Below are 55,754 nucleotides of genomic sequence, written 5' to 3'. Positions count from 1 at the left end.
ATGCCACTGCCCTGCGCCACCAGCGACGGCAGGTCCTGCGTGGCCGGCAGCGCCACGGACACCGCATCGACCGTGTTCACGCGCACCACGCCAAACAGGCCGCGCAGCGTCATATAGGCGGAGAGCCCCAGGAACACGAACACCACCACCGACTTCAGATTGCCCGCGCCGATGCGCACCAGCGTCTTGCTGCCGCAGCCGGAGGCCAGCACCATGCCAAAGCCGAACATCAGCCCGCCCACCGCCGCCGACAGCCAGGCCAGCTTCGCCGAGGTGTAGATGGTCTTGGTCGGGTCGATCAGGCCGGCCCAGGCCAGCGCGCCGGTGCCGATCATCGCCACGCCGATGGCCATGATCCACATGCGCATGCGGCTCCAGTCGCCGATATTCACGATGTCCGAGATGGCGCCCATCGTGCAGAAATGCGTGCGCTGGAGAATGGCGCCGAACAGGAAGGTCAGGGCAAACGTACTCCACAGCACGGTGTGGGTGAGCGCGGGGATGTCGATGTCAGGCATGGTGGACCGGGGGTGACTCGTATTTTTATGATGTGCTGGCGCGGGGATCAATCAGGCAGCGGCCTGGTAGCGCGTGGGATCGGGCACGCCCGCCGTCTCGAAGCCGGCGCGGCGGATGCGGCAGGAGTCGCAGACGCCACAGGCGCGGCCTGCGTCGTCGGCCTTGTAGCAGGAGACCGTCAGGCCGTAGTCCACGCCCAGCTTCACGCCCGCGCGGATGATCTCGGCCTTGGTCATGTCGATGATGGGTGCGTGCACGCGGAAGCGGTCGCCCTCCACGCCGGCCTTGGTGGCCAGGTTGGCGAGCGCCTCGTAGGCGGACACGTACTCGGGGCGGCAGTCAGGATAGCCGGAGTAGTCCACGGCGTTGGCGCCGAAGAACAGGTCGCGGCCGCCGATCGCCTCGGCCCAGCCCAGGGCCAGCGACAGCATGATCGTGTTGCGGGCCGGCACGTAGGTAATCGGAATGCCGCCCGTGGCGCCGTCGGTCGGCACGTCGAGGGTGTCGTCGGTCAGCGCGGAGCCGCCGAAGCGGCGCAGGTCGAGGTCGATGATCTCGTGGCGCTTCGCGCCCAGCGCGGCCGCCACCAGCTTCGCGGCCTCCAGCTCGGACGAATGACGCTGGCCGTAGCGCATGGACAGCGCGTAGGTTTCAAACCCGGCGGCGTTGGCCATGGCGAGGACGGTGGCGGAGTCGAGTCCGCCGGAAAGCAGGACGATGGCGCGTTTGGTCATGATCGGGGGCGCGGGCGGCGCGGAACGGGGGTCGCTGACTGCGAAAGCGCGTATTTTAGCGCGCCGGCGGGCCGCTCCCAATCAGGCCGGGCTGATGGCGCCCATCGCCGGGCTTCCTTCCATGGCTGCCACGCCCCAAAAGAAAAAGCCCGCCAGACTCTCCAGCGGGCTTCCTCCTGCAACGGTACTGCCAGGCAGGCCGGTTACTTCAGGGTCTTGAGCCGGTTGCTCGCGGCCTGGGCCCCTTCCGTGCCCGGATACTTGGCCACCACCGTCTCCAGCGTCTTCTTTGCCGCGGCCTTCTGGCCGGACTCAAGCTGGTTGTTGGCGATGGCGATCATGGCGTCCGGCACCTTCGGATGCGTCGGGTTGGCCGACACCATGCTCTGCAGGACCGTCGTCGAGCCCTTGTAGTCACGCTGCGCGTAGAGCGAATTGCCGAGCCAGAACTGCGCCAGCGGCAGGTAGGGGCTTTGCGGATACTTCTTGGCAAACGCCGAGAACGCATTGCCCGCACCCTTGAAATCGCCCGACTGGAACTGCTTCAGCGCCGCGTCGTACTCGGGCTTCTCGGTCGGTTGGGCCAGGCCCTCGCGGCCGTCCACGGTCACCTGTTGCGGCTCGAACTTCTTGAGCCGCGCGTCCAGGTCAGCGTAGTAGTCCTTCTGCTGCTTCTGCAGCGTATCCACCGCGTTCTGGAGCACCTCGTTCTGACCGCGCAGGCGGGCCACCTCTTGCCGCAGACCTTCCAGCTGGTTCTGCATCTCGAGCTGGGCCTTGCTGCCCTGGTCGATACGCTGCGACGCGGTTGCCTGGAAACCGTTGAACTGGTCCCGCAAGGTGATCACGGCGCGGCGTGCTTCGTCGTCGTCGAAGACGCCGGCGTGCGCGGACGTGGCTGCCAGCAAGCCGCCTGAGACGGCCGCCAGCCACAACAGGGTGGATGCGCGAGCATTCATGAAGGCTTATCCGTAGATCAGTAGGCGATGTCGGCGCGACGGTTCTCGGCCCACGACGCTTCGTCGTGACCGGTGGCCTTCGGCTTTTCCTTGCCCAGGCTCACGGCTTCCATCTGCGACTCGGGCACGCCGAGCGACGACAGCGAACGGCGCACGGCCTCGGCACGCTTCTGGCCCAGGGCGAGGTTGTACTCGCTGGTGCCGCGTTCGTCGGTGTTGCCTTGGATCAGGATCTTGCGACCCTTGTTGGCGCCCAGGTACTGCGAGTGGGCCTGCAGCATGCTCTGGTAGTCGGACTTCACGCTGTAGCTGTCGAAGTCGAAGTACACGCTGCGCTTGGCCAGCGGGCTGTTCGGATCGTTCAGCGGGTCACGCGAGACGTCCACCGGCGCCACGGCGCGCGGGTCGGTGGTCGGCGTAGCGCCGGCACCCGACTTGGCGGTGTCATCCAGCTTCACGCCGGAGCTGCAGGCGCCCAGTGCGAGCAGGGCGGCGAGGGCGAGCGACTTGGTCATCATTTGGGACATGGCAATAACTCCTCTTTTTTCTATTGCACTAATGCACTATTGCATGAAAGGACCCCAGGACGGCTCGCGAACTTCGCCGGACTGGAGAGACAGCACCTGCTTCGTACGGCCATCCGTGGACACCGCCGCCAGCACCGAGCGGCCGCCCACGCGGGTGGCGTAGAGAATGTACTTGCCGTTCGCAGCGAAGCTCGGGGCTTCGTCATTGGACGTATCGGTGAGGGACGTCACGTCACCGTTGGAGAGGTCCTGCAGCTGTAGCTTGAAGCCGCCCGAACGCGAGATGAAGGCCAGGTACTTGCCGTCTGGCGAGAGGCGCGGACTGACGTTGTAGTTGCCCTTGAACGTCACGCGTTGCGCCGCGCCGCCCTCTTCGCCCGAAGCTGGCATGCGGTAGATCTGCGGCGCACCGCCGCGATCGCTCGTGAAGTAGATGCTCCGGCCGTCCGGCGAGAACTGCGGCTCGGTGTCGATGGCGCTGCTGCGCGAGATGCGGCGCAGGCCCGAACCATCGGCGTTGACCAGGTACACCTGCGTATTGCCGTCACGCGAGAGCGCCAGCGCCAGGCGCTGGCCGTCCGGCGACCACGACGGCGCGCTGTTGTTGCCCTTCTGGTTCGACACCAGCGTGCGCTTGCCCGTGGCCAGGTCGTGCACATAAACCACCGGCTTGCGCGCCTCGAACGAGACGTAGGCCACGCGGCGGCCATCAGGCGACCACGACGGCGAGATGATCGGCTCGGTGCTGGTCAGCGCGATCTGCGCGTTCTGGCCGTCCGAATCGGAGATCAGCAGCTGGTAGCGGTTGCCCACCTTCGACACGTACGACAGGCGCGTGGCAAACACGCCGCGCTCGCCGAGCAGCTTCTCGTAGATATAGTCGGCGATCTTGTGCGCGGTCACGCGCAGCTGGTTCTGGCCGACCGTGAAGGCCAGGCCGCCCAGGCTCTGGCCCTTGACTGTGTCGTACAGGCGGAAACGCACCTCGTACTGGCCGTTGCCGGCGGGGGTGACGCTGCCAGCCACGAAGGCATCGGCACCGCGCGACTTCCAGCTGCCCAGGTCCACCTGGGCCGATTCGGCCACGGTAGCGCCACCCGGATCCACGTTGCGGAAGCGGCCGCTGTTGACCAGGTCGCTGCGGATGATGGCGGTCAGGTTCTGCGGGGCCTGCGCCTCGCCCTGGAAGTTGGCGGTGGCCACCGGGAACTGGTTCGAACCCACCCCGGTGATTTCCACATTCAGTTGCGCGTGTGCCACGCCGGCAGACATCAGCGCAGCCGCCAGCCATGCCATCAGCGCGTAGCGGCTTTGCTCGCGCGTGGGCTGGGTGGCGGGCGACGATGTGGATTGAGCGTTGTGCCGCCTTGCGGACAGCCAGTTGGGGGCCCAAAGCTTTCGCATGCTGCTCCTCAGTCGATATCAGGATTCATCGGTACGGCGGGCACAGCAACTACAGCAGATCGGGCAACGCGCCGCTTGGCGCATGGCCCGTTCTGCGTGCAATTGCACGCTGCCGGCCGCGTCAGGCAACCGTTCATGGTAGCAATGCGACCCAGCGCCATCGATGAAGGTTGCATTATGTTGCAAAACATGGCAGATGAGGCGCCTAGTCCTTGGGCTTGAACGTGATCGTGAAGCTCGAAGGCGCCTTGCCGTTCTCGTCAACCGGCAACGGATCGGAGCGCTGCACCGCACGCAGCACGGCGTTGTCCCAGTCCGCATTGCCGCTGGACTTGCTCAGGCGGGCGGACAGCAGCGAGCCATCCGGCGCCAGCGAGACCGACACCACGGCGGCCGGATTTCCGTCCACATCGCCACCGAAATTGATGTTCGGCTTCACCTTGCGGCGCACGCGGTCGGCGTAGCCCGGCGACGCCTTGCCACCCGAACCCGCCCCGGAGCCGGCCGCATTGCCCACGCCGCCGCCGCTGGAGGTGGCGCTTCCGCCGGCCATGGCCTGCAGGCGCGCCAGCTCGCTCTTGCGCTGGGCGTTGGCAGCGGCTTCGCGCTTGGCCTTCGCATCGGCGTCCGCCTTCGCCTTGGCCTTCTGCTCGGCATCGGCGGCCTTCGCCTTCTGCTCCGCGTCAGCGCGGGCCTTGGCGTCAGCCTTCGCCTTCGCGTCGGCCGCTTCCTTGCGGTCGCGCTCGGCCTGCTCCTTGCGATCCTGCTCGGCCTTCTTCCTGGCGTCTTCCTTGCGCTGCGCCTCTTCGCGCTGCTGTTGCTGGCGCTGGTCTTCCTTACGCTGCTCTTCCTTGCGCTGGTCTTCCTTGCGCTGGGCGTCGCGCTTTTCCTGTTCCTTGCGGGCGGCCTCCTCGGCCTGCTTGCGCTTCTGGCGTTCCAGGGCGATGTCCGCGTCTTCCTCGGCCTTGCTGCGCACGGCTGGCTCGGGCTGCGGCGTCGGGCGCGGCTGCTCCACCGGGCGCGGCGGCGGGGCCGGCGTGGAGTCGGGAATCTCGTCCCATAGTTCGGCTTCGGCGCCCACCGGCGTGCTGCTCTGCCAGCGCACGCCGTAGTAGAGCACCAACCCGAGCAGCACGTGCATGAACAGGGCCATCAGGAACGAGCGCGTGGTGCCGCGCTCCTTCACCGGCTGGTAGGGGTAGGCGGCCGCCTGTGCCCGGCGCTGCGGCCGGGCTTGCGGATGGCGTGACGAGAGACTGGCCACTGGATGTCGCGGTGCTTACTTGGACTTGACCATCAGGCCCACGCGCTTCACGCCGTCGGCCTTCAGTATGGACATCACGTCGAGCACCGCCTCGTACTTCACGGCACGGTCGGCGGCGATCACCACGGGCTGGTCCGGGTTCTCATTCTGGCGCTGGTGGACGAAATCCAGCAGGCCGCGCTTGTCGAGCTTGCGCTCGAAGGCGTTGCCGGCATTGTCCTTGCCGCTCGCGGTCAGCGTGCCGTCCTCATGCACGGACACGACGATGGGCGGCGCCTTCTGCTGCGGCGTGGCCTGAGCCACGGAAGGCAGGTCGACCACGGCCGGGTTCACGATGGGGGCCGCCACCATGAAGATGACGAGCAGCACAAGCATCACGTCGATGTACGGCACGACGTTGATGTCGGCGCTGGCCCGGCGGCGCGAGCCGCCGCGGCGCTGAATGGCTGCCATGGCTAGTGCTCCGAATGCGATGGATGAGGTGGGTTAGCGGGTCTGGCGCTGGAGAATGTTCAGGAACTCTTCCATGAAACTCTCGAAACGGATGGCCAGACGATCGATCTCCGTTGCATATCGGTTGTAGGCGATCACGGCCGGAATCGCTGCAAACAGGCCGATGGCCGTGGCCACGAGGGCTTCGGCGATACCGGGCGCAACCGATGCAAGCGTCGCTTGCTGCACATTCGACAGACCGCGGAACGCGTTCATGATCCCCCACACCGTGCCGAACAGGCCGATATACGGGCTGACCGAGCCCACCGATGCCAGGAATGGCAGGTGCGACTCCAGTACATCCATCTCGCGCTGGTAGGCGGCACGCATGGCGCGGCGGGCGGCATCGAGCAGCGCGCCGGCGTCGCTGCTGCGCTCGCGGGCTTTCAGGAATTCGCCCATGCCGGACTCGAAGATGCGCTCGAGTGCGCCGGTGTTGTGGCGATTGTTGACGGCGCTGTTATAGAGCGCCTGGAGATCGCCGCCGGCCCAGAAGTCGCGCTCGAAGATTTCCGTCTGGCTGCGCGCGGCGCGCAGCGCCAGGTGCTTGCGGAAAATATAGGTCCACGAGAAGAGGGACATCACCAGCAGCAGCGCCATGACGGCCTGTGCCAGCAGGCTGGCGCGCAGCACCAGCGAGATAATCGACAGGTCTTGCGTGACGGTCACCGGATTCATCGAGCGTTTCTTATAGTTGCGAGAACAGGAGCAGGAATCGGGGCCGGACGAAATGTGCTTTTATCGACACATCCCACCCGGATCTTGCCGCTGGCCAGCTGGAGGTCGTCGCGCCACGCTTCTTGGGCGAATTGGACCGAGGCAGGCCCCACCCGTTCAATCACGGTGCGGATCTCCAGCTGGTCGTCCAGCCGGGCGGGCGCATTGTATTCCACAGCAGTACTGCGTACCACGAAGACCACATTCGACGTATCGGCAAGGTCCTGCTGACCAATCCCGAGCGAGCGCAGCCATTCGGTCCGAGCCCGTTCAAAGAATTTCAGGTAGTTGGCGTAGAACACCACGCCGCCGGCATCCGTGTCTTCCCAGTACACGCGCAGCGGCCAGACAAAGTTCGGCATGGCCGGCATTGTAACGGACCGCAACGGCCCGCCACAGGTAAACCCGCAGGAGAAATGCAACAGCAAGTTGCGAGCCAGGCGCCGCGCGGCTTGGCGGGAAGCTGGCCCGATGCACGCCCGCCACACTCCGCCCCGCCCTGCCCCCGAACTACCCCGTGGGCACCGCCTTGCGGCGCGGCGCGGCCTCGCGTAAACTCTGCGGCAACCATTCCATCTTGCGCGACTGGCGAAGTCAGTGGGTACTACCACGAGGAAGCGCAAGTTCACTGGCGTGAATCACAAACGCCTGCCGCTCGCCTGGGCAGCGAATGGGAAGCAGGGTGCGCCCTGCACCGGATGACATCTATATATATAGGGGTCACTGGTGCCGGACGCCGATGCCTTCCCCGCGCGCCCTAATCGCGAAGTTCCGCGAAACCCCCGAGATGTATTCCGATTGCCTGTTCGCTATCCGAAAAGTGCATCGGCATCCCTTTTTTACCGACGAGTCACGCCATGTTTGAACGCAGCCGTTTCACCATCGAGCAGATCGACCCCGAAGTCTTTGCCGCGATCCAGAAGGAAAACCAGCGCCAGGAAGACCATATCGAGCTGATCGCGTCTGAAAACTACACCTCGCCGGCCGTGATGGCCGCCCAGGGCTCGCAGCTGACCAACAAGTACGCCGAAGGCTATCCCGGCAAGCGCTACTACGGTGGCTGCGAGTACGTGGACGTGGTGGAGCAGCTGGCCATCGACCGCGTGAAGCAGCTCTTCGGCGCCGAAGCCGCCAACGTGCAGCCTAACTCGGGCTCGCAGGCCAACCAGGGTGTGTTCTTCGCCATGCTCAAGCCGGGCGACACCATCATGGGCATGAGCCTGGCCGAAGGCGGTCACCTGACCCACGGCATGGCCCTGAACATGAGCGGCAAGTGGTTCAACGTCATCAGCTACGGCCTGAACGCCCAGGAAGACATCGACTACGACGCGCTGGAGAAGCTGGCCCACGAGAAGAAGCCGAAGATGATCATCGCTGGCGCTTCAGCCTTCGCGCTGCGCATCGACTTCGAACGGATCGCCAAGGTGGCCAAGGATGTTGGCGCCTACTTCATGGTGGACATGGCCCACTACGCCGGCCTGATCGCCGCCGGCGTGTACCCGAACCCGGTGCCGCACGCCGACTTCGTGACCACGACCACCCACAAGAGCCTGCGCGGCCCGCGTGGTGGCGTGATCCTGATGAAGGCCGAGCACGAGAAGGCCATCAACTCGGCCATCTTCCCGGGTATCCAGGGCGGCCCGCTGATGCACGTGATCGCCGGCAAGGCCGTCGCCTTCAAGGAAGCGCTGACGCCGGAGTTCAAGTCCTACCAGCAACAGGTGGTGAAGAACGCCGCCGCGATGGCCGAGACGCTGATCGCGCGCGGCCTGCGCATCGTGTCCGGCAAGACCGAGAGCCACGTGATGCTGGTGGACCTGCGCGCCAAGCAGATCACCGGCAAGGAAGCCGAGAAGATCCTCGGCGACGCCCATATCACGGTGAACAAGAACGCCATCCCGAACGATCCGGAAAAGCCGTTCGTGACCTCGGGCGTGCGCCTGGGCTCGCCGGCCATGACCACGCGCGGCTTCAAGGAAGACGAGGCGCGCCAGGTGGCCAACCTGATCGCCGACGTGCTGGACAACCCGCACGACGAAGCCAATATCGCCAAGGTGCGCGAGCAGGTGTCCGCCCTGACCCGCCGCTTCCCGGTCTACGGCTGATTTCCGGCCGTAACCGGCACCGCGCCTATATATAGTGCGTGTGACCAACGGCGCTGCCCCGGCAGCGCCGTTTTACCTTTTGCACACCGCGAGCGATAATGCGGCCCGGCATATATCTTCAGGTGGTCCGGCATGAAATGCCCCTTCTGCGGTCATTCCAACACCCAGGTGCTTGACAGTCGCGTCTCCGAAGACGGCGACACGGTGCGCCGCCGCCGGCGTTGCGAAGCCTGCGACCGCCGCTTCACCACCTACGAGCGCATCGAGCTCTTCTTCCCCGCCATCGTCAAGAAAAACGGCTCCCGCGTGGACTACACGCGCGGCAAGCTCAAGGACTCGATGCGGCTGGCCCTGCGCAAGCGGCCGGTGTCCGCCGAGGCCATCGACCAGGCCATCACCCGGATCGAGGAAAAACTGCTGGCGCTGGGAGAGAAAGAGATCGCCAGCAGCCAGGTAGGCGAGCTAGTCATGCGCGAATTGCGCAAACTCGACAAAATTGCCTATATTCGCTTTGCTTCCGTTTATCGCAGTTTTGAAGATGTGTCGGAATTCCGCGACGTACTCGACGAATTTTCCCCGCCTACCCCACGAAAGGGGTAGCTACTTCGTAAAAAAAGCTGTCTAATCTGCACTGACCTCCTTCGGGTAAGGGGGCCGGATGGCGAGCGCGTGCACGGCGTAAACGGGGCCCAACAGAGGCTCCAGCGCAGCAAAACTCCAACGCGCCGCCCATAGAAAAGCAAAAGAACAGTTCGATTTTTTGGACGGGAGTCACAAATGGGTCAGTCTTTCTGCCTTTGGGCAGTGGGCTTGCTGACGCCTGCTCGGCCTGCGTCCATGCTCGCTGGCATGGGGTCGCCGCGGCATGCCAGCCAGCCGCACAGCCGCGCCCGCATCGGGCGTCTCCACCGCTCTCAGACGCGCATCATCGGCGGGTTCACGCTGATCGAGCTGCTGACTGCCGTGACGATCCTCGGCATCCTCGCGGCAGCGGCCATCCCCAACTTCCGCTCCTTCCTGCATAACAGCCGCATCGCGACGGAATCGTCGAAGTTCTTCACCGAAATCGAAGCGGCCCGCAGCGAGGCAGCACGGCGCAACGGCACCGTCACGATCTGCCCCGTGGGCACCGGCAGCGCCTGCTCCGCCGACTGGAACCAGCGGCGCGTGATCTTCGCCGATCTCAACGCCGACGGCGTGGTCGATCCCACAGACGACGTGCTGCGTTACAGCGACGACCCGACCCCGACCCTGACCCTGGAAGCCAGCAACCTGGGCGCCACGCCCGACCTGGTGCGATTCCGGTCCTCGGGCGCCTCCACCTCCCCCACGGCCACCTGGAAGTTCTGCGAACGCAATTCCGAACTGCCCGGCCAGACCGTCAGCATGACCGGCAGCGGCCGCCCCCAAACCCAGCAGCAGACGCCCTGCATCTGACGCCATGTCGCCCTCCCAACAGAACGGCCTACCGAGACGTGCCCGCCCGGTTCGACTGCGCACGCCCGCGCGCGCGCGCCATGACGGGTTCACGCTGATTGAGTCACTGATCACGATTGTCGTGCTCGCCATCGGCGTCCTGGCGCTGGCCATGCTGCAGCTCCGCACGCTGGTCGATACCCGCACGGCGTCCATGCGCAACGTGGCCACCACCATGGCCTACAACCTGGCAGACCAGATGCGCAGCAACGAGGTCGCGCTGACGGCTGGCGCGTTCGACAAGCCGAATAGCGTGCCCAATGCCGATTGCTATGCGGCCAAAGGCTGCACGCCGGCCGCCATGGCCGGGGCCAGCTTCGCGGCCTGGCTGGACGATTTGAAGGAAGCGCTGCCCGCCGCCAGCGGCATGGTCTGCATCGATGCGTCCCCCAATGACGGCGACGCCGCGGACCCGCAGTGCCAGAACGTCAACGGCGCACCCTACGTCATCAAGATCTGGTGGCGCGAAGACGGCCAGGACACCCCTCAACGATTCGTGACCGCCTTCGTGCCATGACTACGTCCATCCGCAAACCGAGGCGCCGCGCGCAGGGTTTCACCCTGGTCGAACTCATGGTCGGCATGGTGATCAGCATGCTGCTGGTCATCGTGGTGATCTCGCTCTACCTGGCGCAGCAGCGCTCGTACAACACCCAGGGCGATCTCGCCGAAGTGCAGGAAAACTCGCGCGCCATTGCGCAGTTGCTGCAACGGCAGGGCCGCCAGGCCGGATACTCCGACTTCACCTTCCTGGACAACAGCTTCGGTGTCAGCGAGACGCTCGAAGCCACCAACGATACCGGTGTCAATACCAGCGACACGCTGACCGTGCGCTATTTCGGCTCGTCGCCGCCGGGGGCAGACCCCGCAGCGGTACCGGGCACGCCCACGGCCCCGACGCCGGACGGCACCATGGTCGACTGCGCCGGCAACGATGTGAACGGCAACATCCTGGTGACCGAGGTGTTCTCGATCGTCAACGACGCGGCCGGCGTGCCCTGGCTCCAGTGCACGGTCAACGGGGCCGCCACGCCGCTATTCCCCAATGTCGAGGCCTTCCAGATCCTGCTGGGCGAGGATACCGACGGCGACCAGACCGTCAACCGCTTCGTCCCGCCCGGCGCGGCAAACATGGCCAACGTGCGCGCCCTGCGCGTCTCGCTGGTGCTGCGCGGCAAGAGCACCACGAACGCCGCGCCGACCTCGCTGGTCATGAACCACTTCGGCAAGGTGTATGCGCAGAACGACGTCGCCCCGGCCGGTGATGCCGGCAGCGTCATGAACATGGCCAACGACGGCCGCCTGCGCAAGCACGCCACGTTCTTCATCGCCCTCCGCAACCGCCTGAACTGACACGACATGATGCGAATCCCTCCCCGTCCGCGCGCCCGCCTGCATCGACGCCAGGGGCAGCGCGGCATCTCGCTGGTGCTGGTGCTGCTGTTCCTGATCATCCTGACGCTGGTCGGGCTGGCCGCGAGCATGTCCAGCCTGTCGTCCGAGCGCATGGCCCGCAACACGCGCGACCAGAACATCGCGCTCCAGGCCGCCGAGGCAGCGCTGCGAGATGCCCGCAACGACATCCGCAACATCCGCTTCATCTCCGGTGTCACCGGCGCCGCGCTGACCTGCGACGTCGCCGGCTTCAAGGGCTTTTGCCTGCCCGCCGTGACGGGCAAGCCGGCGTGGGACCTGTACCTCGAAGATCCTGCCCGGTCCGTGGAACTTGGCGAAATAACGCTGCTGACCGCGGACCAGAAGATGCCGACAGGGGGCGCCAACGGCGTCTCCAAGCAGCCGCGCTACCTGATCGAATCGATCCCGGACATCAACGAAGGCAGCCTCGAGGCCGGCAACATCAAGTACGTCTTCCGCGTCAGCGCCATCGGCTACGGGGCCAACCCGAGCACGAAGGTGATGATCCAGGAAGTCGTGCGTTTGTGATTCTTCCCGAACCGTGTCGCGCAACCCTCCAACCGCTGGGCGCACCATGAAACCGTTCCTCCCGCATCGACCCGCGAGCCGCCTGCAAGCCGTACTGCTTGCGGCATCGTTCCTGCTCGCCGTAGCCTCCGCCTCGGCGGCGCAGCTCAACCTGTCCACCAAGCCCCTCTATGCAGGCGGCGGCGTTTCGCCGATGGTGATGATCGATCTCTCCAAGGATCATTCGCTCCACCAGAAGGCGTACAACGACTACTCCGACCTGGACGGCGACGGCATTCTGGATTCGACCTACAGTTCGACCATCAGCTACGCGGGCTATTTCGATTCGGCCAAATGCTACAGCTATGACAGCAGCAGCATCCAGGGCTTCGTGCCTGCCGCGATGGCTGACAGCGCAAAGTACTGCGACGGCACCAAGTGGAGCGGCAACTTCCTGAACTGGGTGTCGATGAGCCGCATCGACGAAGTACGCAAGATCCTCTACGGCGGCACACGCGCCGTAGACACGGCTACGACCACCGTGCTGGAACGCGCGTTCCTGCCGATGGACGCCCACGCCTGGGCCAAGTACTACGGTGGCGCCGACCTGCGCAAACTGGTGCCTGTAGACCTGGAGCTGCCTTCCGAGGTGGAGACCCAGACGTCGTCCACCCAGATCACACTGCGCGCTGACGTGGTAACGCTGACGGTGAGCGACAACTCCAAGATGCAGATCGGCGACCAGATTCGGCTGGTTCCGCGCGGCAGCGCTCCGGCCGGCACATCGCTGACCGGCTGGATCAGCAGTATTGGCAACAGCAACGCCATCACGATGGCGATCTACGCGGACAGCGTCTCCAAGCCGGCCAGCGCAAGCAACAGCTATTCGTCGTGGACCGTGACCAACCTCACGCGCGGCGGGCTGACCATCTGCAACGTCACCCCGAAAGACAGCAGCAATCTCAACTCCCAGGCCAACACGCAGGCCCCGCAATTGCGCGTAGTCAAAGGCAACTATGCCACCTGGGGCGCCAGCGAGAAATGGCAGTGCAACTGGTACAGCGAGGCCAGCAACACCCAAAGCAGTTTTCTGCCGCAGACCAACGGCAAGACTGTCTCGGGTTCCTCGAACGGCAACCGCGCCGCAACATCGGGCATCAACGCGTCGGCAGAAAACCCATCGCAGTCGGTGCGGGGCACCGGCACGGGGCAGGCGAAGGGCACGTTTAACGCGCGTGTGCAGGCCTGCGTAACGGGCCTGATCGGCGGTGAATCGTGCAAACAGTACGGCAATGCCTACAAGCCGTACGGGTTGCTGCAGAAGTACGGCGAGACCGGCCAGATGCTGTTCGGGCTGATGACCGGCACCTACGACAAGAACATCTCAGGTGGTGTGCTTCGGCAGAATGTGACGAACTTCTCCACCGAAATCAACCCCGATTCTGGCGTCTTTACCTATCGCGCTACCACGCCCGTGAAAGGCATTGTCTGGAACATCGACAAGCTGCGCCCATACGGCTACAGCTATAGCGATGGGGGCTACACCAGTGCAGACAGCTGCAATTATCAGCAAACCGCCATTCAACCGAGCGGCGGCCAGAACGCCCAGAACAAGCCGGCCAACGAGGGAAATTGCTCCACGTGGGGCAATCCGATCTCGGAAATTTATGTCGAGACGCTGCGCTACTTCGCCGGCAAGACGGCGAACGCCGACTTCGCACCCAAGACCAATGGCAAGGATGTTGCCCTCGGCCTGACGACTGCGACGTGGGCCAACCCGATGAACCTGCCCGCGTCGAACCCCAAGCGGGCGCCCTACTGCTCGCCGCTCAATGCGCTAGTGTTCAACTCGAGTGTTTCCTCCTACGACAACGACCAATTGGGCGGCCTGAGCGATCTGGCCGGCTCGCCGGCAATCAGCGACTGGACCAACAAGGTTGGCGCCGGGGAAGGCATCGACAACGGCAACTGGTTCGCGGGCGGGATCAGCGGTGGCATCATCGACAATGTCTGCTCGGCCAAGAAGGTCGGCTCGCTCAGCAACGTGCTCGGGATCTGCCCGGAAGGACCGTCTCAGAAGGGCACGTTCCAGATCGCGGGCGCGGCGCTGTTCGCGCACATGAACCGCATCCGGACGGACATCGACGTCACCTCCGCCGATGAAACCACCCGCAACGCCGCGCTGAAGGTCTCCACCTACGCCGTGCAGCTGGCGACCAACACGCCTAAGATCAACGTGAATGTCGGTGGCAAGACCGTGACGATCATGCCGTCCTACCAGTTGCACCCGACTAACGTCGATCCGAGCACCGGCACCCTGGTCGACTTCAAAGTGATCTCACAGGACGCCAGCAGCGGCCGCTTCTACGTCAGTTGGGAAGATTCGGTGGCCGGCGGCGACTACGACCAGGACGTCTGGGGCATCCTGAGCTACTCCGTTACCGGCGGTAACATCACGGTGTCGACGAAGGTGGTGTCCGGCTCCTCCAGCAACGGCCAGGGTTTTGGCTACGTGGTATCCGGCACCGACAAGGACGGCCCGCACTTCCACTCCGGCATCTACGGTTTTAACTACACCGACCCGACCGGCGTGAAGGGCTGCAGCAACTGCAATCTGGGCGATGCAGAAACGAGCGTCACCTACAGCGTAACCGGCAACTCGGGCTCGCAGTTCCTCGACCCGCTTCAGTACGCCGCCAAGTGGGGCGGCTTCAAGGACGGCGACGGCGACAAGACCCCGAACAAGCAGGCTGAATGGGACGTCCGCCTATCCAATGGCGACGGCGGCTCCGACGGCCTGCCCGACAACTACTTCTACGCCACCAACCCGGGCGCGCTGAGCGCGGCGCTGGAGCGCGCCTTTATCTCGATCCTGGCCACCTCGTCGTCCTCCTCGGTCGCGGCAAGCTCGTCGCGGCTGGACATCAACACACGGTCCTATCAGGCGCGCTTCAACGGCTCCGACTGGTCAGGCCAGCTGTTCAACTTTGCATTGGATACCAAGGGCGAGACCGTCCTCCCGGCCATCTGGGACGCCGGCCAGACGCTCCGCAGCATCGCCCCCACCAACCGCGCGATCCTCACGTACAACAGCGTGGATGCCGATGGCAGGGGCATTCCGTTCCGCTACACCAGCCTGCCCACCGACTTCCAGACCATCATGACGACGGGCGGCGCGGACGGCACGAAGCGCGTCAACTGGCTGCGCGGGGACCAGAGCAACGAGGGCGACGCCTCCGGCAAGTTCCGCGCCCGCCCCACCACCATCCTGGGCGACATCGTCAACTCCAGCCCGCAGTACGTGGGCCCGCCCAACGCCGGCTACGCCGGTAACGACTACGCCGAGTTCGTGCTGAGCAAGCGATCCCGCAAGCCGGTGCTCTACGTGGGCGCGAACGACGGCATGATGCACGCGTTCTCCGCCAAAGATGAAGACGGCGGCAAGGAACTGTTCGCCTACGTGCCGTCGCTGGTGTACAGCAAACTGCCCACCCTGACGAACCTCGACTACGTCCACACCTACACGGTCGACGGCACACCTGCCGTCAAGGATGCGAAGATCAACAGCGCCTGGCGCACCGTGCTGGTCAGCGGCCTCGGCCTGGGCGGCCGTGGCGTGTTCGCGCTCGACGTCACCGATCCGGAATCCGTCAGCGAGAGCACCGCCGCCAGCACCGTGCTGTGGGAGTTCCCAAGCTCGGCCGACGCCGATCTCGGCCACGTCGTGGGCCAGCCGAAAATCGTCAAGATGTCGAACGGCAAGTGGGTGGCGATCTTCGGTAACGGCTTCAACAGCACGGCGGGCCATGGCTCCATCTTCATCGTCTACCTGGACCGCGTGCGGGGCTCCAAGCGCTGGACACTCGGCACGGACTACCTCAAGCTGACGCTCGACGACGCCACTGCAACGGCATCCAACGGGATTGCCTCGGTGCTCCCGGCCGACGTCAACGGCGACGGTACCGTGGACTTCCTCTACGCCGGCGACCTGCTCGGCAACCTCTGGAAGTTCGATGTCACAGACAAGACCGATTCGAAGTGGCAGTCCACGCGCAAGCTGATGTTCACGGCCAAGGACAGCGCGGGCAACCGGCAGCCGATCACCGGCCAGCCGGACGTGGCGCGCAACCCCACCGGCGGCTACATGGTGGTGTTCGGCACGGGCCGGTACGTCGACAATAGCGACCCCTCGAACTTCTCGACCCAAACGCTGTACGGTATCTGGGACCAGAACATCACCGCGCAGGGCACGATCACGCGCAGCATGCTGCAGGAACAGAAGACGCTGTCGGCTGGAGTCGCCTACGGCAAGCCCTACCGGATCACGACCGACACGAAGGTGCAGTTGACCGCCGGTGGCATCCAGGGCTGGTACATGGACCTGCTGATCGGCCCGACCTACGCTCAACTCGGCGAGCGCATGGTCACGGACGCCCTGATCCGTGGCAAACGCGTCGTGTTGATCACCATGACGCCGTCCACCGAGGTCTGCGACAGCGGCGGCTCGAGCTTCGTCTATGAAGTCGGCACGTTCAGCGGCGCGCGCCTGGATGAATCGCCGGTGGACCTCAACGGCGACGGCAAGATCGACGCGAACGATACGGTCAATGGCGTGGTAGTAAGCGGCATCGGCTCGACGGTGGGTATCACGCCGAAGCCGCCTATCATCGACTGCGGCCCGGGCAAGGAGTGCAAGCTGATGTCCGGTTCGAGCGGTGGCACGCAGACCATCACGGAAAGCGCGGACAAGCCGAGCGGCCGTCTGTCGTGGCGCGAGATCCTGCACTGATGGTGGCGCAACATGAAACAAGACGGAGGACGGCAATGACCCGGACAGGACTGCGTCAGCACGCGCAAGGCTTCACGCTGATCGAACTGATGATCACGGTCATGGTGCTCGGCATCCTGGCCGCCATCGCCTACCCGCAGTACGGGCAGTACGTGACCAAGGCGCGCCGCACCGAAGCCAAGGCCGCCCTGGCGCGCGTGCAGGGCGCCCAAGAGAGGTATTTCACGGTGAACAACAAGTATTCGTTGAACCCTGCCGATCTCAAGGTGCTGGCATGCGCCGCCCAGACCACGGGGTCCGGGGATACCTGCGATCAAGGCAGCCATGTGATCACCATCGCCGTGACCGGCGGCGCCGACGCCACCGGCTACACCCTCACCGCCACGCCCAAGCTGGCCGACGCGCTGTGCGGAAACCTCGGCATCGACAATCTCAATAACAAAACCGAGACGGGCACCGGAAGCCAGGCGGATTGCTGGTAGCAGCTTGCATGGCCCGCGCATGACCTGTGCGCGGGCCGAGCCGGCTACTCCTGACCTGGGTGTGTTCCGAGCCGACCTCGGACACAAACTTCCACAAAACCTCCACATCCGGACACGTTTTAGGGCCTCGCCCGAGGCTATCGTGGCCATCTGTTCTCTTCGAACCGATGCGCCATGTCCCTTGCTCCGCCCTCCACTCCCAGCCGCCCTCGGCAACGCTCTCGCGGCTACATCCTCCTCGAATCACTGATCTGCCTTGCCGTCATCGGCATTGGCGCCATGCCGCTGGCCGTGCTCGGCCCCTTGTGGCTCCGGCTGGCGGGTGAACAGGAGAGTCTGGCGCAGACCACGCTGTGGGCGTCGGAATTCGCCGAGACGGCCGGTGCCGCATCGACGGTTCCGCCCGGCGCGCACCATGCGCAACTGTGTGGCAAGCTCAGTGCCGCGTCAGGCCCTCAGCCGCTCTGCGCGCCCGGCGTGCGCCTCGTACTGGCGGGGCCGGTCCGCACCGCGCCTGACACCTCGCCCGGCATGGCGGTGCCTCCCGCCCACGTGGCGCTGTGGGTGGCGCCATGACGCGCCGCCCTCGCCAGCGTGGGTTCACGCTCACCGGGATGATGGTGGGCATGGTGCTCGGGCTACTGGCTTCCGTGCTGGCCATCACCACGTTCCAGGTGGTCCGGCAGGCGTACGCCAACGTCGCGGACAGCGTGATGATGGCGGAGCGCGGCCATCGGGCGCTGGGCATCGTCGCCCAACTGGTGCGTCAGGCGGGCTGGATTACCGGCCAGGCCTCCCTCGCGCCCGGGCATCCTGCGCCCACCGCGCCGCTCGAGGGTCACGACGACTGCGGCCAGCCCGCCATCGATCTTTCGGCCCCGTGCGGGGCCCGGGGCCGGCATCACAGCGACGCGCTGCGCCTGCGCTTCTCCGGCAGCAGCAGCGGCGAGACGACCACGCGGCCGGACGGCACCATGACCGACTGTGGCGGGCATGCGCTGGCGGCAACGGCCCAACCGGTTGATGGCGTGCCCGCTTCGCATCACGCCGCGATGAACCTGCTCTACATCGGCCTCGGCAGTGATGGCGTGCCGCAGTTGCTATGCCGCTATCCGCGCCGGCAGGGGCGCCAGATGCAAGCCATCACCTACACCTCGGGCACGCTCGTCCGTGGCGTGGAGGCCATGCAGCTACGCTATGGCGTCGATCAGGACGGCGACGGTGAGGCGGATACTTACCTGCGCGCCCGCGACATCCGCGCGCAGGGCGATGCCGGCTGGCATCGCGTGCGTACGGTGCAGATCGCGCTGGTGATCCGGGGCGACCGCGCCACCGGGCAGACGATGCGACCGGAGCCGCTGACCCTGCTGCCTGCGCTGACCCATGGCGACGCCGACGAGGACTTGTCGTTCCCCCCTGCCACCCGGCATGCGGTCCGGCGGCGCGCCTTCACCGCCACCTTCCGCCTGCGCAACCCTTCGCCCTGCCTGGAGGCCCTATGTTGAGCCGCCACACGCAAGAAGGTATTGCCGTCCTCGCCTTCGTCACGACGATGCTGGTGCTCACGGCCAGCGTTTGCGCCGCCGCGATGCACTTCCTCCACGCCGGCCGTCAACTGGCAGGGTTGCAACTGGACCGCGAAATCGCGTTCCGCGCGGCAGAGACGGCCTTGCTCGATGCGGAGGCGGATCTGCTCGCGGCCGCCGCGTCGCCGCATGCTCGGCTGACGTCGTGGCCGGGTGCGGGCCATTGTGGCGTCGAGGCCCAGCGCGGCATCTGTCGACCGGGAACCGGCCAGCCGGCCTGGTGGCCATGGATCGAAGGCAGCCCGCCCGAGCGCGTTCCGGCCCTGTCGATTGGCGCGCTCACCGGGGCGCGCCTCCCCGCTCTGCCCGAAGGCGTTGCCGGGGCGACGCATCCGCCGCGCTACCTCATCGAAGTCCTCGACCACCCTCTCCACACACCGGTCGGCACCGCGCAGTGGCCGCGCTTCCGCATTACCGCGCTCGGCCTTGGCCGCGATCCGTCCGTGCGCGTGCTGCTCCAGACGGAGTTCCAGCCATGATCCGCTTAGTCATCGGGTGCATGGCGATGGTGTCAGGGCTGTGCGCCAGCGGCAGCGCCAGCGCCGTTGCCAATGAGGTGGGCCATCTGCCGATGGGCTACCGTGTGGCGCCTGCCGCCTCCCCTTGGACAGGCCGCCTCCATGCCATCGGATTCCGCACCACCGCCGATGTCAACCGGCGTGGGGTACTGCACCTCTGGGAAGCGGGCGATTTACTCGACCAACGCGCCACGGACACGCGCCGCCTCTATCTGGGCGGATCACGACTGACACCTTTGCGGTGGCCCGCCATCGATGCCGAGGCCAAGCACCGCCTCAATATCGATCCCGCCACCAGCCAACCCGATACCCATGGCGCGGAACGGCTCTCCTGGCTTCGCGGAAATCAACCCGCCCTGCTGCGCCCACGCGACACCCGGCTTGCCAGCGCCACTGGCGCGCGCGTGCACGTGGTGTCGCAGCCAGCGTGGCAGCCTATGCAGCCGGGCCACACTGCCTTCCGCAATGCACACGCGCTACGGCCAACCACCGTCTGGCTGGGCACGCGCGATGGCATCCTGCACGGCTTCCACGCGATCACGGGACAGGAACTCACCGGCTACCTGCCGCGCGCCGCATTGGGCGAAGCCGCCGCCCTGACTGCCGTGGGCACGCGGGTGTCGGCCCCGCCTTGCCCTCGGCCCCATAGCGTGGATGCAGATCCCAACGGCCGGTGGCGCACCCTTCTGCTGTGCGCCACCCCCGCCACGGCGCGTACGCCCGGCTCCGTATTTGCTCTCGACGTCTCCAAGCCGGGCGCCGACACGCCCATTCAGCTGATCTGGGAAGTGACGGCAAACGATGCCCTGCCGCTGACCGGCAGCGGCCCACTACGCACCGCCATGTACACAGTCGATAACGAACGCCGCTGGTTCGCGGTCGGCATCCTCGCGCCGGGCACGCCGCCAGGCGCACGAGCAGGCCTGGCGCTGCTTCCACTGGACCGGCCTGCAGGCGCGTGGGCGACCACCGGCCGTGTTCCGCGACTGCCGTTGCCGGAGCAAGGCTGCGACAGCAAGACGGCCACCACGCAACTGCTCGCCGTTACAGTGCGGAGCGACGCCAGTGGCGCCGCCCGCGCCGCGTACGCCATCGACGATGTGGGCCGTCTCTGGCGGTTCCCTTTCGACGCCCTGGGTTCCAATACGCCACCCCAGACGGCAACGTGCCTGCATCGCCAGTCCGCCAGCACGCGTGGCAGCGTCGAACCACCGCTGATCACGTACACGGGCGCCGCCCCGCTGATCGTCTACGGCACTGGCGACGCGATTTCCGCCATCCCGGACCGCACCGGCAAACCCGCCAATCCCCGCCCGATCCACGCCATCGCAAGCGGCAATGGCGTGGTGCTGCGTGCCGCGCCCTCGTCAGACCCGCCCGGCACGACAGGATGGACGCTTGCGCTTCCCCATCCGGGCGAACAGATCGAGACACTGCATGCCGCCAGCCCTGCCCATCTCGCCTTCACCACGCTGGCGCCAGATGGCCGCGCGCGGAGCTACTTGATCGACGCCGCCACCGGGGAGTCCGTCACCGTTCTGCTGGCCGATGGCAAGCCGGGCGCGGCCATCACAGGATTGCCGTTCGATCCGGCCTTCGGCGGTCCGATCGTCGGCCTCTCGCCAGTCATCGAAGCCGCCGCCGTCGCTCCCGGCACCAGCCGACGCGATGTCCATTCCCTCGCCCTGTGGCAGATCGATGGCGACGGCGCCTACCTGCAACAGCACGCCTACGTGACACGCCGGCGCGGCCGGCTCGGCTGGCGCGAACTGATCCGGACGCCGCTATGACCACCGCCATGACGCTCCGATCCTCCCCGCCGCGCACCCCAAGCGGCTTCAGCCTCGTCGAGCTGATGGTCACCCTGATGATCGTCACGATCCTCGCCGCCATGGCGCTACCGGCATGGCAGCAGCATTTCCACCGGGCGTGGCGCATGCAGGCACGTGCCGAAGCGGTCACCGCGATGCTGGCGCTTGAGCGGCACGCCCTCAACGCATCGACCTTTGCGAGCGCCCGCGACGCAACCGTGCCGGCCGGCCATTGGCCCCGCCCCGTGCCCGCGCCCCCCGCCCCGGTCCGGCACTGGCTGACGGCCACCAGTTGCGCCGGACTCGACCTGTCCCGCTGCGTCGAAGTCCGCGCCGCGCCGACCTTTGCCGATACGCGCTGCGGCACCCTCGTGCTGCGGAGCACCGGCGAGTGGCTTTCCCTGCTCACCACGGAAAGTCCGCCCACTCGCCCACTCGAAGGATGCTGAAATGCAACAGACCGCCATCGCACACGTCCGTCAGCGCAGTGGCATGACGCTGACCGAACTCCTCGTCTCGTTGGCCGTGGCCGCCATCCTTACGGCCATCGCCCTGCCCGCCCTACGCCACATGCTGGCCGAGCACACGGTGACCTACGCCGCAGACCGGCTGGCGGCCTCGCTGGCCATGGCACGGACCACGGCCGCCAACCGGCGCGTCGAAATCCGGCTCGGGCCCTTGCCGGGCGGCGCCACGCTGGATGGCGGATGGCAGCTCGCGCCGGTGGTGCCCCTGACGCCCCCCGGGCCGCCCATCGCCGTCACCGCGCTGGACGCCGCCTGCCTGCGCGTGACCCTGCGCGGCACCGATGGCGCCAAGGGGCCGCCTGCGCTCCGCTTGACACCTGTGGGATACTCTCGATCGGAACGCGGCGGTTTCTACGCGGCCACGTTCCATGTGCGATGCCGCGGTGCGCAGCGGCAGGTCAGGCTCGGCGCCCAGGGGCGCATCCGGATCTGCGGCGCCGGCCCCGATGCCGACTGCGACTGATCGCCCTGCTTTCTCACCTAACGGCACAGCCTGCCCCGCCATGTTTTCCGACTCCGACCATACCGCCATGGAACTGGCCCTCGCGCTCGCCGCGCGCGGCATGTTCACCACCACGCCCAACCCGCGCGTTGGCTGCGTGCTGATGAAGCATGGCGAGATCATCGGGCAGGGCTATACCCAGCCGGCCGGTCAGGACCACGCGGAGATCCAGGCGATGAAGGATGCCCTCTCGCGCGGTCACGATCCCGCCGGCTCCACCGCCTACGTCACGCTGGAGCCGTGCAGCCACTTCGGCCGCACGCCGCCGTGCGCGGAGGCGCTGGTGCGCGCGGGCATCGCCCGCGTGGTGGCCGCCATGGAAGACCCCAACCCGGCGGTATCCGGGCGCGGCCTGCAACGGCTGCGCGATGCCGGCATCGACGTACGCTGCGGCCTGCTGGAAAAGGAAGCGCGCGACCTCAACATCGGCTTCGTCTCGCGCATGACGCGCGGCCTGCCGTGGGTGCGCGTGAAAGTGGCCGCTTCCCTCGATGGCGGCACGGCGCTGCATGACGGCACCAGCCAGTGGATCACCGGCAAACCCGCGCGCGACGATGGTCATGCCTGGCGCGCCCGGGCCTGCGCCATCCTGACCGGCATCGGCACCGTGCGGGACGACAACCCCGCGCTGACCGTGCGGGCGATTCCCACGCCGCGCCAGCCGCAGCGCGTGCTGGTGGACTCCCGCCTCGAGGTATCGCTCGACGCGCAGATCCTGAACCGCGACTCCGGGGATTTCGCCAAGCCCGTGCTGGTCTTCTGCGCCGTGGAAGACGCCGCGCGGCAGCGTGCATTGGAGGCGCGCGGCGCCGAGGTGGTGGTGCTGCCCAATCCGCACGGCAAGGTCGAACTTCGCCGAATGTTGCAGGAACTGGGCAAGCGCGGCATCAATGAATTGCATGTGGAAGCCGGCTTCAAGCTCAACGGATCCCTGATCCGCGAGGGCTGCGCCGACGAGCTGCTGATCTACCTTGCGCCCCGGCTGCTGGGCGACGCGCAGGGCATGTTCAATCTGCCGCCGCTGGCCAGGCTCGAAGACGCCGCCGCCTTCCATTGGCACGAGGTGCGCCAGATCGGCGACGACCTCCGGCTGATTGCCCGCCGTGGCGACAGCAAGCACTGAAATCACACTGAACAGACAGACCCTACGTATTCCGAGGCAAGCATGTTTACTGGCATTGTGGCGGCCGTTGGCCGCATCGACACCGTCTCCCCGCTGGGCAACGCCGACGCCGGCGTGCGCCTGCGCATCGCCGCCGGCGAGCTGGACCTGACTGATGTAATCATCGGCGACAGCATCGCCATCCAGGGCGCCTGCATGACCGTCGTAGCCCTGCAGGACGGCCAGTTCGACGTAGACGTTTCCCGAGAATCGCTCGACAAGACCGTTGGCCTGGACAAGCCGGGCCGCGTCAATCTCGAGAAGGCGCTGCGGCTGGCCGACCGGCTGGGCGGCCATCTCGTGTCCGGTCACGTCGATGGGCTCGGCGACGTGGTGCGCTTTGCCCCGGTGGGCGAATCGCACGAGCTGCGCATCCGCGCCCCGCGCGAGCTGGGCCGCTATCTGGCCTACAAGGGGTCGGTCGTGGTCAACGGCGTCTCGCTAACCGTGAACAGCGTCAGCGACGTGACCGAAGGCTGCGAGTTCTCGATCAACCTGATCCCGCACACCGTGGAAGTGACCACGCTGAACGAACTCAAGGCCGGCGCGCGCGTCAACCTAGAGATCGACCTGATCGCGCGGTACGTGGAACGGATGCTGTCGGCCTCGCAGGGCGAATCCGTCTCACTGCTCTGACGGCGACGGGTCGGAGAACCGCGGCGCGCCGGCCACGTCGAGCGTGCCGTCCGGTCGCTCGATGAAAATGCCGCGCGCCACGTTGTGCGGATGCCGGGCGGCCTCCGCCACGCTCAGCACGGGCGCGTAGCAGACATCGGTGCCACCGAGCAGCGCGTCCCAGTGGGCACGCGGCTGGCTGCGGAACAAATCAGCGAATCGCGATTTCAACGCCGGCCATGTCGCGTGGTCGTACTGCGTGGCGGGGTCCACATCGGTCATGCCGAGTTTGTCGAGCAGCAGCGCGTAGAACTGCGGTTCCAGCGCGCCGATAGTGATATGCCCACCGTCCGCACAGGCGTAAACATCGTAAAACGGCGACTGATGGAAGGGGCTCGGCGTAGGGCCGTCGATCTGCCCGTTGTTACGCACCCAGAGCGCAATACCGCCGAGCATGGCCACCATGTCGACGATGGCGCCGTCCACCACGCGTCCCCGGCCGCTGGCACGCGCATCGACCAGCGCGCAGGCGATGCCGAAGGCGAGGCCCAGCGCCCCGCCGGCGTCGCCCAGCACGGTTGGAGGGATGGCCGGCGTCTCGCCGGGCCGCGCGGACAGTGACAGCATGCCGGTGAGCGCCACGTAGTTGAGATCATGACCGGCCGACTGGGCCAGCGGTCCGGCCTGCCCCCAACCAGTCATGCGGCTATAGACCAGGCGCGGGTTGCGCGCCGCGCAGTCGGCGGGGCCGAGTCCCAGCCGCTCCATCACCCCGGGCCGGTTGCCCTCGATCAATGCATCAGCGCCAGCCACCAGCGTCAGCGCTTCCGCCAGCCCCGCCGGGTCCTTCAGGTCGAGCGGCACGATGGTCTTGCCGCGCCGCAGCGGACTGTCCTTGTCGCCGCCAAGCTGCGCCGCCACGGCCACCTTCTGCCTGCGCGCAATGACGACGACCTCCGCCCCCATGTCGGCCAGCATCCGGCCCGCCAGCGGGCCGGGGCCAATTCCTTCGAACTCGACGACGCGAATTCCGTTCAGCGGCAAGGTCATGCGGCAGGCTCCTGATTCGTATGCAGTGGGTGACATGGTAAGCGGTCAGCCGCACCCGTACCTGTCGTCCGTCACACCATGACGCGTAAGTGCCTGATGCACCATATTTGAGTCAGCCCGGGGCAGGCCCGAACCCCGCCGCTTGGCGTACAATAGCGGGCTTGATTTCGCCGGCTTTGTTGCATCTGCCTCCGGCCCTGCCCGCCTACTCTGCCACCCGCCGTATTCCCTGACGTTGCCCCAGCCATGACTATCGCCCGCACCGAAGACATCATTGCCGACATTCGCGCCGGCCGCATGGTCATCCTCGTTGACGAGGAAGACCGCGAAAATGAAGGCGACCTGGTCCTGGCGGCCGACTTCGTCACGCCGGAGGCCATCAACTTCATGGCCAAGTACGGGCGCGGCCTGATCTGCCTGACGCTGACCGCCGAACGCTGCCGCCAGCTTGAGCTGTACCCGATGGTGTCGCGCAACGGCACGGTCCACGGCACGAACTTCACGGTGTCGATCGAGGCCGCCGAGGGCGTGACCACCGGTATCTCCGCCGCCGACCGCTCGCGCACCGTGCAGGCTGCCGTGGCAAAAGACGCCAAGGCGAGCGATCTGGTGCAGCCCGGCCACATCTTCCCGCTGACGGCCCAGCCTGGCGGCGTGCTGATCCGCGCCGGCCATACCGAGGCCGGCTGCGACCTCGGCGCCCTAGCCGGCCTGACGCCGGCGGCCGTGATCTGCGAGATCATGAAGGACGACGGCACCATGGCGCGCCTGCCGGATCTGGTGGAGTTCGCGCGCGAGCACGACCTCAAGATCGGCACCATCGCCGACCTGATCCACTACCGCAGCCGCACCGAAAGCATCATCGAGCGCGTGGGCGAGCGCACCATGCATACGCCGTGGGGCGGCTTCCAGGGCGTGATCTACCGTGACAAGCCCACGGGCCGCGCCCACCTGGCGCTGGTCAAGGGCCAGCCGCGCCCGGATACGGAAACGCTGGTGCGCGTGCACGAGCCGCTGTCGGTGCTCGACCTGCTGGAATCGGCCCGCACCACGCACTCGTGGAGCCTGCCGGCGGCGCTGGAAGTGCTGCACGGCGCCGAGCAAGGCGTGATGGTGCTGCTGAACGTGGGCGATTCGCCCGAGCAGCTGTTTTCGCAGTTCGCCGCGCTGGACGCCCCGCAAGACCGTCCGCGCCGCAAGCCGGACCTGCGCACCTACGGCATGGGCGCCCAGATCCTGCGCGACCTCGGCGTGGGCAAGATGCGCGTGCTGGGTTCGCCCCAGAAAATGCCGAGCATGACCGGCTACGACCTCGAAGTGACCGGCTGCCAGCCGATGCACGGCGAAGCCAGCTGCGACTAAAACCAACGAACATTCACGAACATCGATGGCAGCCAGCGCCCGTGCGGCGCGGCCAGCCACCCTTCCCCGAACAATTGGAGAACTGACAATGGATCACGGCTTCTACCCCAGCAACCTCGAAGGTGAAGGCCTGCGCATCGGCATCGTGCAGGGTCGCTTCAACGAGCCCGTCTGCGACGAGCTGCGCGAGGCCTGCGTGGCCGAACTCGAAAAACTCGGCGTGGAAGGCGAAGACACGCTGGTCGTGACGGTGCCCGGCGCGCTGGAAATTCCGCTGGCGCTGCAGAAGATGGCCGAAAGCGGCCAGTTCGACGCGCTGATCGCGCTCGGCGCCGTGGTGCGCGGCGAGACCTACCACTTCGAGCTGGTCTCGAACGAGTCCGGCGCCGGCATCACACGCGTGGGCCTGGACTTCAACGTGCCCATCGCCAACGGCATCCTGACCGTGGATACCGACGCGCAGGCGCATGCCCGCACGCGCGAGAAGGGCCGCGACTGCGCCCGCGCCGCCGTGGAAATGGCCAACCTGGTGGTCGCGCTGGACTCCCTGCGCAGCGGCCAGAACGACGAAGATGAAGACGAGGAAGCATGATGAGTGACGCCACCGACACCGGCGACGCCGGCAAGCCGGGCGGCGCCAAGCCGGCCCGCACCGAGCCCAAGGCCCCGCCGAAGAGCGCGCGCCGCCGGTCGCGCGAGCTGGCGCTGCAGGGCCTCTACCAATGGCTGCTGAATCGTAATGATATTGGTGCGATTCAGGCCCACCTGCATGACGCACAAGGCTTCAACAAGGCCGACAGCGAGCACTTCGACGCCCTGCTCAACGGCGCCGTGCGCGAGGAAGCGCGCCTGACCGCCGCGTTCGAGCCGTTCCTGGACCGCCCCGTGGCCGAACTGTCGCCCGTGGAGCGTGCCGCGCTGCTGGTTGGCAGCTTCGAGCTCGTGCATTGTCTGGACATTCCCTACAAGGTCGTCATCAACGAGGCCGTGGAACTGACCAAGACCTTCGGCGGCGTGGAAGGCTACAAGTACGTCAATGGCGTGCTGGACAAGCTCGCCGCCCAGGTTCGCGCGCCGGAAGTCGCTGCGCGCCGCTAAGCCTGCCGTCACTGCTGGTTGACACTAGCCCAGAGCACCCGCCCCGGCGGGTGTTTTTGTTTCGGCGCGATATTTCCGCGCATCGCGTGATCCTTTGGGATCCGCGCCGCGCTGCCTACCCTTACCCTCAAGCCACCCCAGCCCTCTGCCCATCCTGACCGCCATGGACCTCCAGCGCCTTGCCACTGCCTCCCGCCTCGCGAATATCGACGCCTTCCACGTCATGGAACTGGCCAAGCAGGCCGCCGAACTCGAACGGGCCGGGCGCCACATCATCCACATGGGGATTGGCGAGCCGGACTTCACCGCCGCCGCGCCGGTCGTGCATGCCGCGGAGGCGGCCATGCGCCGGGGCGTGACGCAGTACACCGGGGCGCTGGGCATCCACGCGCTGCGCGAGGCCATCGCTGGCTACTACAAGACCGCCTATGGGATCGATATTCCCGAGCGCCGCGTGATCGTGACCGCCGGCGCTTCCGGCGCGCTGCTGCTGGCCTGCGCGGTACTGGTAGAGATTGGCGCCGAAGTGCTGATGCCCGATCCGAGCTACCCCTGCAACCGCCATTTCGTGGCCGCCTTCGACGGCCGGGCGCGCATGGTGCCGAGCGGGCCGGCCGAGCGCTTCCAGCTCACCGCCGCCCAGGTGGCCGCCAACTGGGGGCCGGACACGCGCGGGGTGCTGCTGGCGTCGCCGAGCAATCCCACCGGCACGTCGATCCTGCCGGACGAGTTGTGCGGCATCCTCGCCGAAGTCCGCCGCCGCAACGGCTTCGCCATCCTCGACGAGATCTACCAGGGCCTGTCGTACGACGCGCCGCCGGTGTCCGCGCTGTCGCTGGACGACAATGTGATCACCGTGAACAGCTTCTCGAAGTATTTCAATATGACGGGATGGCGCCTGGGCTGGCTGGTGGTGCCGGACGCACTGGTGCCGGCCTTCGAGAAAGTGGCGCAGAACCTGTTCATCTGCGCGTCGGCGATCTCGCAGCACGCGGCGCTGGCCTGCTTCACGCCCGAGGCGCTGGCCATCTACGACGAGCGCAAAGCCGAATTCCGCCGCCGCCGTGACGCCATCGTGCCGGCGCTGGAGGCGCTGGGGCTGCGCGTGCCGGTAAAGCCGGACGGCGCCTTCTATGTCTATGCCGACTGCCGCCACGTGAACCACCCCCATGCGGGCGATGCCGACAAGCTGACGCAGGCCATCCTGCATGACGCCGGCGTGGTAATGGTGCCTGGCACGGACTTCGGCCCGCACACCGCGCGCGACTACATCCGCATCTCGTACGCAACCGCCATGGAGAACATCGAGGAAGCGATGCAGCGGCTCCACCATTTCCTGCGGTGATGCGCTAAGGGGCGGGCCGGCACCGCTATCTATATAGATAGCAGCGCAAATGAAAAGAGCACCCCGAGGGGTGCTCTTTTCATGCCGTGCCCAGCTGGGCGGCGATCAGGCCGCCTGGGCCGTGGCCGTGGCCGCTTCCAGCTTCTCGGCCGTCGTCGGCTTGGCGTCGACCGGCTTCGCGTCGTTGGCGGGCAGGCCCAGCAACTGACGCAGGCGGGCGCGCTCGGCCAGCACCTTGGCGCCGTAGCCACCATCGGTGTTGGTCGTGGCTGCACCCACGTAGTACTTCAGGCCGCCTTCCAGCGAACCGGCACGGGCGATGCAATCCTTCAGTACCAGCGCGCCAATCTTGATGTTGGCGTACGGGTTCAGTGCGGCGGACACGCCGCCCACGGCTTCGTACTTGTCCTGGTGGACCTTGGTCATGACCTGCATCAGGCCCTGCGCGCCCACACCGCTTTCGGCGTACGGGTTGAAGCTGGACTCGATGGCGATCACGCCGAGGATCAGCAGCGGGTCGATGCCAACCTCGCGGCCGGTCATGTACGCGGCCTTCACCAGTTGACCGGTGGCCTGCGCCGCCACGCGGTACTTGCGGGCGATGTAGTCCGCCACGGCGGCCTGCTCACGTGCGGAACCGAGCGCCGTTGTATTGCGGGCGTCCAGCGCCACGCGCTGCACCGGGATCTGCGCGGCCAGGTGCGCCACCGACGGGACCTTGCCCGCGGCCGACACGCTCCACTCATCCACACCGGACACCGTCGGCAGGCCGTTGGTGGCATGCGCCAGGCGCGCGGCGGCCACGTCGGCCGAGACCGGCGGCACGCCACTGCTGGCATGGGCCATCGTGGCCGGCAGGGCCGCGCCGAGCAGCACCGAGGGCGCTTCCTTGCCCGCCAGCGCGCCGGCGAGCGACGTCCGCCATTGCTGGCTGACGGTCAGGGTGACCGCTGCGGCCACGGAAAGCACGCCCAGGCTGTTCAGGGTGTACTTCAAGGTTGTCCGGCTGCCGCGCAGCAAGGCGCGACCCGCCACCGGGTGGGCCAGACGCACTTGCAGTGCGCGGCTCACACCGGGAACCGGTTGTCTGAAGCGGACCTGCAACGCCCGCCCGACACCGGGAAGATGAAGGGTTTTCCAACCGCTCATACTTACCTCCATCCGCTGTCCGCTGCGCGCGTGCCAATTGCCACGCGTGCCCGATCTCAACGTACTCAAGTAAGGATGCTGCGCCACCTAGCAGGGGTGTCCAGCACCTGTTGGCGGGCGCTCCCCATGCGCCCAACGAGAAACAGGGTACGCTCTTGGGGAAACGCACCCTGCCACTAAAGACTCTTTACGCCCCGGCATCCCGCCGGAGGACCCCACCACGCACGCTTGCTACACGTGCCGCGAACAAGATCAAGGGAGGTGTGGTCACGCTGGCTTTTTTAAAGAGTGCCTCTTGACAGAAGCCTCAAAGCCATGTTGCGGCGCAACACCCCACAGAGCAGACCGGATTGTAGGAACCCTTTTATAACCCGTCAAGCATAACGAATTAACATGTCACTACTTTTGGAAATATGTAACGGCGTTATTTAAGCGGCGACTACATCACCCATACGCTCGGAATCGTAGGACTGGCCTAGGGTTACCCTTCCTTTGAGGACCAACCCGACCCGCAAAAAATTTACATTTCTCGTACGCTTCCGACACGATTTTTTTGCACCGCCGAACGCTGATGTGTATCGTCACACACCTCGCCAGGGCACGCCATGGATTGGCGCAGCGCGGCAACCCTCACAGATTTCACTATGCAATACAAAGACTTGCGCGATTTCATCGGCCAACTGGAACAGCTTGGCGAGCTGAAACGGATCGCCACGCCGGTCTCGCCCAACCTCGAAATGACGGAGATCTGCGACCGCCTGCTGCGCGCGGAAGGTCCCGCCGTGCTCTTCGAGAAGCCGAGCGTGCAATCTCGGAACGATGCCGGCGCGGGCCATGACGCTATCTATAAGGTGCCGGTGCTCGCCAATCTGTTCGGCACGACACGCAGGGTGGCGATGGGCATGGGCGCCAACTCGCTCGAAGACCTGCGCGACATCGGCCGGGTACTCTCCGCGCTCAAGGAACCCGAGCCGCCGCGCGGCCTGCGCGAGGCCGGCAAGCTATTCACGCTGGCCAAGTCCGTGTGGGACATGGCGCCCAAGCGCGTGAGCAGCCCGGCCTGCCAGGAGATCGTCTGGGAAGGCAACGACGTGGACCTGGGCCGCCTGCCGATCCAGACCTGCTGGCCCGGCGACGCCGCCCCGCTGATCACCTGGGGCCTGGTAGTCACCAAGGGCCCACACAAGAAGCGCCAGAACCTGGGCATCTACCGCCAGCAGGTCATCAGCCGCAACCAGGTGATCATGCGCTGGCTGGCGCATCGCGGCGGCGCGCTGGATTTCCGCGAGCACGCGCTCGCCAACCCCGGCAAGCCCTTCCCGATTGCCGTGGCGCTGGGCGCGGACCCGGCCACCATCCTCGGCGCCGTGACGCCGGTGCCCGATACGCTCTCCGAATACCAGTTCGCCGGCCTGCTGCGCGGCAGCCGCACCGCGCTGGCCGGCTGCCTGACGCCGACCTTGTCCGAATTGTCCGTGCCGGCCTCGGCCGAGATCATCCTCGAAGGCCACATCCAGCCCGACCCGGCCCATCCGTCCGGCTACCAGCATGCACTGGAGGGCCCCTACGGCGACCACACCGGCTATTACAACGAGCAGGACTGGTTCCCGGTCTTCACGATCGACCGCATCACCATGCGGCGCGACCCGATCTACCACTCCACCTACACCGGCAAGCCGCCCGACGAGCCCGCCGTGCTGGGCGTGGCGCTGAACGAGGTCTTCGTGCCGCTGCTCCAGAAGCAGTTCCCGGAAATCACCGATTTCTACCTGCCGCCCGAGGGGTGCAGCTACCGCATGGCGCTGGTGCGGATGAAAAAGCAGTACGCCGGTCACGCCAAACGGGTGATGTTCGGCGTCTGGAGCTTCCTGCGCCAGTTCATGTATACGAAGTTCATCGTCGTGGTGGATGACGACGTGGACGTGCGCGACTGGAAGGAGGTCATCTGGGCGATCACCACCCGGGTGGACCCGAGCCGCGACACGGTGATGGTCGACAACACACCGATCGACTATCTCGACTTCGCCTCGCCGGTCTCCGGCCTGGGCTCGAAGATGGGCATCGACGCCACCGACAAGTGGCCCGGCGAGACCACCCGCGAATGGGGCCGGACGATCTCGATGGACCCGGCCGTCAAGGCACGGGTGGACGCCATGTGGGGCACGCTGTTCGAATCGGGGGGCGCCGCCAGGTGACGCCGGAGACGGTTATCATGTGACCACGCATCGCGCCGCGCCGGCTTCCGTCGATGAACCCTCGACGGACCCGCGACAAACCAGCGGCGCACCCCAAACCCCCGCGCAGACGGGAAGAGGAGGAGACAGGCATGACCGTGGCATCCGGAAAGCTGATGTGGACGCCGTCCGCCAACTTTGCCGAGAGCAGCCAGCTGGCCGCTTTCATCACATGGCTGCGCCGCGAGCGCGGCCTCGCCTTCGATGACTACGACAGCCTCTGGCGCTGGTCGGTCACCGACATCGAGGCGTTCTGGGACGCCATCCGCGTCTACTTCGACCTCCACTTCGACACCCCCGCCCGGCGCGTGCTGGACCGCCGTACCATGCCCGGTGCGCGCTGGTTCGAAGGCGCCACGCTCAATTACGTCCAGCAGGTCTTCCGCCACGCCGGCACCGGGGAGGCACGTCAGCGCCCGGCCATCCGCCACGCCGGCGAGGTCCAGCCGCTGGCAGATGTGAGCTGGGATGCCCTGGAAGCCCAGGTCGCCTCCCTCGCCCATGCCCTGCGTGCGATGGGCGTGACGCCGGGCGACCGCGTGGCCGGCTACCTGCCCAACGTGCCGGCCACGATCGTCGCCTTCCTGGCCACGGCCAGCGTGGGCGCCGTCTGGTCCGGCTGCGCGCCGGACATGGGCCAGGTGGCCGTGATCGACCGCTTCCGGCAGATTGCGCCCAAGGTGCTGATTGCCGTCGACGGCTACCGCTACGGCGGCAAGACCTACAACCGCGCGCCAGTGATCGCCGATCTCGTCGCCGCCCTGCCCTCGCTGACCGACCTCGTGCTGATTCCGGCCATCGGCAGCGAGGTCGACGTCGCCGGCCCGGTCCGCCGCCACGACTGGGCGGAGGTGCTGGCGCATGACGTGCCGCTGCGGATCGAGCCGGTACCGTTCGACCATCCGCTCTGGATCGTCTATTCGTCCGGCACCACTGGCATGCCCAAGCCAATCGTCCATGGCCACGGCGGCATCGTCATCGAGCAACTCAAACTGCTGGCGTTCCACAACAACCTCGGCCCGGACGACGTCTTCCACTGGTACAGCAGCAGCGGCTGGATCATGTGGAACGCGCAGGTAGCCGGCCTGCTGCTCGGCACCACGGTGGCGCTCTACGATGGCAATCCCGCCTGGCCTGACGCCGGCGTGCTATGGCGCTTTGTCGATGCAGCGCGCGTGACGATGTTCGGCGCCGGCGCCGCGTTCTTCACCAATTGCATGAAGGCCGGGCTGGAGCCCGCTACCTTTGCCGACGTGTCCCGGCTGCGCGGGCTCGGCTCCACCGGATCGCCCCTGCCTGAAGAAGCGTACGCGTGGATCTATCGCCACGTACGCAGCGACATCTGGCTCGCGCCGATGTCCGGCGGCACCGACTTCGCCGGCTCGTTCGTGGCGGGCTGTCCGCTGCTGCCGGTGTACGCGGGCGAGATGCAGTGCCGCTGCCTGGGCGCCAAGGTGGAAGCCTTCGACGAACAGGGCCAGGCGATGATCGACGCGGTGGGCGAGCTGGTCTGCACGGAGCCGATGCCGTCGATGCCGCTCTACCTCTGGGGCGACGCCGACGGCAAGTGCTACCGCGACAGCTACTTCGACACCTATCCGAACGCCTGGCGCCACGGCGACTGGATTCGCATCACGCCGCGCGGCGGCGCCATCATCTACGGGCGCTCGGACGCCACGATCAACCGGCATGGCATCCGCATGGGCACCAGCGAGCTGTATCGGGTGGTGGAAGAACTCCCCGAGGTGCTCGACAGCATGGTGGTCGACCTCGAATACCTGGGCCGCGAGTCCTACATGCCGCTCTTCGTGGTGCTGCGCGAAGGTCATGTGCTGGATGAGGCGCTGCGCGACACCCTGCGCGCGCGGATTCGCGCCGGGCTGTCATCGCGCCATGTGCCGAATGACATCCTGCAGGTGCCCGGCGTGCCGCGCACGCTGTCCGGCAAGAAGATGGAGGTGCCGATCAAGAAGCTGCTGCTCGGCCATCCGCCGGAGCAGATCGCCAACCGCGACGCGATGGCCAATCCGGACTGCCTGGACTGGTACTTTGCCTACGCGGCCACCTATCTGGCGAGGACGGCGGCCGCCCAGGTCTGAGCGGAAGGGTCAGCGGGGCTCAGAACTCGACGTCGAGTTCGCTGATCTCGTCGGGCTCCTCGCGCGCGGCGCTGATCCACTCCTGCATCTCGGGCATGGCAAGGATGGCCTTGCAGTAGGCCACCGGCTCCGGGTCGAGCATCACGCCATAGGTGACGAAGCGCGTGACCACGGGCGCGTACATCGCGTCCGCCATGGTGCGGCGCTCGCCGAACAGGTACGGACCACCGTAGCGGGTCAGGCACTCGGTCCAGATCGTGACGATGCGGTCGATGTCGGCCTGGGCGCGCGACCAGACCTTGAGCCCGGGGAAATGTCCCTTGAGATTCATCGGCAAGGCGGCGCGCATCGCCGCGAAGCCGGAATGCATCTCGCCGCAGATAGCCCGGCAGTGGGCGCGCGCGACCAGGTCGTCGGGCAGCAGTCCCGCCTTGGGACGAATCTCATTGAGGTATTCGGCGATCGCCAGTGTGTCCCACACCGTCACGCCCTGATGGCGCAGGCAGGGCACGAGGATCGACGGCGACAGCAGCAGGATTTCGGCACGCGCCGCCGGATCTTCGGGCGACACCAGCACTTCCTCGAACTCCAGGCCCGCGAACCGGGCCAGCAACCAGCCGCGCAGCGACCAGGACGAATAGGTCTTGCTGCTGATGGTCAGCGTGGTCTTCGCCATCATGCCTCCTCGGCCCCCCGGGCCAGTGCGCGATGCATCGTTTGCAGTATCGGTGGCGGATGCCGCATCGCCAAGCACCCGTGCGGTGCGCGGCGCGGCACCAGTCCGAGGCCACATCACGCCACTGGAAGTGGCGCATGGCCTGTGGAAGCGTCCCTTGCCGCACTCCCTCCGCCCTGCTTGTCATGCCACTCGCCACGCGCAAGCGGCGTGCCAAGTTCAATTATCGGTGGCATATATATTGCGGCGCACTACGATTACATCAGGCGAGGCGCCATGCCGCGGAGGAAATCGAGCAATGCTCTATCAGGCCTACCAGACCTACGCGGACATGATGCAGCCGGCCTGCTCCCTGGCCGATATCGCTGCCACGCTGATCGCCGGCTATCCGGGCGCCGACGAATGCGAACCATTGAGATCCGTCCGCGCCGCCTGCGAGGTGCTGGCGCTGGCCCGCCTGACCCATTACCGCCCGCCGTTCGCCATTCATAGCGTGCGCGTGAATGGCGACGAGGTACCGGTCGTCGAGGAAATCGTCACACGCACGCCGTTCTGCACCCTGCTGCGCTTCCGCCGCGAAGGCGCACCGGTGCAGCCGCGCGTGCTGCTGGTGGCGCCGATGTCCGGCCACTTCGCCACGCTGCTGCGCGGCACGGTGGAAACCATGCTCCGCGACCATGACGTCTACATTACGGACTGGCACAACCCGCGCGACGTCCCGGTGCTGTACGGACGGTTTGGCTTCGACGAATACGTGCAGCACCTGATCACCTTCCTACGCGCGCTGGGCGGCCACACCCACCTGATGGCGGTGTGCCAGCCCACCGTGGCGGCGCTGGCGGCGGTGGCGCTGATGGCCGAGGACGGCGACCCGGCGCAGCCGCCGAGCCTGACGCTGATGGCTGGCCCGATCGACGCGCGCGTGAATCCGACCAAGGTCAACGAGCTGGCCATGAGCCGGCCCATCGAGTGGTTCGAATCGACACTGATCGGCTACGTGCCGTGGCGCTTTCCGGGCGCCACGCGTCGCGTGTATCCGGGCTTCGTGCAGTTGATCGCGTTCATGAGCATGAACCGGGAGCGCCACGAGCAAGCCCTGCGCGACCTCTACGACCTGCGCGCACGCGGCGAGCACGACAAGGCCGATGCCATCCAAACCTTCTACGCCGAGTACTTCGCCACCATGGACCTCACGGCCGAGTTCTACCTTGAGACCGTGAGCCTCGTGTTCCAGCGATTTCTGCTCGCGCAGGGCCTGCTCGACGTAGCCGGCCGCCGCGTGGCCACGCAGGCCATCCGCCGCACGGCGCTGCTCACCGTGGAGGGCGAGCGCGACGACATCTGCGCCATCGGCCAGACCATGGCGGCGCAGGACCTGTGTACGAACGTGCGCCCCTACATGCGCATGCATCACATCCAGACCGGCGTGGGGCACTATGGCGTGTTCAACGGCAGGCACTGGGAGGCGCAGGTATATCCGCTGGTGCGCGAAACGATCTACACGGCCGAATAGCGAGAATTGCGGATGGCCGGTCGCGCGCCGCTCAGACCGGCACGTCGCGCCAGGATTCGGTACCGGACGACGCCCAAGGTGTGACAGCGGGCACGGGGCACGGCGCGGGCGCATCAATGGTCTTGAAATCGGCGGGGCCGACGATCTCCAGGTATTCCATGTCCGGCGAATAGTCGAACAGGTAGTGCGTGATGCCGGGCCGCTGGTGCACGCAGTCGCCGGCGGCGACCAGCGTCTCCTTGTCCTCGTACATGAAGCGCGCCCAGCCCTTGAGCATGAGCACGATGTGGAAATCCGCCACGTGCCGGTGCCAGCCGGTGCCCTGCTCCGGCGGCAGGTTGGCCTTCACCAGTTGCACGAGCACCTTGCCGTGCGTGGCATCGGCAATGCCGAGATCGCGGTAGAGGAAGAAATCTCTCAAACCCTGGTCGACAAAAGCCGTGTCGCGCGGGCGTACATGAGAAAAGTCTGTGGGGGATTGGGCCGGCGACAGCAGTGCGGTCGTCTGGCTCGGGGGGAGATGTGACATGGTGACCTCCTGATCAGCGAAGCATGGCGGCAAGGCCCGTCTTGCGCTGCAACATTCGCGCCGGGCGAGAATGGGGCGAATGTGGCGGGCAGGGATCCTCGCGCGCGGGTTCGGCGGTGGCCTGCACCGGCGCTGATCGGCGGCGCGCGCCGAAACGATGCGGCCCGCCCCAAAGGGGTACCGGCGAGGCGTACCAGCGGCAAGTTGCGATACCCTCGTGGTTTTCCGAATTTCTGCGGGGGACATACGCATGGCGCGGGTCGGCATGGAACGCTTTCAAGGGCAGGATCTGGTGCGCATCGGCACGGGCGACAACTACCTGCTGCTGGCGCCGGCGCATGGCGGCCGGCTGGTGCGATGGGTTCATCGCGGCCAGGACATCCTTTACTGGCCGGACGATGCCGACTGGTCGCGCGTGGCCAAGGTACGCGGCGGCAACCCGCTGCTGTTCCCGTTCATCGGCCGGCATTTCGTCGACGGCGAACCGGGGAAATGGCGCGATGCCGACGGCGTGGTACGCGAGCTTCCCCAGCACGGCTTTGCCCGCGACATGGCGTTCGCGGTATCGGATTTCTCCGAGTCTGCGGTGAGCATGACGCTGGCTTCGTGCGATGCGACACGGGTGGGCTATCCGTTCGACTTCGTCTTCACGGTTAGCTACCGGCTCGTGCCCGAAGGGCTGGAGGCAGAACTGGAGGTCAGGAACACAGGCTCGGCGCCGCTGCCGTGGTACGCCGGCCATCATTTCTACTTCGCGCTACCTCATGCGCAGCGCTCGGAAACCCGCCTGTCCCTGCCGCCAGCAGACCGCGTGCGACAAACCCCGGATGGCGGCCTGACCGGCGGCGAACCGGGCGAGCGCACATATCGACTGGATGACGCCCGGCTGCAGGACACCTTCCACGTCCTGCGCGGGCCGGGCACGCTACGCCTGCAGATGCCGGCGCGCGAGATCGACTTCGTCCTCAATGTCCCGGGGCGCGCGCCGTGGCACGCGATCACGACCTGGTCCGAGCGCGAAGATTCTGACTCTTACTGCGTGGAACCGTGGCTGGGCTTGCCCAATGCGATCGGACATGGAGAAGGGCTGCGGTGGCTGGCACCGGGCAAGGCGGAAGCAGCGGTCTGCCGGCTGGTGATCTGAGCCGCCGCGCGGCTATCGCAGCAGATGCTCGAAATCGAGCCCGCCGATCAGCACGGTGGCCTCGGCCTGCGTACGCGAGTTGAAGTCGATCCGCCGGGGCTCCTGCCAGGCATCGAGCTTGGCCGGCAATGCATCGAGATACGCGTCGAAGCGCACGTCGCCGCCCGAGGCAAACAGGCGATCCACTTCGAAGCTGTCCCATGACAGCGTGATGTCGATCGGATGGGCATACCGGCCACTGCCAGCCCGGTCGGTGGCCCACACTCGCAGGCAAGCAGGCTGGTCCGACGCGGACGCCGGCACGATATCCGCATGCAAGGTGCCTCGGTACAGGTGCTGCACACGCTCGACAATGCGCGGGAGCAGATCGGAATTGAAACGTTGGGCGGGAACTGGATGCACGGGCGGGGCGTCTCGTGTGGGGGATGGCGACCATTGTGCGCCAAGTGTAGGACGATTGAAGAGGCCATCACCCGGAGCCCCAACCAGGCCCCCACCCTAATATCCACTAAAAACGCCAAAAAAATATTACATAAACAATTCATAATTAATAAAATTAATCACCAAAGACACACAAAAATCAACAATGGTTGCACGATCCACTATTCAATTTTGGCGCCGCTCCGGCAATTCTGGCCATCGATTCAAATGCAACACCAGATGCTCGCACCCCACCGCATGAAGATACAATACAGCCCGCTCAATACTAGGAAATATTTCAGGTACGTTTCTTGTACCACCCAACCAATAGGCACCATTGATTTTTATATACCAACCATCTTCGTCAGCATATACCTCAACTAGAAATACCACATCCCATGCCATCATAGAAATAAATTGCGGCTCGTTTATCGTCTTCATATATAATTAACGCTATCCAAATATCAAATTATCTACCCAGGTAGACTGCGGTAATAGACTCACGATTGTGGCCCAGTTCAGCTGATATCGCGAGCCTCGCCTCCCTATCTCTTAACCGCTGCTGCGGAGTGAGCTGCGAGGCAACCGGCCCTCCTGCGGCAGGGGCATGCCATCCGGTAAGAGTTCTATATCGTTTCTGCGCGTATTCGTGTCGCAAGCCGTGCAATTTGCATATCCCAGCTTTTCGGGTCTCCCGAATGTATCGGCCTAAGTGCTTTACGTAAGTCAATTGCGGCGGAATCATTGAGCCAAGCCCGCAAAGAACAACAGCTTCAGCAAGAACTTCGCGCTGGTAATCGGATGAAATCGGCACATACCTTTCCCTACCTCCCTTGCACCACGACTCCTTTAAGCGAATTTCCGTGGATTCGTGAACTGATTTACCGTTTAAAGCGAAAATTGCTTGGAACTTGAGACACTCCTCTCGACGAAGACCGAACTCCCTTTGCAGTAAAACAGAACATCGAATGCGATCGTCCGAAATTTTTTGAATTTCATCGAAAGGCAAGACCAACGCCTTTGAAATATTTGTAACGAATTTTCGTCGCCCTATTCCCAACTGCGCGTTTCTTCTAGGGACGCAATTCTGCTTACCCACTTTCCCAGCCCACCATCTGATATAGGACATTCGATTTTTCATCGTGGCAACAGCAAGACCCTGCGCCTGCCAGTGAGTTACTAGGGCTGCCACATGCTTAGGTTTTAGTCCCGAAGCTGGAAGGGTCCTAAATCCGAGGTTCTTGAGATCGTGCGCGACCTGGGACAACACATCTTTGCGCGCCGCTTGCGTCGCAAAAGAGCCCTCTCGGTTGAGATCGATTATTCGCATCAACTCGACATAGATATCAATCTTCATCAGTTCCCCACAGTGTTCAGTTTCAGTATCGGTTAGTGTTTACTGCGACTGGCCCGACCAGTCCTAGCACCGAAGTCCTCAGACATCGGTACGGGTGAAGCGGAACTGCTAAGCAGCTTGCCGACCGGTGAACTCCCGGGGGAACATCATCGGGCCGACGCTACTGCTCGATAATCGTGCGCGAGGCCGCGCCTCTCGGCCCATCGGACCGCAACAGCGACAAACTACATATCGCTGAGACCTGCTTCGTTAAGAGCGCAGGTAGCTCTGGGGACAAGGTGTCCGCCTCTGCTCGGGGATCCGAGGTACATATCAACCGCTATGAGCAACTTTGGATGGGACGCCGGTTTGACGACGTTGGGGAACAACTAGTGGCAAGGTAATGACGCAACTGCACAGCGATTCGATAGACAAGAAATCGAAGCGAAGGCAGATCGGCACAGAAGGAAGGAAGGAAGGAAGGAAGGGCGGGAGGAAGGAGAATAGGCAACGCTCGCCGCGCTCGAAGTCGAGCTAAGAGAATCGCCAGCATTGCACTGGCAGGCGTGCCGTCAGCAGATCCGACCCGGACGCCTACATAAGGCGCGGAACCTCGGCGTGCTCAACCGTTGAGCACCGCGGGCAAGGATACGTTCTGCGAAGGGAGAAAACAGGGAAATGACAACCGACGCCCCATCCTTAATGGATGGCACGATTACAGGCCCTATCGCTACTGCGCATACAGCCCGGCAACTGAGCGGGCTGCTGGCACGGCGGAGGGCACAATATTAAGGCGGGCTAGCCGCATTTGCGGCACTTGGCCGCGAGTCGATGCGTCATTGACGCGAGTGTGAGGAGAATCATAACGCACTGCCCACAGCTTCGCAAGAGCCCGCCCGCCCTGCCTCATACACTACGCCTATCGAAGAATGGAGACTGACTTCACCCGAATGAACTCTCAGTACGATCATCTTCAGTACAGCAGCATCGACAGCAGCGGCCTTCGTAGCAGAGCCCAAACTCTCTGCGAGCCTGCCACTCGGCCTGCTGAGCACGAATACCATTATCAGCAACCCACACGAAGAAAGCGCACAAGGGAACGCCGACTAGAAGCACCGCAATACCGAGTCCCATGCCAATACTCCAGAAATGTGCAAACGCCGGATATATCGCTAGCGTAAGCCGCAGCCTATACGAAACGCGCTCCAATGTCACGATTAGTGTGTGTTGGGTTACCGATCACAATTGCACAGTTGCCAAATGAGTACTCACCTTCGCCTAAAGTTCGGACAACGGATCCGACAGCTTCGGCTCACATCTGGCCTGTCCCAAGAGGAATTTGCGGACCACGTTGGCTTTGCGCACACTTATATGAGCCGAATTCAGACCGGCGCAGCTAATCCTTCTCGCCCGTGCGCTGCCATCGCTCATATGAAAGCTTTCCATAATGCTTGCAAGACGCCCAATGCGACGAGCAGATTTTAGAAGACCAACTTCCAATTTTGGATCGAGCACTGATGTATTAAGAACGTCTAAAAGAGAGGATAGAAACGCATGCATCATCCTGTAAAGTTCCCTCAACGCACTCCCATTTCCAAAATCAGCTAGCCGTCCTTGGTGAGACTGGAATATCAGATAGGCTTGGAGCCCCTCCGTCAGTGTTAGGCATTTTTCGACGGATTCCTTTGATGCTTTATCCGACTTCAGTGACTCCGCGAGTTGCCCCAAGTCATTTGAGAAACCGGACACTCTTCGCTGCTGATCACCTGTATAAATAAGCAAAAGTAAAGCGCTTTGCCGCTCGGAAGCAATTTTCCCGATAAGGAGCGCAGTCAAGCAAAGCCCTCCCATAACCTCCACTCCAGCAATCAATCGCCCTCAACCGATTGGTGTGAAATCCCCATATCCTACCGTAGCAAATGTGATGATGCTGAAATATAAGCACTCAAGAAAACTGTCCCCCGCTTTTTATCAAGGCCATTTGGTCACCGGCGACCACCCAGAAATAGCCTGCGGACGTGACAAAAAAAAAATATCACACATATCGCGATCTTCTTATACGTTAGACCATCAATAAACCTCCCAAGCGGTGTACTCAGCTTGTTGTGCGGCCTTTTTTGCTGAGTTATATCGTCGATCGATGTACTCATGGCTGATCGGATCATCTCAATTATCATTTTCTACCGGGGAAAATGGTCCATTTCGGTACGGTCCATCGCAGAAGCCTGCCTTGCCCTGCGCCGCTGATTCGGCGCAGTGTCTCGCTTCTCACCCTTCGCAGCCATAGAGGGGGGTTGCGGGGCCGGAGAGACCTCGATCGACTCTGTAGGGATCGTTTGACCAGTTGGCCGTCCTGCGACAAGCTACCGGTAACCGACAACGGAACCCAGGCCGAGAAGGCAGCAAAACCCAAGGCCAACAATCCAGTAATGCCCGTGTATCTTCTTCTCCTGGGCAGCAACAATAGCCTTCGCGTTTAGCAGTTCATCCTTCAAAGCACGAGATCGTGCCCTCTCAGTTTCTAGATCTCGTTGGCCCGTCTCAGCACTGCTGGCAATGACTTCCATGCGCTGCGCCGAGTCGCTGTTCAGCCTCTCAAGCTCAACAGCCCGGGCAACGGTGGCCTGCAATCGACTCTGCGATTCAGCGCCGGCACGCTTGGCACTATCCCAACCCGTGCGAGCCTCTTGCAGTTCCTTCTGCAAACGAGATACCTCTTGCTCCAAGAACTCGGCGGAGCGGGCGTCGCTGATAACCTGCCCCATAAGAAACCCCTTTTGAAGCATGTTCCGGATCCGCTCCACATGTGCAAGTTCGCGTGGATCGGAAGTGTCCTCGTCGTTGTACGGGTACTCGAACGTTGCCAGCAATGGCACCTCAACGACTGGGACGCGGAGTCGCTGAAGTGCCCTCTGTTTGTCCACCGGCACGGCGTGCGTGTGCTTGACCTCGATGAATACTTCGCCCGACCATCGAAGCCCTATCGAACTCGTCGAAGTAAATTGCAAGAACACATCCGCGTAAAACGTCGCATCTTCCGTAGCGATGGCTTTTTCTGTCTCGCCATGCGTTATGGTGATGTCATGTTCGCCATGAGACCCCAACTTGAGTCTCGTGCCTGATAACCCAGCTATTGCCTCCTTCAACAACCGATGGGAAAGGGACTCTCCGCCGCCGCCCTCTGCATCCGAGGCGTTGATGTAGGCGAAGAACGTCGCCTCCGCCGTCTGAACTTGCTTTACAGGCTTCCTCTGCCCTGGCTTGTGGTTGCTCCAATAGGTTTTGCCTAACGGCTTGCCCCCATATTTTGCGCGCTCCTGACGTATCGCCCAGGCAGTAGTACGTTCTGGACCGAATTCATGGAGATACGCCCAAGTCTTACTGACTGTCATTCGTTTGATATCTAGGGAGAAGCCCCCACCGGAGCTCAACTGCTCCAGATGTCGACGTTAACACCGCAAAATTTAGTCCGGATGTATGGACGAGCCCGGCCAATGAAGACGAACCGCAGCAGAATCGCCCCCTCTGCCAACCCACAAAATGCCTTATACGACACTATTTTTGTTTGTGCTGTATCAGCTTTACAATACTAAATCTGGGCCCGTATTCGCCACATGATACTATCTATCGTGTACGTAGCGCCCTTCAGGCATCTCTGCGGGTTGCGCTGCACGTGACCAAGCGGCAAACTGGCGCAAACGCGAGTGATCGCGGGCGCGTCACCGGCGGAATCAGCGGCACCCAAGCCTCGCATGAGGCGCAGTGCTAGGCGTTCGCCGGCAGGGCTCTCATGCGCGTCGAGTCGGGGAAATCAACCTCGGCGCGAAACCTGGAAATGACCAATAGCGCCTACTATCAAGTTCTCTCCAGGGAATCTCTCGATGACACTTGGCAGAGACTCTACAGACGAACGAAACCCAGCTCACGCAATACTGCGGGGGTGGACGGCATCTCAATCAACGACTTCGAGCGAGATGCTAAGGCAAATCTTTCTCGGCTGAGCAAAGAGATCCGCCAAGGTTTTTTCAAGCTCTCGCCACTTTCCCCCTCCCTAATACCGAAACCGAACGGCAAGGATCGTCTGATTTGTGTTCCCACGGTTCGGGATCGCCTTGTCCAAAGGGCTCTCCTAAGTTTTCTCGCTACAAAGTACGGGAAAATAATCGCCAACAAGATTAGCTACGGATTCATTCAGCATCGGTCAGTAAAAATGGCCGCTGAGGCTGCGATCTCTCTGCGCTCGACATATCTGTGGGCGTTCAAAACTGACATCACGTCGTTCTTTGACCGTATTCCCAGGGATCGCCTGACACATGCAATACGCTCGCTCGTCAAAGAAATGTCGCTGCATCAGATACTTACAGAGATTATCGGTTGCGAGATTGCCCTACGTCTCGTGGTAACGAGAGGCGCATTCGGCGGCTCGGCATACGGGATGGCCTAGGCGTCCGGCAAGGTATGCCACCATCCCCTTTCTTTGCAAACGCAATATTAATCGGCTTTGATGCGAAAATCGTGAGCAACGGGTGGCAAATCACGTCGACATGCTGGAAGATGATGTCGTTGGGCCACTGTTTAAGACAGTGCTTCGGCGGCGTCCTGCGCGCTCACTCAAAGAACATGCAGTGAATGTGATTACGGGGCCTTGGTCTATTTCCGTATCCGGTGTCAACCAAATAATCAGTTTGTATGTGCTGGTTCTTTGGCTCGTTCTGCCGGTCAAGTCGCTGCACCCGTTTTCCCTCTCGACGCCTATCAATTGGGAACATGCCGTTCTCGTGTGCGGCACTTTCGTATCCTGCGTCGGTTTTGTAACGTTCGGCAGAACCTTCAAAGGTTCGCACGGCCACATCGCCACTCGACGGCCACATCGCCACTCGGAGAGACTCTTGCATCGAGCCGCCGAAATAGTCATGCGGGCATCCGACGGGAACAATACCTGTGCAAAAGGCGAGCGAATGCAGCGATCGGAGCGGCAGTGCATGCACTTTCGCAACAGCGCACACATCACATGCTTGCGCCCGCTGTGAAATCCCGCGTAGAATCGCGCCTCTTGCGGGCGTCGTATAATGGCCATTACCTTAGCTTCCCAAGCTAAAGACGTGGGTTCGATTCCCATCGCCCGCTCCACCTCTGATTGAACAAGCCGCCTCTGGCACCGGTCGATCCCCCGATCGGCACTCCGCCCGGCGGCTTTTTGTTGCCATGCTCCCCCAAGACGCCAGTACCGAACCGAAGCCGGCAGACGACGCCGAGGCCGCGTCAGACGCCCCTCGCCAGCCCGGCGAAGACGTTGCGCATCCGCGCCGCATCCGCTCGTTCGTGCGGCGCGCCGGGCGCACCTCCAGCGGGCAGCAGCGCGCCATCGACGACCTTGGCCCGCGCTTCATCGTGCCCTACGCGCCCACCCCGCTCGACTGGACGGCCACCTTCGGCCGCCCGGGCCCGGCCATCCTCGAGATCGGCTTTGGCATGGGGGAGACCACGGCACATATCGCCCAACTGCGTCCGCAGGACAACTTCCTGGGCTGCGAGGTGCACGAGCCCGGCGTTGGCGCCCTGCTGAAGCTGGCCGGTGAGCGTGGCATTGAGAATGTTCGCATCATGCAGCACGATGCGGTCGAGGTCATCGCGCACATGCTGACGGAGAATTGTCTCGATGGCGTGCATATCTTCTTCCCCGACCCCTGGCACAAGAAGAAGCACAACAAGCGCCGGCTGGTGCAGCCGCCGCTGGTCAAGCTGCTGACCAGCCGCCTGAAGCCCGGTGGTTATCTCCACTGCGCCACGGACTGGGAGGAATATGCTTACCAGATGGTCGAAGTGCTGTCGGGCGAACCGGCGCTGGAAAATACCTCGCAGGCGGAGGGCGGTTTTGCCGAGCGGCCGGATTACCGGCCCGTGACAAAATTCGAGAAACGCGGTGTCCGGCTTGGCCACGGCGTCTGGGACGTAGTGTTCCGCAAGCGTTGATCGCCGAGGTACCGGCAGAAACAAAAAAGGCGTGGCCGATAACAGCCACGCCTTTTTTTTATCGCCTCACTCGGCGCGCTACCCTTAAGCGTGCCAGGACACCAACCCGGTCCACGCCGTGGCCAGCACGATGATCCCGAAGGCAATCCGGTACCACGCAAACGGCTTGAAATCGTGCGTGGCGACGAAGCGCAATAGCCAGCGCACGCACAGGAACGCCGACAGGAACGCGAAGACAAAACCGATGCCGAAAATCCCCAGGTCGTCGGCGGAGAGCAGCGCGCGTGCCTTGTACAGTTCGTAGACGGTCGCGCCGAAAATCACCGGAATGGCCAGGAAGAACGAGAATTCGGTCGCCACCTGGCGCGACAGGCCAAACAGCATGCCGCCGATAATCGTGGCGCCGGAGCGGGACGTGCCGGGCACCAGCGCGCAGCATTGCGCCAGGCCAACCTTCAGCGCGTCGCGCCAGTTCAGGTCATCCACCGATTCGATGCGCGGCGCCCCGGCCTTGGCCGCCTCCAGCAAGGCATTGCCCTGCGGATGCGAAACCGTGCCCCGGCGCGCATCGCGCCATTCGGCCAGCAGAATCACCACGCCGCCGACGATAAACGCCATGGCCACACTCATTGGATTGAACAGATGAGCCTTGATCCACTTGCCGAAAATCAGCGCCAGCACGATGGCCGGCACGCTGGCCACGATGACATTAATGGCGAACCGCTGGGCTTTCGGATCGGACCCGAGACCACTGACCACCGCACCAATCCTGCGCCGGAACTCCCAGCACACCGCCAGAATCGCACCGAACTGAATCACGATCTCGAAGATCTTGCCCTTCTCGTCGTTGAAATCGAGTAACTGGCCGGCAAGGATCAGGTGGCCGGTACTGGAGATGGGCAGAAACTCGGTCAGTCCTTCGACGATGCCGAGGATCACGGCTTTCAGGGCGAGTGCGATATCCATGCGGATTCAGGAGAGGGTCAGGCGCGGTCCGGTCCGCGCGGTAATACGCGAACCCTCGGCATTATTATTGGAAAACCGTGTTTACGGACGATTGATCTTGACGTTGATACCGTCCGGCAGGACCGTGATTGTACCGGGCTCCGCCGGCGCGCCAGCCAGCCGCAACTGCTCCGGCTTGAAGGTATACAGCGGATAACCCTGCAACAACTGCTCGGACAGGATACCGCCCAGCGCATTGAGTTGACGCGAGAACTGTGCCGGCATGCCCTGCACGTCGAACTGGCGCACCTCGGGGTCTTGCAGCACCAGCGAGTGCGAGGGCGGGTCGTAGCGCAGCGCGCTGTCCAGCGCGAAACGGCCAGTCAGCGGCTGGCGGAAGAACAGCCGGTTGTCGATGGTGGCGTCGAACTGCACGGTCACGCGGTTGCGCGTAGGGTCGAGCGCCAACTGCGGGTTGGCGAGCTGGATATCGAACAACTCCATATAGCGCTTGTTGAACGGGAACTTGCGTTCGAGCGCCGACTGGAGCTGACTTTGCGAGAACGTATATTCGTTCATGAACCCACCGCAAGCCGCCAGCCATGCGGTGGCGGCGGCTGCCGTGGCGATGCCTGCGGCCGCCAGCCAGCGCCGGCGTGTCATCGCGATCATCGTAGAACCTCCAAAAGACGGGCTGCGGCCTAATGCCAATCAGGCCGCAGCGGTGGATGGCGCGGTCAGCGCCTCGAGCCGGGTCAGCCAGTGCAGCGCCGCCTCGCGGGAATTGCCACACATCTCAGCCGAAGGACGCAGCCCACCGCAGAACGCGGGCCGCTCGGGCTGGCCGAACACCGCGCAGCGCATGTCGGGTAGCAACTGGGCGCAGGGCTGCCCCGCCGGCTTGCCGTGCGGCATGCCCGGCAAAGTCGAGGTAATGGACGGCGCGATGCAGCAGGCGCCGCAACCATCGCGGCAGGAAAGGTCAGACTGGCAGGCCATGCTCAAGGTTCAGGCGCAAATGTCGTCATGCAAGACATCGGAAAAGGCACGCGAAAGGCGTCATTTTGCCTGAGAGGCCCCGTCGAACCTGCAACAAAGCGCAACCTGCGCCGGATGCGTCACAATGCGGAATGGCGCTGGCTTGACCGCTCAAGACCGCTCCTCTACATTACTGACCCACAAGTTATTTAATTTCGATGCGGCGCCACGCGGACGCGCGCCGGCCGCCTCGCGTTCCCTGCCCTGTGACCGAACTCTCGCCCAAGAAAGATCCCGACGCGCGCCGGTGGCACCGGCGCAAGGCCGCTCGCCCGCAGGAACTGGTGGCGGCCGCGCTGGAATTGTTCGTGGAGCGCGGCTACGCTGCGACCCGGCTCGAGGACGTTGCCGCCGCCGCAGGTGTCTCGAAAGGCACTGTCTACCTGTATTTCGCGAACAAGGAAGAGCTGTTCAAGACCGTCGTGCGCGAGAACATGGTGCCGGCGCTGGCCCGGGGGATCGATCTGGTCGAGACCTACGAGGGTTCCACGCCCGAACTGCTGCGCGAACTGCTGCTGGGCTGGTGGGGCCTGATCGGCGCCACGCGCGCCGCCGGGCTGACCAAGCTGATCATGGCTGAATCGGGCAATTTTCCGGACATCGCCCAGTTCTACCAGGACGAGGTGATGGGCCCCGGCGACGAGCTGTTCGCCCGCGTGCTGGCCCGAGGCGTGGCGCGCGGCGAGTTCCGCGAGACACCGGCAAACCCCACTACGACGCTGATCTGCGCCCCGCTGGTCTTCCTGATGCTGTGGCAGCGCGCGTTCAGCCAGGTGGCGGTGCAGGAGATCGATCCGGTGGCGTTCGTGGACCAGTTGATCCAGATGCTGCTGTTCGGCCTGACCACGGGCCCGGCCCGGGACACGCCGCTGCCGGCGAAGTCCGGCCCCTGGGTCTGGGAGCAGATCCGGGACGAAATGCTGGCCGCCCAGGCGGCCGAGCCGGCCGGCGGCGAGGACGGCTGAGCGCCGGCGCTGTGCCAACGCGCAACAACTGGCCCCGTGCAAGTCGTTGCCAATAATCTGTAAACATCCTGCGGCAGTCCGCAGGGGTAAAATGGCGGGCTCTCCGCAAGCACTGGAATTGGAAGGAAAAGGCAAGATGGATCTCGAAAAAGCCCGCTTCAACATGATCGAACAGCAAATTCGTCCGTGGGACGTGCTGGACCAGGAAATCCTGGACCTGCTGGCCGTGGTCAAGCGCGAGCAGTTCGTGCCGCGGGCATACGCCGCGCTGGCTTTCGTCGACATGGAGATCCCACTGCCGTCCGGCCAGAACATGCTGGCACCGCGCGTGGAAGCCCGCCTGCTACAGGACCTGAACGTGCGCAAGCATGAGAATGTTCTGGAAATCGGCGCCGGCTCCGGCTACATGGCTGCCCTGCTGGCCAACCGCGCCCGCCATGTACTGACCGTGGAAATCGTGCCCGAACTGGCCGAACTGGCCCGCCAGAACCTGGCCGCCGCCGGCGTAAGCAACGCCGAAGTGGCCGAAGGCAATGGCGCCGAAGGCTGGGCTGCCGCCGCACCGTACGATGTGATCTGCGTGTCGGGCTCGGTGCCGGAGATTCCGCAGGCACTGCTGTCGCAGGTCAAGGTGGGCGGCCGCATCGCGGTCATCGTCGGCACCGCGCCGGTGATGGAAGCGCGCATCATCACTCGCACTTCTGAAGCCAGCTACCAGTCGGTGAACCTGTTCGAGACGCTGGTCACGCCGCTGCAAGGCGCCGCCCAGCCGTCGCGCTTCCAGTTCTGAACCCGCCCGGAGCCGCCATGCAGGTCATTACCGCCCCCGAACTCGCGCAATGGCTGGCTGACGCCGGCCGTGCCAAGCCGGTGCTGCTCGATGTGCGCGAGGATCTCGAGATCCGCACCGCCGCGATGCCCGGCATCACCCACATCCCGATGGGCCAGATACCGGCCCGCCTCGGCGAACTCGACGACGAAGCGCAAATCGTCTGCATCTGCCACCACGGTGCACGCAGCATGCAGGTGGCCAGCTTCCTCGAGCGCCAGGGCTACGCCAACGTCTACAACCTGACCGGCGGCATCCACGCGTGGTCCACGCAGGTGGACCCGTCCGTTCCGCAGTATTGAGGGAGGCGGCCCGGGCGATGTCCGGGCCCCGCCATCACGCCGCACTCCGAAGTCGCCCGCCTCCGCAATATCACCCGAAGTACAACAAGAACGATGGCCGCGCGCGCGCTGGCCGAGCTGGAGATGTCATGAGTTTCGCGCTTCTCGCCGTGCCCGGTGCAGCCAGGAAACCCCTGGCGCTCGCCGTGTCCCTGCTGGCCCTGCTCCATGTTCCGGCCGCTGCAGGGGCGGACCTGCTCCAGGTCTACCGCGATGCGCAAGCCAATGACGCCCAGTTCGCGAGCGCCCGCTCACAACTGCTGGCCACGCGCGAGCGCCTGCCCCAGGCACGCGCCGGCCTGCTCCCGCAGGTGCTCGGCACGGCGGGCGTGCAGCGCACCATGGCGGACTACAGCTCCCCCGTCGATGTCACGCGCTACTTCAACGCCAACACGTGGGCGCTGCAACTGACGCAGCCGCTATTCCGCTGGGATCGCTGGGAAACGTACAAGCAGGGCGAACTGGCCACGCTGGCCGGCGAAGTGACGTTTCAGCAGGCGCAGCTCGACCTGATCACGCGAGCCTCCCAGGCCTATTTCGACGTGCTGGCCGCGCAGGACAACCTGTACCTGGCCGGCGCCCAGAAGAAGGCCATCGGCGAGCAGCTCGAGCAGGCCAAGCGCAATTTCGAGGTGGGCACGGCCACCATTACCGATGCCAACGACGCCCAGGCCCGGTACGACCTGGCCACGGCCACCGAGATTTCGGCTCGAAGCGCGCTCGAAGTGGCGCGCGCGTCATTGCAGCAGATCACCGGCAAGCCGGTTGACGAACTGATGGGGCTGCGCCCCGAGGCCGCCATTCCGGGCCCAATGCCCGCCGACGTGAACGCCTGGGCCGCGCAGGCCGAGCAGACCAACCTCCAGGTGGGCGTGGCCGGCTACAACCTCGAGACCGCACAGCGGGAATCGAACAAGGCCCGGGCCGGCCACCTGCCGTCCGTCGACCTCGTCGCGTCGTACGGCTATACCAATGCGCAAGGCACGGCCACCCAGCTCAGCAATGTCGGCAGCCGCTACAACTCGGGCGTGGTCGGCGTGCAGTTGAGCATTCCGATCTACGCCGGCGGACAGATCCAGTCGCGCGTGCGCGAGACGATGGCGCTGGCCGACAAGGCCGCCAGCGACCTCGAATTTGCGCGCCGCACGGCCGCGCAGACCGCACGGCAGACGTACTCGGGGGTGTCCAACGGGCTGGCGCAGGTCAAGGCGCTCGAGGCCGCCGAACGCTCGGCGCAAAGTGCGGTGGAATCGAACCAGCTGGGCTACGAGGTGGGTGTGCGCATCAATATCGATGTGCTGAATGCCGAGGCGCAGCTGTTCTCGACCCGCCGCGACCTGGCCAAGGCCCGCTATGACACGATCATGAACGGGCTGCGCCTGAAGGCGTCGACGGCGGTGCTGAGCGAGGAAGACGTCGTGCAGATCAATACGCTGCTGACGTCGGTGCCGGGGGCGATGTACAAGCTGCCGGAGAAGGCACGAATGGGGGCGATTCCGTCCCAGCGTCAACCGGCCAGCGGCCGCGCACGCCAGCAGGGCGTCCAGCCTGTCGTGCTACCGCGCTCCTGAGACGGTAGCCGACGGATTTGCAGCACACGAAGACAAACAAACGATTAGCAAGGTCCCGCATCAAATCCCATGACGAAGACGTCCCGCCCCAAACCCGAGAATCCGAGCCGGATCTGGCTCGATCGTGAAACGGCCGCCTTTGGTCAATCGCTGCCCGCTGGCATGCGGGTGCTGGACGCCGGCTCGGGCGACCAGCGCTACCGGTCGAACTTTGCACATTGCCTATACGAGTCGGCCGACTTTGAGAAAGTGGACAAGATATACGGCGATAGCACCTATACGTGCGATCTTGCCGCCATCCCGGTGGAGGACGGGAGATTCGATGCAGTAGTGTTCAGCCAGGTGATGGAGCATCTGCCTGAACCAGGGCAAGTGCTTGCTGAACTATTCCGCGTGATGAAGCCAGGCGCCAGGCTCTTCTACAGTGGTCCGCTCTGGTACGAGGAGCACGAAGTACCTTACGACTACTATCGCTACACGCAGTATGGACTACGCCACCTTTTTACGAAGCATGGCTTCGACATGACGGAATTGCGCTGGATGGACGGCTACATGGCAACCGTGACTCATCAATTGCGGCGCATGCTGGCGTACTTGCCGAAAACTGCCGAGGAGCTTGGCAACACCCCAAACGCCATCGCGCTGATGCACGAACTCGAGAAATTCAGGCCGGTGGCATGGGAGGTCGTCCACTTGGCATCACAGAGCGATATCGAGGCGCGCTACACCGACCGCGGGTTCCCGGTGAACTACATGGCCATTGTGACGAAGCCAGCCACCGCCTAAACGCGCGCAGGCAGGGCGGCGCCGGCTGTCAGCGACGGCGAGTGCGAACGCTGCGCTGCCTCACGGGTGGCCAGCCCCAGCAGCAGCCCGATCACACCCGCATAGAACACCACATTGGCCTGGTGTGCCAGGGTGACCTGGGTCAGCCCCGACAGCAGCGATGCCAGCACGACGGCTAGGCCAGCGGCGCCCAGGCTTTCGCCGCGCGCATTGCCCATTGCGTGGCAGGTGCGCAACGCTCGCCAGAACAGCACTGCGGGCACCAGGAACAATCCAAGCATCGTCAGCAAACCCGGCAGACCCGTCGTAGCTGCTGCCTCGACGATATCGTTGTGGGCATGTTCCAATACACACACCACCGACTCCGTGCGCTGCTCGCAGTACGGCGCGGCCTGCAGCACCCGGGCAAACTGGCCCACGCCTACACCAATCCACGGATGATTGGCAAAATATTGCAGGCCAATTTCCCACATCTGCAGCCGTGCGCCCACCGACGATTCCGCATCGCCCTGCTCGAACTGCTGCACCTCGTGCACCGCCTGGTCCACGCGTTCGGTCACAGGGCTGCCCGGCACCACGTACAAGGCCACCACCAGCGCGACGATGCCGGCGCCAGCCGCCAGGAACATGCGCAGACTGAAGCCGCTGTAACGAACCAGCAGTAGCGGGAACAGCGTCAGCAGCATGGCCATCATGCCGCCCCGCGTACCGTTCATGATCAGGATTGGCGCGGCGCAAAGCACGTTGAGCCACGCATGTGCGTGCGCGCGAAAGCCGTCGCCGGGCCGGGCAAAGCCCACCAATGCCAGCGCCGCCACCATGTTGGCGAATGCGATGGGCTGCACCCACGCCGCCGGGCGGCCGTCGTGCAGGACGAGGAACTGGTAGCTCACGATCCCCAACGCACCCACCAGCCCGACGGTAATGCCATCCCACAGCCGGTCGGGGTTCGCGGCGGTACGCACGATCATCCAGCACGTGAGCACGGCCAGCAGCGCGCGCAAGGGGTTGTCGATCACATTCCACGGGGTGTGATGATAGAACTTCGAGGCCACGTAGACCGCCAGGAATGCCAGCACCGAGAGCGTCAGTGGCACCAGCACGCGCGCATGGTGGCGCCATTCCCGCCCCAGCCCGCGCCATCCCAGGAGCAGCAAAATGCCAACGCCCGCCAGGAAGACCCCCGCCCCGCGCGGCACGCACAGAATCAGGATCGGAAAAGCAAAGACGAGGGCATCGGCCATCGAAGTCAGCCGGGAAGTGCGAAATGTCATGGACCGGAGAAATCAGAACGCCACTCGGATCTTCGTGGCGCGTGTCAGATCAAGCCGCCATTCTAATCGATCGCCCTTTCATTTCCCCCGCTGGCGCTCCACCACTTCAAGCAGCTGCCAGCGGATGGGCGGGGCATCGGCCGGCGGGTTCGGCACCTGGTATTCCTTCACCCGCAGCTTGTAGGTGACGCCCGGTTCGAAGTCGAGCCCCTCGATCGGGCCGTACCAGAGCTGCCACGGCGCATCGGCCGATTCGCGCCAGCGGTAGCAACGCAGCTTTCCAACGCCTGTGCATTCCACTCGTTGCGAATCAATGTAGAGGATCCTTTCGCGGCCGCCGATGCTGCCGGTAGCCGGATCGACCTTGTCGCCGCGCCGGCCCACGCCCTCCCGCTCCACGAACTGGAGCAGGTCGCCGGCGGCAGTTTTCCAGATGATCTGGCGGCCGGTGCTGCCGGAAGACGGTTGCGTCCCCACTGTCGTCAGCGGCGATGTCATCGCCTTGAGCAGCGCCTGCTCCACCTCCATCCGCATGCCCGGGCAGGCCATGCGCGTGCCGGCCATGCGGTCGAAGCGGATGCCGGTGTCGGTCTTGCCGTACCCGCCGGTGAAGCGATTGCAGCCGCCGGTGCCGCTGACCGTGCCCTGCGGGGAGTCGATGCCGTCGCTGAAGTTGAAGACGATGGGTTCGCCATTGTCGCCGCGCGGAATGTCGCGCAGCGTGCCCTCGGCGCGCTGCCAGCGCACCAGCTCCCAGCGGCTGGGGCCTCCAGAGCGGGTCTCGCTCAGGGCCGGGCTGGCGGACGAATTGTCGGGCATCGCGCCAGTGGTGCAGGCGGTGATGAAGGCGGCGGCCAGGCTGGCCGTCGCAATGGCGGCGCGGGCAAATGGACGATTTGGCATGGATGATCTCCTCATGCGCCGCAAAAACGCGGCAAAGCGGCGAATGAGCCACTATCGTACCAAGTCTAGTCGCAAACCGCGGCCTTGTATGTCAGCGCAACACCGGCGCGAGGGCACCGAGCGTCCGTGCCGTCGCCCCGCGGTGCAGTCCCGCGAACGTGAGCGCGTGCGCGCGCATGTCGGCCAGCCGCGCCGGATCGTCGAGCACCGACGCGGCCGCCGCCATCAGTTCGTCGGCATTGGCCACCCGGATGCACGCGCCGGCGGCGATGGCATCCTCGGTGGCCTGCGCGAAGTTGAACGTGTGCAGGCCCATCAGCACGGGCGTGCCCACCGCGCAGGCCTCGATCAGGTTCTGTCCGCCCAGCGGGATCAGGCTGCCGCCGATATAGGACATGTCCGACGCGGCGTAGTACATCGCCATCTCTCCCATCGAATCGCCGAGCACGATATCGGCCGTGATCGGCGTGTTGATCAGCTCGATGTCGAGTGCGCTGCGGCGCCGGACCGTGAAGCCGGCGCCCGCGGCCATGGCGGCTACCTCGTCGAAGCGCTGCGGATGACGCGGCACCAGCAGCAGCAGCGGGCGCACCTTGCCGGGCCAGCGCGAGAACGCTTCCAGGATCAGGGGCTCCTCACCCTCGCGCGTGCTGGCCGCCGCCAGTACCGGGCGCCCCCCGAAGGCACACCGCAGTTGCTGCCCGCGCGCCATGCCCACCTCGGACGGCTGCATGTCGAATTTCAGGTTGCCGGTGATCCGCACGGACTTGACGCCCAGGGCGCGATAGCGCTCGGCATCGCCCGCAGTCTGGGCCAGCACCATCGTGAAATCGTTATACAGCGATGCCGCCGCCGCGCCAAAACGTGCCGTGCGGCGGTAGCTCCGCGGCGACAGGCGCGCGTTGACCAGGAACAGCGGCACGCCCACGCGGCGCGTCACGTGCACCAGGTTCGGCCAGACCTCGGTTTCCATGATCAGGCCGGCATCGGGCCGGAAGTGCGACAGGAACCGGCGCACCAGCCACGGCATGTCGTACGGCAGGTAGCACTGTTGCACGCGCG

Annotated in this window: 56 protein-coding genes, 1 tRNA gene, 1 pseudogene and 1 riboswitch (2 of these 59 running past the window's edge); of the genes and pseudogenes, 34 read left to right on the top strand and 24 right to left on the bottom strand. The window is 64.8% G+C overall.

From position 1 onward, the window contains the following. From AB4120_RS00540 to ybgC, 9 genes are all read right to left on the bottom strand, one after another. Positions 1–518, bottom strand: the start of a protein-coding gene (locus tag AB4120_RS00540) for a YeeE/YedE family protein (RefSeq protein ID WP_441641730.1). Its footprint begins 598 nt before the window's first position; 518 of the gene's 1,116 nt are visible here — the first part of the coding sequence; its start codon is at positions 516–518; its stop codon lies beyond the left edge, outside the window. Between the two features lie 51 nt (positions 519–569). Further along, positions 570–1,253 (bottom strand): 7-cyano-7-deazaguanine synthase QueC, encoded by a 684-nt coding sequence (gene queC / locus AB4120_RS00535; protein WP_144198047.1) that lies wholly within the window; start codon positions 1,251–1,253, stop codon positions 570–572. Between the two features lie 203 nt (positions 1,254–1,456). Continuing rightward, positions 1,457–2,212 (bottom strand): tol-pal system protein YbgF, encoded by a 756-nt coding sequence (gene ybgF / locus AB4120_RS00530; protein WP_149135430.1) that lies wholly within the window; start codon positions 2,210–2,212, stop codon positions 1,457–1,459. A gap of 17 nt (positions 2,213–2,229) precedes the next feature. Beyond that, complete coding sequence (pal, locus tag AB4120_RS00525) at positions 2,230–2,739, bottom strand: peptidoglycan-associated lipoprotein Pal (protein WP_186296839.1); 510 nt, start codon at positions 2,737–2,739, stop codon at positions 2,230–2,232. Between the two features lie 36 nt (positions 2,740–2,775). Next, complete coding sequence (gene tolB, locus AB4120_RS00520) at positions 2,776–4,143, bottom strand: Tol-Pal system beta propeller repeat protein TolB (RefSeq protein ID WP_144198045.1); 1,368 nt, start codon at positions 4,141–4,143, stop codon at positions 2,776–2,778. Between the two features lie 205 nt (positions 4,144–4,348). Then, positions 4,349–5,407 carry a cell envelope integrity protein TolA gene (gene tolA / locus AB4120_RS00515; protein WP_441641729.1) on the bottom strand — a complete coding sequence of 353 codons (1,059 nt, stop codon included), beginning with the start codon at positions 5,405–5,407 and terminating at the stop codon, positions 4,349–4,351. Positions 5,408–5,422: 15 nt separating this feature from the next. After that, a complete protein-coding gene (tolR, locus tag AB4120_RS00510; protein ID WP_149135428.1) occupies positions 5,423–5,860 on the bottom strand; it encodes a protein TolR in 438 nt (145 codons plus the stop codon). Between the two features lie 33 nt (positions 5,861–5,893). After that, positions 5,894–6,577 carry a protein TolQ gene (gene tolQ / locus AB4120_RS00505; protein ID WP_441641728.1) on the bottom strand — a complete coding sequence of 228 codons (684 nt, stop codon included), beginning with the start codon at positions 6,575–6,577 and terminating at the stop codon, positions 5,894–5,896. Continuing rightward, complete coding sequence (gene ybgC, locus AB4120_RS00500) at positions 6,574–6,978, bottom strand: tol-pal system-associated acyl-CoA thioesterase (protein WP_144198043.1); 405 nt, start codon at positions 6,976–6,978, stop codon at positions 6,574–6,576. Before ybgC ends, tolQ begins: the two co-directional genes overlap by 4 nt. Positions 6,979–7,187: 209 nt before the next feature. Continuing rightward, a riboswitch (ZMP/ZTP riboswitch) is annotated at positions 7,188–7,288 on the top strand. 185 nt (positions 7,289–7,473) lie between these two features. Here ybgC and glyA point away from each other — a divergent pair. The 16 genes from glyA (at position 7,474) to AB4120_RS00420 (ending at position 24,133) form a co-directional block, all read left to right on the top strand. Continuing rightward, the gene (gene glyA, locus AB4120_RS00495; RefSeq protein WP_149135427.1) at positions 7,474–8,721 is read left to right on the top strand and encodes a serine hydroxymethyltransferase; all 1,248 of its coding nucleotides are present in this window, start codon (positions 7,474–7,476) and stop codon (positions 8,719–8,721) included. A 132-nt stretch (positions 8,722–8,853) separates the two neighbouring features. Further along, positions 8,854–9,321, top strand: a complete 468-nt coding sequence (gene nrdR / locus AB4120_RS00490) for a transcriptional regulator NrdR (RefSeq protein WP_092290516.1) — start codon at positions 8,854–8,856, stop codon at positions 9,319–9,321. Positions 9,322–9,558: 237 nt separating this feature from the next. Next, on the top strand, positions 9,559–10,158 hold the full coding sequence (locus tag AB4120_RS00485) for a GspH/FimT family pseudopilin (RefSeq protein WP_441641727.1): 600 nt from the start codon (positions 9,559–9,561) through the stop codon (positions 10,156–10,158). A 4-nt stretch (positions 10,159–10,162) separates the two neighbouring features. Beyond that, positions 10,163–10,714: a type IV pilus modification protein PilV gene (gene pilV, locus AB4120_RS00480; RefSeq protein WP_211943235.1), complete on the top strand. Its 552-nt coding sequence runs from the start codon at positions 10,163–10,165 to the stop codon at positions 10,712–10,714. Next, entirely contained in the window at positions 10,711–11,550 is an 840-nt protein-coding gene (locus tag AB4120_RS00475) for a PilW family protein (RefSeq protein ID WP_441641726.1), read from the top strand. The genes pilV and AB4120_RS00475 overlap by 4 nt, the downstream gene beginning before the upstream one ends. A 6-nt stretch (positions 11,551–11,556) precedes the next feature. Further along, positions 11,557–12,141: a pilus assembly PilX family protein gene (locus AB4120_RS00470; RefSeq protein WP_441641725.1), complete on the top strand. Its 585-nt coding sequence runs from the start codon at positions 11,557–11,559 to the stop codon at positions 12,139–12,141. A 46-nt stretch (positions 12,142–12,187) separates the two neighbouring features. Then, a complete protein-coding gene (locus tag AB4120_RS00465) occupies positions 12,188–16,909 on the top strand; it encodes a pilus assembly protein (protein ID WP_441641724.1) in 4,722 nt (1,573 codons plus the stop codon). A 35-nt stretch (positions 16,910–16,944) separates the two neighbouring features. Then, positions 16,945–17,391: a type IV pilin protein gene (locus AB4120_RS00460; RefSeq protein WP_441641723.1), complete on the top strand. Its 447-nt coding sequence runs from the start codon at positions 16,945–16,947 to the stop codon at positions 17,389–17,391. A 174-nt stretch (positions 17,392–17,565) separates the two neighbouring features. Beyond that, entirely contained in the window at positions 17,566–17,967 is a 402-nt protein-coding gene (locus AB4120_RS00455) for a type II secretion system protein (RefSeq protein ID WP_149135422.1), read from the top strand. Then, entirely contained in the window at positions 17,964–18,896 is a 933-nt protein-coding gene (locus tag AB4120_RS00450) for a PilW family protein (protein WP_149135421.1), read from the top strand. Before AB4120_RS00455 ends, AB4120_RS00450 begins: the two co-directional genes overlap by 4 nt. Further along, complete coding sequence (locus AB4120_RS00445) at positions 18,890–19,456, top strand: pilus assembly protein (RefSeq protein WP_149135420.1); 567 nt, start codon at positions 18,890–18,892, stop codon at positions 19,454–19,456. The genes AB4120_RS00450 and AB4120_RS00445 overlap by 7 nt, the downstream gene beginning before the upstream one ends. Beyond that, positions 19,453–21,285, top strand: a complete 1,833-nt coding sequence (locus tag AB4120_RS00440) for a pilus assembly protein PilY (protein ID WP_441641722.1) — start codon at positions 19,453–19,455, stop codon at positions 21,283–21,285. Before AB4120_RS00445 ends, AB4120_RS00440 begins: the two co-directional genes overlap by 4 nt. Next, complete coding sequence (locus AB4120_RS00435; protein ID WP_441641721.1) at positions 21,282–21,755, top strand: type IV pilin protein; 474 nt, start codon at positions 21,282–21,284, stop codon at positions 21,753–21,755. The genes AB4120_RS00440 and AB4120_RS00435 overlap by 4 nt, the downstream gene beginning before the upstream one ends. A gap of 1 nt (position 21,756) precedes the next feature. Beyond that, on the top strand, positions 21,757–22,296 hold the full coding sequence (locus tag AB4120_RS00430) for a GspH/FimT family pseudopilin (protein WP_441641720.1): 540 nt from the start codon (positions 21,757–21,759) through the stop codon (positions 22,294–22,296). 40 nt (positions 22,297–22,336) lie between these two features. Next, a complete protein-coding gene (ribD, locus tag AB4120_RS00425) occupies positions 22,337–23,458 on the top strand; it encodes a bifunctional diaminohydroxyphosphoribosylaminopyrimidine deaminase/5-amino-6-(5-phosphoribosylamino)uracil reductase RibD (RefSeq protein WP_149135419.1) in 1,122 nt (373 codons plus the stop codon). Between the two features lie 42 nt (positions 23,459–23,500). Continuing rightward, complete coding sequence (locus tag AB4120_RS00420) at positions 23,501–24,133, top strand: riboflavin synthase (protein ID WP_149135418.1); 633 nt, start codon at positions 23,501–23,503, stop codon at positions 24,131–24,133. Here the strand turns inward: AB4120_RS00420 and AB4120_RS00415 are convergent. After that, positions 24,122–25,162, bottom strand: a complete 1,041-nt coding sequence (locus AB4120_RS00415) for a CaiB/BaiF CoA transferase family protein (protein WP_441641719.1) — start codon at positions 25,160–25,162, stop codon at positions 24,122–24,124. The two genes, AB4120_RS00420 and AB4120_RS00415, sit on opposite strands and share 12 nt — an antisense overlap. Before the next feature lie 246 nt (positions 25,163–25,408). Between AB4120_RS00415 and ribBA the strand changes: the two genes are divergently transcribed. The 4 genes from ribBA (at position 25,409) to AB4120_RS00395 (ending at position 28,967) form a co-directional block, all read left to right on the top strand. After that, entirely contained in the window at positions 25,409–26,524 is a 1,116-nt protein-coding gene (ribBA, locus tag AB4120_RS00410; RefSeq protein WP_441641718.1) for a bifunctional 3,4-dihydroxy-2-butanone-4-phosphate synthase/GTP cyclohydrolase II, read from the top strand. An 88-nt stretch (positions 26,525–26,612) separates the two neighbouring features. After that, entirely contained in the window at positions 26,613–27,116 is a 504-nt protein-coding gene (gene ribH, locus AB4120_RS00405) for a 6,7-dimethyl-8-ribityllumazine synthase (RefSeq protein WP_144198028.1), read from the top strand. Next, entirely contained in the window at positions 27,116–27,622 is a 507-nt protein-coding gene (gene nusB / locus AB4120_RS00400; protein WP_092290545.1) for a transcription antitermination factor NusB, read from the top strand. The genes ribH and nusB overlap by 1 nt, the downstream gene beginning before the upstream one ends. A 163-nt stretch (positions 27,623–27,785) precedes the next feature. Beyond that, complete coding sequence (locus tag AB4120_RS00395; RefSeq protein WP_441641717.1) at positions 27,786–28,967, top strand: pyridoxal phosphate-dependent aminotransferase; 1,182 nt, start codon at positions 27,786–27,788, stop codon at positions 28,965–28,967. 105 nt (positions 28,968–29,072) lie between these two features. Here the strand turns inward: AB4120_RS00395 and AB4120_RS00390 are convergent, their stop codons facing one another. Continuing rightward, on the bottom strand, positions 29,073–30,116 hold the full coding sequence (locus tag AB4120_RS00390) for a transglycosylase SLT domain-containing protein (RefSeq protein ID WP_441641716.1): 1,044 nt from the start codon (positions 30,114–30,116) through the stop codon (positions 29,073–29,075). A gap of 644 nt (positions 30,117–30,760) precedes the next feature. On the opposite strand from AB4120_RS00390, the gene ubiD reads away from it, so the two are divergent. Both ubiD and AB4120_RS00380 read left to right on the top strand, forming a co-directional pair. Further along, on the top strand, positions 30,761–32,311 hold the full coding sequence (ubiD, locus tag AB4120_RS00385) for a 4-hydroxy-3-polyprenylbenzoate decarboxylase (RefSeq protein WP_144198025.1): 1,551 nt from the start codon (positions 30,761–30,763) through the stop codon (positions 32,309–32,311). 131 nt (positions 32,312–32,442) lie between these two features. Beyond that, positions 32,443–34,449: an acetoacetate--CoA ligase gene (locus AB4120_RS00380; RefSeq protein WP_441641715.1), complete on the top strand. Its 2,007-nt coding sequence runs from the start codon at positions 32,443–32,445 to the stop codon at positions 34,447–34,449. A 19-nt stretch (positions 34,450–34,468) separates the two neighbouring features. Here the strand turns inward: AB4120_RS00380 and AB4120_RS00375 are convergent, their stop codons facing one another. Continuing rightward, positions 34,469–35,125, bottom strand: coding sequence for a glutathione S-transferase family protein (locus tag AB4120_RS00375; RefSeq protein ID WP_144198129.1), 657 nt, complete (start codon positions 35,123–35,125; stop codon positions 34,469–34,471). 298 nt (positions 35,126–35,423) lie between these two features. Here AB4120_RS00375 and AB4120_RS00370 point away from each other — a divergent pair, with 298 nt between their 5' ends. Then, a complete protein-coding gene (locus tag AB4120_RS00370) occupies positions 35,424–36,638 on the top strand; it encodes a polyhydroxyalkanoate depolymerase (protein ID WP_441641714.1) in 1,215 nt (404 codons plus the stop codon). Positions 36,639–36,669: 31 nt separating this feature from the next. Here the strand turns inward: AB4120_RS00370 and AB4120_RS00365 are convergent, their stop codons facing one another. Continuing rightward, a complete protein-coding gene (locus tag AB4120_RS00365) occupies positions 36,670–37,167 on the bottom strand; it encodes a cupin domain-containing protein (protein ID WP_441641713.1) in 498 nt (165 codons plus the stop codon). Positions 37,168–37,417: 250 nt separating this feature from the next. Here AB4120_RS00365 and AB4120_RS00360 point away from each other — a divergent pair, with 250 nt between their 5' ends. Continuing rightward, entirely contained in the window at positions 37,418–38,311 is an 894-nt protein-coding gene (locus AB4120_RS00360) for an aldose epimerase family protein (protein WP_441641712.1), read from the top strand. A gap of 12 nt (positions 38,312–38,323) precedes the next feature. Here AB4120_RS00360 and AB4120_RS00355 read toward each other — a convergent pair whose 3' ends face one another. The 3 genes from AB4120_RS00355 to AB4120_RS00345 all read right to left on the bottom strand — a co-directional run bounded on the left by AB4120_RS00355 (position 38,324) and on the right by AB4120_RS00345 (position 40,088). Further along, entirely contained in the window at positions 38,324–38,713 is a 390-nt protein-coding gene (locus AB4120_RS00355) for a DUF5594 family protein (protein ID WP_441641711.1), read from the bottom strand. 204 nt (positions 38,714–38,917) lie between these two features. Further along, positions 38,918–39,172 carry a hypothetical protein gene (locus AB4120_RS00350; protein ID WP_149135408.1) on the bottom strand — a complete coding sequence of 85 codons (255 nt, stop codon included), beginning with the start codon at positions 39,170–39,172 and terminating at the stop codon, positions 38,918–38,920. Positions 39,173–39,200: 28 nt separating this feature from the next. Continuing rightward, positions 39,201–40,088 (bottom strand): phage integrase N-terminal domain-containing protein, encoded by an 888-nt coding sequence (locus AB4120_RS00345; protein WP_441641710.1) that lies wholly within the window; start codon positions 40,086–40,088, stop codon positions 39,201–39,203. Between the two features lie 1,239 nt (positions 40,089–41,327). On the opposite strand from AB4120_RS00345, the gene AB4120_RS00340 reads away from it, so the two are divergent. Continuing rightward, positions 41,328–41,552, top strand: a complete 225-nt coding sequence (locus AB4120_RS00340) for a helix-turn-helix domain-containing protein (protein WP_441641709.1) — start codon at positions 41,328–41,330, stop codon at positions 41,550–41,552. Positions 41,553–41,945: 393 nt separating this feature from the next. Here AB4120_RS00340 and AB4120_RS00335 read toward each other — a convergent pair. Both AB4120_RS00335 and AB4120_RS00330 read right to left on the bottom strand, forming a co-directional pair. Then, positions 41,946–42,017, bottom strand: a pseudogene (locus tag AB4120_RS00335) (ion channel); the annotation flags it as partial. Between the two features lie 413 nt (positions 42,018–42,430). Next, positions 42,431–43,459: a hypothetical protein gene (locus AB4120_RS00330; RefSeq protein WP_441641708.1), complete on the bottom strand. Its 1,029-nt coding sequence runs from the start codon at positions 43,457–43,459 to the stop codon at positions 42,431–42,433. A 443-nt stretch (positions 43,460–43,902) separates the two neighbouring features. Between AB4120_RS00330 and AB4120_RS00325 the strand changes: the two genes are divergently transcribed. From AB4120_RS00325 to trmB, 3 genes are all read left to right on the top strand, one after another. Continuing rightward, positions 43,903–44,511: a reverse transcriptase domain-containing protein gene (locus tag AB4120_RS00325; RefSeq protein WP_441641707.1), complete on the top strand. Its 609-nt coding sequence runs from the start codon at positions 43,903–43,905 to the stop codon at positions 44,509–44,511. A gap of 611 nt (positions 44,512–45,122) precedes the next feature. Continuing rightward, positions 45,123–45,197: transfer RNA gene (locus tag AB4120_RS00320), tRNA-Gly, on the top strand. Positions 45,198–45,272: 75 nt separating this feature from the next. Then, positions 45,273–46,040 carry a tRNA (guanosine(46)-N7)-methyltransferase TrmB gene (gene trmB, locus AB4120_RS00315; RefSeq protein ID WP_441641706.1) on the top strand — a complete coding sequence of 256 codons (768 nt, stop codon included), beginning with the start codon at positions 45,273–45,275 and terminating at the stop codon, positions 46,038–46,040. An 84-nt stretch (positions 46,041–46,124) separates the two neighbouring features. On the opposite strand, the gene AB4120_RS00310 is transcribed toward trmB, so the two are convergent. From AB4120_RS00310 to AB4120_RS00300, 3 genes are all read right to left on the bottom strand, one after another. After that, positions 46,125–47,006: an undecaprenyl-diphosphate phosphatase gene (locus AB4120_RS00310; protein ID WP_441641705.1), complete on the bottom strand. Its 882-nt coding sequence runs from the start codon at positions 47,004–47,006 to the stop codon at positions 46,125–46,127. An 81-nt stretch (positions 47,007–47,087) separates the two neighbouring features. Beyond that, positions 47,088–47,657: a DUF1439 domain-containing protein gene (locus AB4120_RS00305; RefSeq protein WP_441641704.1), complete on the bottom strand. Its 570-nt coding sequence runs from the start codon at positions 47,655–47,657 to the stop codon at positions 47,088–47,090. Between the two features lie 39 nt (positions 47,658–47,696). Then, positions 47,697–47,933 carry a YkgJ family cysteine cluster protein gene (locus AB4120_RS00300; protein WP_441641792.1) on the bottom strand — a complete coding sequence of 79 codons (237 nt, stop codon included), beginning with the start codon at positions 47,931–47,933 and terminating at the stop codon, positions 47,697–47,699. Here AB4120_RS00300 and AB4120_RS00295 point away from each other — a divergent pair. The 6 genes from AB4120_RS00295 to AB4120_RS00270 all read left to right on the top strand — a co-directional run bounded on the left by AB4120_RS00295 (position 47,899) and on the right by AB4120_RS00270 (position 52,515). After that, the gene (locus AB4120_RS00295) at positions 47,899–48,057 is read left to right on the top strand and encodes a hypothetical protein (protein ID WP_441641795.1); all 159 of its coding nucleotides are present in this window, start codon (positions 47,899–47,901) and stop codon (positions 48,055–48,057) included. The genes AB4120_RS00300 and AB4120_RS00295 overlap by 35 nt on opposite strands. 172 nt (positions 48,058–48,229) lie before the next feature. Continuing rightward, positions 48,230–48,988 carry a TetR/AcrR family transcriptional regulator gene (locus AB4120_RS00290; protein ID WP_441641703.1) on the top strand — a complete coding sequence of 253 codons (759 nt, stop codon included), beginning with the start codon at positions 48,230–48,232 and terminating at the stop codon, positions 48,986–48,988. A gap of 136 nt (positions 48,989–49,124) precedes the next feature. Continuing rightward, positions 49,125–49,778, top strand: coding sequence for a protein-L-isoaspartate O-methyltransferase family protein (locus tag AB4120_RS00285; protein ID WP_441641702.1), 654 nt, complete (start codon positions 49,125–49,127; stop codon positions 49,776–49,778). Positions 49,779–49,795: 17 nt separating this feature from the next. Further along, entirely contained in the window at positions 49,796–50,119 is a 324-nt protein-coding gene (locus AB4120_RS00280) for a rhodanese-like domain-containing protein (protein ID WP_092290575.1), read from the top strand. A gap of 128 nt (positions 50,120–50,247) precedes the next feature. After that, complete coding sequence (locus AB4120_RS00275) at positions 50,248–51,729, top strand: TolC family outer membrane protein (protein WP_441641701.1); 1,482 nt, start codon at positions 50,248–50,250, stop codon at positions 51,727–51,729. 69 nt (positions 51,730–51,798) lie between these two features. After that, positions 51,799–52,515, top strand: coding sequence for a class I SAM-dependent methyltransferase (locus tag AB4120_RS00270; protein WP_441641700.1), 717 nt, complete (start codon positions 51,799–51,801; stop codon positions 52,513–52,515). On the opposite strand, the gene AB4120_RS00265 is transcribed toward AB4120_RS00270, so the two are convergent. The 3 genes from AB4120_RS00265 to waaA all read right to left on the bottom strand — a co-directional run. After that, positions 52,512–53,789, bottom strand: a complete 1,278-nt coding sequence (locus AB4120_RS00265) for an O-antigen ligase family protein (RefSeq protein WP_441641699.1) — start codon at positions 53,787–53,789, stop codon at positions 52,512–52,514. The genes AB4120_RS00270 and AB4120_RS00265 overlap by 4 nt on opposite strands. 78 nt (positions 53,790–53,867) lie before the next feature. Continuing rightward, the gene (locus tag AB4120_RS00260; protein ID WP_441641698.1) at positions 53,868–54,692 is read right to left on the bottom strand and encodes an META and DUF4377 domain-containing protein; all 825 of its coding nucleotides are present in this window, start codon (positions 54,690–54,692) and stop codon (positions 53,868–53,870) included. Positions 54,693–54,783: 91 nt separating this feature from the next. Further along, a protein-coding gene (gene waaA, locus AB4120_RS00255; RefSeq protein WP_441641791.1) for a lipid IV(A) 3-deoxy-D-manno-octulosonic acid transferase crosses the window boundary here: on the bottom strand, positions 54,784–55,754 show its 3' portion. The gene runs 304 nt beyond the window's last position; the window shows 971 of its 1,275 coding nt (coding positions 305–1,275); its start codon lies beyond the right edge, outside the window; the stop codon is at positions 54,784–54,786.

Origin of the sequence: Cupriavidus sp. 2KB_3 (assembly GCF_052115685.1) — a bacterium.
In the GTDB taxonomy this organism is placed as follows: domain Bacteria; phylum Pseudomonadota; class Gammaproteobacteria; order Burkholderiales; family Burkholderiaceae; genus Cupriavidus; species Cupriavidus campinensis.
This window is presented reverse-complemented; position numbering and strand designations above follow the sequence as displayed.

Excerpts from the sequence above, each read along its gene's own strand:
- queC (WP_144198047.1), bottom strand. The coding sequence starts at position 1,253 with ATGACCAAACGCGCCATCGTCCTGCTTTCCGGCGGACTCGACTCCGCC.
- ybgF (WP_149135430.1), bottom strand. The coding sequence starts at position 2,212 with ATGAATGCTCGCGCATCCACCCTGTTGTGGCTGGCGGCCGTCTCAGGC.
- pal (WP_186296839.1), bottom strand. The coding sequence starts at position 2,739 with ATGTCCCAAATGATGACCAAGTCGCTCGCCCTCGCCGCCCTGCTCGCA.
- tolB (WP_144198045.1), bottom strand. The coding sequence starts at position 4,143 with ATGCGAAAGCTTTGGGCCCCCAACTGGCTGTCCGCAAGGCGGCACAAC.
- tolR (WP_149135428.1), bottom strand. The coding sequence starts at position 5,860 with ATGGCAGCCATTCAGCGCCGCGGCGGCTCGCGCCGCCGGGCCAGCGCC.
- tolQ (WP_441641728.1), bottom strand. The coding sequence starts at position 6,577 with ATGAATCCGGTGACCGTCACGCAAGACCTGTCGATTATCTCGCTGGTG.
- ybgC (WP_144198043.1), bottom strand. The coding sequence starts at position 6,978 with ATGCCGAACTTTGTCTGGCCGCTGCGCGTGTACTGGGAAGACACGGAT.
- glyA (WP_149135427.1), top strand. The coding sequence starts at position 7,474 with ATGTTTGAACGCAGCCGTTTCACCATCGAGCAGATCGACCCCGAAGTC.
- nrdR (WP_092290516.1), top strand. The coding sequence starts at position 8,854 with ATGAAATGCCCCTTCTGCGGTCATTCCAACACCCAGGTGCTTGACAGT.
- AB4120_RS00485 (WP_441641727.1), top strand. The coding sequence starts at position 9,559 with ATGCTCGCTGGCATGGGGTCGCCGCGGCATGCCAGCCAGCCGCACAGC.
- pilV (WP_211943235.1), top strand. The coding sequence starts at position 10,163 with ATGTCGCCCTCCCAACAGAACGGCCTACCGAGACGTGCCCGCCCGGTT.
- AB4120_RS00475 (WP_441641726.1), top strand. The coding sequence starts at position 10,711 with ATGACTACGTCCATCCGCAAACCGAGGCGCCGCGCGCAGGGTTTCACC.
- AB4120_RS00470 (WP_441641725.1), top strand. The coding sequence starts at position 11,557 with ATGATGCGAATCCCTCCCCGTCCGCGCGCCCGCCTGCATCGACGCCAG.
- AB4120_RS00465 (WP_441641724.1), top strand. The coding sequence starts at position 12,188 with ATGAAACCGTTCCTCCCGCATCGACCCGCGAGCCGCCTGCAAGCCGTA.
- AB4120_RS00460 (WP_441641723.1), top strand. The coding sequence starts at position 16,945 with ATGACCCGGACAGGACTGCGTCAGCACGCGCAAGGCTTCACGCTGATC.
- AB4120_RS00455 (WP_149135422.1), top strand. The coding sequence starts at position 17,566 with ATGTCCCTTGCTCCGCCCTCCACTCCCAGCCGCCCTCGGCAACGCTCT.
- AB4120_RS00450 (WP_149135421.1), top strand. The coding sequence starts at position 17,964 with ATGACGCGCCGCCCTCGCCAGCGTGGGTTCACGCTCACCGGGATGATG.
- AB4120_RS00445 (WP_149135420.1), top strand. The coding sequence starts at position 18,890 with ATGTTGAGCCGCCACACGCAAGAAGGTATTGCCGTCCTCGCCTTCGTC.
- AB4120_RS00440 (WP_441641722.1), top strand. The coding sequence starts at position 19,453 with ATGATCCGCTTAGTCATCGGGTGCATGGCGATGGTGTCAGGGCTGTGC.
- AB4120_RS00435 (WP_441641721.1), top strand. The coding sequence starts at position 21,282 with ATGACCACCGCCATGACGCTCCGATCCTCCCCGCCGCGCACCCCAAGC.
- AB4120_RS00430 (WP_441641720.1), top strand. The coding sequence starts at position 21,757 with ATGCAACAGACCGCCATCGCACACGTCCGTCAGCGCAGTGGCATGACG.
- ribD (WP_149135419.1), top strand. The coding sequence starts at position 22,337 with ATGTTTTCCGACTCCGACCATACCGCCATGGAACTGGCCCTCGCGCTC.
- AB4120_RS00420 (WP_149135418.1), top strand. The coding sequence starts at position 23,501 with ATGTTTACTGGCATTGTGGCGGCCGTTGGCCGCATCGACACCGTCTCC.
- AB4120_RS00415 (WP_441641719.1), bottom strand. The coding sequence starts at position 25,162 with ATGACCTTGCCGCTGAACGGAATTCGCGTCGTCGAGTTCGAAGGAATT.
- ribBA (WP_441641718.1), top strand. The coding sequence starts at position 25,409 with ATGACTATCGCCCGCACCGAAGACATCATTGCCGACATTCGCGCCGGC.
- ribH (WP_144198028.1), top strand. The coding sequence starts at position 26,613 with ATGGATCACGGCTTCTACCCCAGCAACCTCGAAGGTGAAGGCCTGCGC.
- nusB (WP_092290545.1), top strand. The coding sequence starts at position 27,116 with ATGAGTGACGCCACCGACACCGGCGACGCCGGCAAGCCGGGCGGCGCC.
- AB4120_RS00395 (WP_441641717.1), top strand. The coding sequence starts at position 27,786 with ATGGACCTCCAGCGCCTTGCCACTGCCTCCCGCCTCGCGAATATCGAC.
- AB4120_RS00390 (WP_441641716.1), bottom strand. The coding sequence starts at position 30,116 with ATGAGCGGTTGGAAAACCCTTCATCTTCCCGGTGTCGGGCGGGCGTTG.
- ubiD (WP_144198025.1), top strand. The coding sequence starts at position 30,761 with ATGCAATACAAAGACTTGCGCGATTTCATCGGCCAACTGGAACAGCTT.
- AB4120_RS00380 (WP_441641715.1), top strand. The coding sequence starts at position 32,443 with ATGACCGTGGCATCCGGAAAGCTGATGTGGACGCCGTCCGCCAACTTT.
- AB4120_RS00375 (WP_144198129.1), bottom strand. The coding sequence starts at position 35,125 with ATGGCGAAGACCACGCTGACCATCAGCAGCAAGACCTATTCGTCCTGG.
- AB4120_RS00370 (WP_441641714.1), top strand. The coding sequence starts at position 35,424 with ATGCTCTATCAGGCCTACCAGACCTACGCGGACATGATGCAGCCGGCC.
- AB4120_RS00365 (WP_441641713.1), bottom strand. The coding sequence starts at position 37,167 with ATGTCACATCTCCCCCCGAGCCAGACGACCGCACTGCTGTCGCCGGCC.
- AB4120_RS00360 (WP_441641712.1), top strand. The coding sequence starts at position 37,418 with ATGGCGCGGGTCGGCATGGAACGCTTTCAAGGGCAGGATCTGGTGCGC.
- AB4120_RS00350 (WP_149135408.1), bottom strand. The coding sequence starts at position 39,172 with ATGAAGACGATAAACGAGCCGCAATTTATTTCTATGATGGCATGGGAT.
- AB4120_RS00345 (WP_441641710.1), bottom strand. The coding sequence starts at position 40,088 with ATGAAGATTGATATCTATGTCGAGTTGATGCGAATAATCGATCTCAAC.
- AB4120_RS00340 (WP_441641709.1), top strand. The coding sequence starts at position 41,328 with ATGAGTACTCACCTTCGCCTAAAGTTCGGACAACGGATCCGACAGCTT.
- AB4120_RS00330 (WP_441641708.1), bottom strand. The coding sequence starts at position 43,459 with ATGACAGTCAGTAAGACTTGGGCGTATCTCCATGAATTCGGTCCAGAA.
- AB4120_RS00325 (WP_441641707.1), top strand. The coding sequence starts at position 43,903 with ATGACCAATAGCGCCTACTATCAAGTTCTCTCCAGGGAATCTCTCGAT.
- trmB (WP_441641706.1), top strand. The coding sequence starts at position 45,273 with ATGCTCCCCCAAGACGCCAGTACCGAACCGAAGCCGGCAGACGACGCC.
- AB4120_RS00310 (WP_441641705.1), bottom strand. The coding sequence starts at position 47,006 with ATGGATATCGCACTCGCCCTGAAAGCCGTGATCCTCGGCATCGTCGAA.
- AB4120_RS00305 (WP_441641704.1), bottom strand. The coding sequence starts at position 47,657 with ATGATCGCGATGACACGCCGGCGCTGGCTGGCGGCCGCAGGCATCGCC.
- AB4120_RS00295 (WP_441641795.1), top strand. The coding sequence starts at position 47,899 with ATGCCCGGCAAAGTCGAGGTAATGGACGGCGCGATGCAGCAGGCGCCG.
- AB4120_RS00285 (WP_441641702.1), top strand. The coding sequence starts at position 49,125 with ATGGATCTCGAAAAAGCCCGCTTCAACATGATCGAACAGCAAATTCGT.
- AB4120_RS00280 (WP_092290575.1), top strand. The coding sequence starts at position 49,796 with ATGCAGGTCATTACCGCCCCCGAACTCGCGCAATGGCTGGCTGACGCC.
- AB4120_RS00275 (WP_441641701.1), top strand. The coding sequence starts at position 50,248 with ATGAGTTTCGCGCTTCTCGCCGTGCCCGGTGCAGCCAGGAAACCCCTG.
- AB4120_RS00270 (WP_441641700.1), top strand. The coding sequence starts at position 51,799 with ATGACGAAGACGTCCCGCCCCAAACCCGAGAATCCGAGCCGGATCTGG.
- AB4120_RS00265 (WP_441641699.1), bottom strand. The coding sequence starts at position 53,789 with ATGACATTTCGCACTTCCCGGCTGACTTCGATGGCCGATGCCCTCGTC.
- AB4120_RS00260 (WP_441641698.1), bottom strand. The coding sequence starts at position 54,692 with ATGCCAAATCGTCCATTTGCCCGCGCCGCCATTGCGACGGCCAGCCTG.